Below are 56,997 nucleotides of genomic sequence, written 5' to 3'. Positions count from 1 at the left end.
TCCGTGGCCCGGGGATGACGCAGATGGGGTGCGGTGGCGCCGCCGTCGAAGACCTCGCAGATCAGCGACCGGTCCTTGATCAGGCGGAGCCGGATGGGGCCGGCGGCGTGCCGGATGGCGTTGGTGACCAGTTCGCTGACCACGAGTTCCGTGGTGAAGGCCAGCTCGTCCAGGCCCCAGTCCGTCAGTCGGCGGCAGGCCGTCCTGCGGGCGTCGGCGACGGCGGCCGGGTCGCCGGGCAGTTCCCACGAGGCGACCTGATCGGCGCCGAGGCGTCTGGTCCGGGCCATCAGCAGCGCCACGTCGTCGTGCGGACGGGCCGGAACGAGGGCATCCACGATGACCCGGCACCGCTGGTCCAGGGAGGGTGCCGACTCCTCCAGGGCCCGCCGCAGCCGGTCCCGGTCCGCGTCCACGGCCCACTCCTCCCCACGGGCCAGCAGACCGTCGGTGTACAGCGCGATCGTGCTGCCCTCCGGCAGGGACATCCCGACGGACTCGAACGGCGGGCCGCCCGCGCCCAGAGCCGGTCCCTGCGGCAGGTCGACGAACGTGACGGTGCCGTCGGGCCGGACGACGGCGGGCGCCGGATGCCCGGCGGCGGACATCGAGCACCGCCCCTCGACCGGGTCGTAGACGACGTACAGACACCCGGAGCCCACCGCCTGCGTGCTGTCGGCCTCCTCGGCGTCCGGCGCCCCGCTCTCCTCGTGGGCCGTGCGTGCGACCAGGTCGTCGAGGTGAGCCAGGACCTCGTGCGGCGGCAGATCCAGCGCGGCGAGGGTGCGTACGGCGGTCCGCAGCCGGCCCATCGCCGCCGCGGCGGCGATGCCGTGCCCGGGGACCTCGCCCACGACGAGGGCCACGCGCGTACCGGAGAGCGGGATCAGGTCGTACCAGTCGCCGCCGAGGCCGCTCGGCTGGTGCGCAGGGCGGTAGCAGGCGGCCACCTCGACCGCGTTCTGCTCGGGCAGCCGGTGCGGGAGCAGGTTGCGCTGCAGCACCAGTGCCGCGTCCCGTTCGCGGGTGTAGCGCCGGGCGTTGTCCACGCACACGGCCGCCCGCGAGACGAGGTCCTCGGCCAGGTTCAGGTCGTCCTCGTCGAAGGGTTCCTGGCGGCGGCGCCGGAAGAAGGTCGTGACGCCCAGGGTGACGCCCCGGGCGCGGACCGGCACGACCAGCACGCTGCGCAGACCCAGGTCCAGGAACGTCGCTCCGTGGTCGCCGGGTGTGTCGGTGCCCCAGTCCCGGGTGAGCGGGTCGAGCCGTTCCTCGCGCCAGGACCGGCCGGTGGCCAGACAGCGCGTCGGGGGCGATCCGGGCAGGTAGGTGGTCACGTCGCCGACGCCCTGCGAGACACGCCCGTCCGCAGACCGACCGCCCGCCCGGCGCAGCCGAACCGGCTGCGTCCCGTCCAGCGGCCCGGCCGCGGGCTCCGCCCCCCGCAGCACCGACTCCAGCAGGTCCACGGCGACGACGTCGGCGAACGCCGGCACGGCCACGTCGGCCAGCTCCTGCGCCGTCCGCACGATGTCCAGGCTGCGGCCGATCTGTTCCCCGGCCCGGTCGAGCAGGGCCAGCCGCTGCCGGGCGCGGTGGTGTTCGGTGATGTCCACGACGGTGTAGTACACGCCCATCGGGTGGCCCCGCTCGTCCTCCAGTCGGGTGAACGACAGCACGTGCGCGGTCTCCCGGTGCGGCGCCGACCGTATGTGCCCCACGTGCTCGTACCCGACGACCGTTTCCCCGGTGGCCAGCACGTGCCGCATCTGCGCCTCGACGGAGTCGGCGTCGAAGCCCGGCTGTACGTCCCGCAGCCGCAGCCCGAGCCGCCGCTGGGGCGGTCCGCCGCCGAACCGGGCCAGGGCCGCGTTCGACCACACGTACCGCAGGTCCGTGTCCACGATCGCGATGCCGATCGGGGAACGGCCGACCATCTGCTCCAGCACACCGCGGGGCATGTCCCAGCCGGGAGCCTCGGCCATCTCGGACAGCAGCACCAGCCACCGCGACGGCCCCCGGGCCTCCACGGCGCAGGCGATCCGCACCATGACTCGGACAGGCCGCCCGTCCTTGTGCCGGAGCGACAGCAGTCCCGCCCAGCCGCCGTCCCTGCGCCACCGCTCGACCAGCTCCGGCACCCGCCCGGCGTCCTCGGCGCACACCAGCTCGGCCAGGCTCGCGCCCACCACCTCGGCGGCCGGGTACGCCAGCAGCCGCTCCGCGTCGGCGCTCCAGCTCGTCACCAGCCCCGCCGCGTCGAGCAGCAGGGGCGCGGCATCGGCCACGTCGAACCGTCGGCGGGCAGCGTCGCGCTCCTCGTATGTGCCCACGGACGACCTCTCTGTCGCTGAGAGTGGTCTACCACCTGTTGACTCAATCTTGCCCCTTGACGACGGGTCCGGCGCCGCGCGGCGGGGCCGGACCGGTGGGGGGCGCTGCGGCGGGCGGCCGGCCGACGGTCGTATGGCGGCGAGGCGAGCCGGGCCGGCCGCCCACGAACTGTCGGCTGCCTGGAAGGTGGACGGCGAGGACAGCCCTGCCCGGCCGGGGCCGCAGTCGGGGCTGGAGGTCGGCGGCCGGGAGGGCCAGGGCTTGGCCGCTGTGGCTGTGTGTGCCGAGTCCGTGTCGGTGGGAGTGCGGGTTGGGCGCACTGGGTGTGTCGGTCGTGCCTTGGTCGGGGTGGGGGTGTGCGGGCTGGTGTGGTTTGTCCTGGTGGGGCTGGAGGTCGGCGGCCGGGAGGGCCAGGGCTTGGCCGCTGTGGCTGTGTGTGCCGAGTCCGCGCCGGCCGGAGCGCGGGTCGGCCGCACCGGCGCGTCAGACCCGCGTCGGCCTGGCGACACGGAGGGCACGCCGCGCCCCGGCCGCGCGGCGTGCCCGCCGGACCGGCCGCGACGCATGCTCGGCATCCGCACCGCTTCCACTGGTTGGCGCCGGAGGCCTCGGCGGTGTCCCCGACGGCGCCAGAGCGAACGCACCCGTTCCGGTGTGGATCCACGGCGCCCGGCGGCGGCTTCACCGGTGCCCTGCCCCGGCCGGCAGAGGCGGCTCAGCCCTGCCCGACGACCTTCTCCAGCGCCCCGAGCGCCGACGTGAGCTCCGCCTCGGTGATCGTCAGTGGCGGCGCCAGCCGGATCGTCGAGCCGTGGGTGTCCTTGACCAGGACGCCCTCCCGCAGGAGCCGTTCGCCGACCTCGCGGCCGGTGCCGACGGCCGGATCGATGTCGATGCCCGCCCACAGTCCGCGGGCGCGGAAGCCGACGACTCCCTTGCCGACCAGCTCGGTCAGACCGTCGCGCAGCACCGCCCCCAGCTCGGTCGCCCGGCGCTGGAATTCGCCCGTCTCCAGCAGCTCCACCACCGCCGTGCCGACCGCCGCGGCGAGGGGGTTGCCGCCGAACGTCGAGCCGTGCTCGCCCGGCCGCAGCACCCCGAGCACGTCCCGGCGGGCGACCACCGCGGACACCGGCACGATGCCGCCGCCCAGTGCCTTGCCCAGCAGGAGCATGTCCGGGACGACCCCCTCGTGCTCGACGGCGAGCGTACGGCCCGTGCGGCCGAGCCCCGACTGGATCTCGTCCGCGATGAACAGGCAGCCCTCACGGCGGGTGAGCTCGCGCACGCCGGTCAGGTAGCCCTCGTCCGGGACGACCACTCCCGCCTCGCCCTGGACCGGCTCGATGAGCACGGCCGCCGTCGTCTCGTCGACCGCCGCCTCCAGGGCGGCCAGGTCGTTGTACGGGACGATCCGGAAGCCCGGGGTGAAGGGGCCGAAGCCCTGCCGCGCCGTCTCGTCGGTGGAGAAGCTCACGATCGTCGTCGTACGGCCGTGGAAGTTCTCGGCCGCGACCACGATCGTCGCCTGATCGGCCGGCACGCCCTTCACCTCGTACGCCCACTTGCGCGCCACCTTGATGCCGCTCTCGACCGCCTCGGCGCCCGTGTTCATGGGCAGCACCATGTCCAGGCCGGTCAACCCGGCGAGGCGTTCGGCGAACTGGGCGAGCCTGTCGTTGTGGAAGGCGCGCGAGGTGAGCGTCAGCAGGTCGAGCTGCTCGTGGGCCGCCGCGATCAGCGCCGGGTGGCGGTGGCCGAAGTTGAGGGCCGAGTAGCCGGCCAGCATGTCCAGGTAGCGGCGGCCCTCCACGTCCTCCACCCAGGTGCCCTCCGCACGGGCGACGACCACGGGCAGCGGGTGGTAGTTGTGCGCGAGGACGGGCTCCTCGGCGCGGATGAGGTCGGCGGACGAACGCGTACGGACGGGTGCGGTCATGAGCGGATCTCCTGGGTGCAGCACTTGATGCCGCCGCCGGCCTTCCGGAACTCGGACAGGTCGACGGGGACGGGGACATAGCCGTGGTCGCCGAGGCGGACGGCGAGCGCCTCCGCCTGCGGCGCGATGAAGACGTGGCGACCGTCGGAGACGGAATTGAGGCCGAAGGCCATGGCGTCCTCGCGGGTGGCGAGCACCGCGTCCGGGTACAGCCGGGCCAGCACCTCGCGGCTGCCGGGGGAGAATGCCTCCGGGTAGTACACGATGTTTCCTTCGTGCCCGCCGTCCAGCACGAACAACGCCGTGTCCAGGTGGTAGAAGTACGGATCCACCAGCGTCAGGCTGATCACCGGGTGCCCGAAGAACTCCTGCACCTCGCGGTGCGCCTCACGGGTCGTACGGAACCCGGTGCCGGCCAGGAGGTAGCGGCCCGTCCAGACCAGATCGCCCTCGCCCTCGCAGACGGACTCGGGGTGGTGGACGTCGTAGCCCGCCGCCTTGAACCACGTCTCGTAGTGCCGGGACTCGGGGCGCCGCTCGGGCGCGTGGAAGAGGGAGCCGAAGACGCGGCCGTCGACCACGACCGCCGAGTTCGCGGCGAAGACCATGTCCGGGAGACCGGGAACCGGCTCCACCGTGTCGACGGTGTGACCGTGGGACCGGTAGGCGCGGATCAGCGCCTGCCACTGCTCGCGGGCCAGATCGACGTCGACGCGGGTGTCGGGATGCATCCAGGGATTGATCGCGTACTGCACGGCGAAGTGTCTGGGTTCGCAGACGAGGAAACGCCGTCGGCGCGGCACACGGGAATCGGTCACAGAGGGGTTCCTCCGCTTCCTGCGGTGTCAACTGAGGGGTGACACCAAGGTAGGAAGCGACGGCGACGGCCGACAAGAAACGAGAATTGCGCATTCCCGCAGGAATGCTGCGTCTTCAGCCCCATAAGCGCATGTCTGCTGCGTGCGCCCGCGCTCACTCCGGCGCAGGCTGGCTCGCGCCCGCCTCCGGGCTCTCCGGAATGAGGTGGGACAGCACCATCACACTGATCGTCTTCCGGATGAACGGCTCCGCGCGGATCCGCTCCAGCACCTCCTCGAAGTGCTCCACATCCCGCGCCCGCACATGCAGCAGCGCGTCCGCCCCGCCGGTCACCGTCATCGCCGCGGCGATCTCCGGGTGGTTGCGGACGACCTCCGCGAGCCGCCTGGGCGGGGCCGCGCCCTCGCAGTACACCTCGACGTACGCCTCCGTACGCCAGCCCAGCGCCGACGGCCGCACCGTGGCCGTGAACCCGGTGATCACCCCCGTGTCCCGCAACCGGTCCACCCGCCGCTTGACCGCCGTCGCGGACAGACCGACGGCCGCGCCCATCTCGGCGAAAGAAGTCCGCGCGTTCGCCATCAGCGCGGTGACAATCTTCCGGTCGAGCTCGTCGAACGGCGTGGGCCTGCTGTTCATGCGGGCACTGTATCCAGCGCGCGGTCGGCAGTGTACCCAGCGCAAACGTCCACCCCCGGCACGTGTCCAGGCGTACGAATAACTCCTACACTCCGGGTTCATGCTGCGCGCCCTGGCTGTCGACGACGAACGCCCCTCGCTGGAGGAACTCCTCTACCTGCTGAACGCGGACCCCCGCATCGGCAGCGCGGAGGGCGCGGGCGACGCGACCGAGGCGCTGCGCCGGATCAACCGGGCGCTGGAGTCCGGTCCGGACGGGCCGGAGGCCATCGACGTCGTCTTCCTCGACATCAACATGCCCGGCCTCGACGGACTCGACCTGGCCCGGCTGCTCACCGGGTTCGCCAAGCCACCGCTCGTCGTGTTCGTCACCGCCCACGAGGACTTCGCCGTCCAGGCCTTCGACCTCAAGGCCGTCGACTACGTGCTCAAGCCCGTCCGCAAGGAACGCCTCGCCGAGGCCGTCCGCCGGGCCGCCGAACGCCGCGACGCCGCCCCCCGCATCCCGGTCCACGAGCCCGACCCCGACCACATACCCGTCGAGCTCGGCGGCGTGACCCGCTTCGTCTCCGTCGACGACATCACGCACGTCGAGGCCCAGGGCGACTACGCCCGGCTGCACACCGACAGGGGCAGCCACCTCGTACGGATCCCGCTGTCCACCCTGGAGGAGCGCTGGCGCTCCCGCGGCTTCGTCCGCATCCACCGCCGGCACCTCGTCGCCCTGCGCCACGTCGGCGAGCTCCGCCTGGACGCGGGTACCGTGAGCGTCCTGGTCGGCTCCGAGGAGCTCCAGGTCAGCCGCCGCCACGCCCGCGAGCTGCGGGACCTGCTGATGAGGAGGACGTGACGGTGCCCCAGAACCCCACCGAACGCCGTGTCGTCGTCACCGGCCCGCCCCGGCGCGCCCGCCGGGTCCCCGGCTACTACCGCCCGCGCACCGAGATCGACGAACAGACCACCCTCGGCCACACCTACGTCCGCTCCCTGATGCGCACCCAACTGCGCGCCGCCTTCACCGTGTTCGCGGTCCTCGGCCTCCTCATCGGCCCGCTGCCGCTGCTCTTCGCCGCGATGCCGAACGCCCGCCGCCTGGAATGGGCCGTCCTGGGCTTCGGCCTCTACCTCCCGCTCGTCCTGCTCGCCCGCTGGTACGTGCGCCGCGCCGAGCGCAACGAACGCGACTTCGTGCGCCTGGTCGAAGACCGATGAACCCGCGAGCCCAGCACCGATGAACTCGAACTACGCCGTCCCCGCCGTCGCCCTCGTCGTCGTGGCGACCGTCCTCGTCGGCGCCTTCGGCCTGCGCATCTCCCGCACCACCTCCGACTTCTACGTCGCCTCCCGCACCGTCGGCCCCCGCCTGAACGCGGCCGCCATCAGCGGCGAGTATCTCTCCGCCGCCTCCTTCCTGGGTATCGCCGGCCTGGTCCTGGTGCAGGGCCCGGACATGCTCTGGTACCCGGTCGGTTACACCGCCGGCTATCTGGTCCTGCTCCTGTTCGTCGCCGCCCCACTGCGCCGCTCCGGCGCCTACACGCTGCCCGACTTCGCCGAGGCCCGGCTCGCCTCCCAGGCCGTACGGCGGCTGGCGGGCGCCTTCGTCGTCGGTGTCGGCTGGCTGTACCTGCTGCCGCAGCTCCAGGGCGCCGGACTGACGCTGACCGTGCTGACCGGGGCGCCCGCATGGCTCGGCGGTGTGATCGTGGCGGCCGTCGTGGTCGCCACCGTCGCCGCCGGAGGCATGCGCAGCATCACCTTCGTGCAGGCGTTCCAGTACTGGCTCAAACTCACCGCCCTGCTCGTCCCCGCCCTCTTCCTCGTCCTCGCCTGGCAGGACGACGGAGCCCACCGCCACGCCTTCGACGAACCGGCCACCTTCCGCGAGCAGCGCGTCGTCCGCGTCGACGCCGGCCTCGACCTGAAGCTGGACGCGCCGCTGACCGTCACGGTGAGCGGCACGATCGACGGCCGCCCGTACGACGACGACCGGATCGACCTCTCCGCCGGCACACACCGCATCGAACGGGGCACCCGGCTGACCTTCGCCAAGGACGCCCCCGTCCCGGCCGCCGACCGCGGCAGCAACGGCGGTATGTCGACCTCCCTGGCCGCGGGCCGCGAGGAACGCCCGCTGTACGCCACGTACGGGCTGATCCTCGCCACCTTTCTCGGCACCATGGGCCTGCCGCACGTCGTCGTCCGCTTCTACACCAGCCCGCACGGCGTGGCCGCCCGCCGCACCACCGTCGCCGTGCTCGCCCTGATCGGCGGCTTCTACCTGCTGCCGCCCGTCTACGGCGCCCTCGGCAGGCTCTACGCCCCCGAACTCGCCCTCACCGGCGACGCGGACGCCGCCGTCCTGCTGCTGCCCGAGCGCGTGATCGGCGGGCTCGGCGGCGACCTGCTCGGCGCGCTGGTGGCGGGCGGGGCCTTCGCCGCGTTCCTGTCCACGGCCTCGGGGCTGACCATGGCCGTGGCGGGCGTCCTCACGCAGGACGTGCTGCCCTCGCGCGGCGTCCGGCACTTCCGGCTGGGCACGGTGCTCGCCATGGCGGTACCGCTCGCGGCCAGCATGCTGGTCGGCGGACTCCCGGTCGCCGACGCCGTCGGACTGGCCTTCGCCGTGTCCGCGTCCTCCTTCTGCCCGCTGCTCGTCCTCGGCATCTGGTGGCGGCGGCTGACCCCGCCGGGCGCCGCCGCGGGCATGCTGATGGGCGGCGGCTCCGCGTTCGTGGCCGTGGCCGTGACCATGGCGGGCTTCCCGGGCACCGGCGGGCTGCACGCCCTGCTCGCCTGGCCCGCGCTCTGGTCGGTGCCGCTGGGCTTCCTCACCATGGTGCTGGTGTCCCTCGCGACGGCGGGGCGCGTACCGGCGGGAACAGCGGCGATCCTGGCCCGCTTCCATCTGCCGGAGGAGCTGAGGGCGGAGGTGAAGGCATGAGCGGATTCCTCGCTGGCCTGTGCGTGGCGATCCTCCCCGTCCTGGCCGCCGGTTTCTGGCTGGGCCGCCGGACCACCCGCCCGCAGCACCTCGGCGGACTCGGCACCCCCGTCGAGCACGCCACCTTCCAGACCCTGCACACCGCCTCCCTCGCCGCGCCCCCGCTGCGGGCGGGCCTGACGGAGGAGACCGCGCGCAAGTCGGCCCGCCGGCTGCGTTCCCTGCTCGGCACGGACGCGCTGTGCCTGACCGACCAGAAGGAGGTCCTGGTCTGGGACGGCGTGGGCGACCATCACCGCGCCGAGATCATGGAACGCCTCGCCGGCCCCCTGGAGTCCGGCCGCGGCGAAGCCTTCCGGGTGGAGTGCGCCGCCCCCGACTGCCCGGTGCGCTGGGCGGTCGTCGCCCCCCTCACCGTCGACGACCGCGTCCACGGAGCCCTCGTCGCCTGCGCACCCCGCGAGTCCGCCGTCCTGGTCCGCGCGGCCGGAGAGGTCGCCCGCTGGGTCTCCGTCCAACTCGAACTAGCCGACCTCGACCAGTCCCGCACCCGCCTGATCGAGGCCGAGATCAAGGCCCTGCGCGCCCAGATCTCCCCGCACTTCATCTTCAACTCGCTCGCGGTGATCGCCTCGTTCGTCCGCACCGACCCCGAGCGCGCCCGCGAACTGCTCCTGGAATTCGCCGACTTCACCCGCTACTCGTTCCGCAGGCACGGCGACTTCACCACCCTCGCCGACGAACTCCACGCCATCGACCACTACTTGGCGCTCGTCCGGGCACGCTTCGGCGACCGCCTCTCCGTCACCCTGCAGATAGCCCCCGAGGTACTGCCGGTCGCCCTGCCCTTCCTCTGCCTCCAGCCGCTGGTCGAGAACGCCGTCAAGCACGGCCTGGAGGGCAAGGCCGACAAGAGCCACATCAGCATCACCGCGCAGGACGCCGGCGCCGAGGCCCTGGTCGTCATCGAGGACGACGGCGCCGGAATGGACCCCGTCCTGCTGCGCCGCATCCTCGCCGGCGAGGTCAGCCCGTCCGGCGGCATCGGGCTGTCCAACGTCGACGACCGCCTCCGCCAGGTCTACGGTGACGACTACGGCCTGGTCATCGAGACCGCCGTGGGAGCGGGCATGAAAATCACCGCCCGGCTGCCGAAATACCAGCCGGGCGTGCACTCGGCGGGCCGCCTCACCGGCGGATGATCAGGCGCTCTTGGTGGCCACCATCCCGAGGGTGATCAGTCCCAGTACGACCCAGCCGAACCACAGCCAGCCGTTGCTGCCGAGTGCCACCGTGTAGGCCGTCACCACGACGAGTCCGCCGACGGTGAGCACCCCCATCGTCTTGGTCGAGCTGTCCGTAGAACCGGGCATCGCAACACCCTCCTCATGGTTCGTCCCCCTCCATGGTGCCCCCGTTCTGCTTCCGAACGGTGCAGACGACGAAATGTGCCTCGTTCTTCCAGGAACCCTCGCTCGTCCAGGACCCCGCCGCGTACACCGACGGATCGAAGCCGTAGTCGCCCGGCGACACCTCGCGCCCGCAGGCCAGATCCGACTCCGTGCGCGCCTCGCCGAGCGTGACGTCGGCGCCGAGCCGGGTGAATCCCAGCACCTCCTCGTCGTGCGGGCCGTCGCAGGACACCAGCCGGGCGTCCCGGTTGGAGCGGACGTCCAGGCAGTCCCGCCTCTGCATGGTCGCCGTGTCCGCGAAGGCCGAGCCCGGCTTGCGGTACTCGCCCAGCGGCCCGTACACGGGCCCGTGCGCGCCCAGCACCAGACAGGCGGTCCGCCGCCCGACGGACTCGAACCCGTCCGACGTCGGCACGACGGCGAGGCTGCGCACATCGGCGAGCTTGTCCCGGAGCTCCCGCGTCCGCTCCTCGCACCGCCCCGGCCCCAGCCGCCGCGCCTCGTCCGCCGACGCGGCAGCCACGAAGGCCATCACCTGCCCGTCCGGCGCCTTGTCCCCGCAGGTGGGGTCGAGCGACAGCCGGGGCGTGCCCTGGAAGCGCTCCGCCCCCGCCCACTCGGCGAGCACACAGTCACCCTCCCGGAGGGGCTTGGCCAGCCCGACACTCTCGCCGTACGGCGGACCGGTCCCCTCGGTGGACCGGTCCGCCAGGGCGTACCAGACGCCGCCCAGCGCAAGCAGCAGCCCGAGCCCGAAGGCTACGGCGACCCGCGGGGTCCGGAGCCGCTCGCGCCGCCGACGTCCGGGCGGGGGCGCCACGGGGAGGAGGGGCGGCCCGAAGCCCCGCGGATGCCCGGGTGGGCCGAAACCCCGCGGGTCCTCCCCGGGTGAGCCATGCCCTTGCCGCTGCGCATCCCCGGGCGGGTCCAAGCCGGGCCCGTGCGGCGGCCCGAACGGGCCGAGCCCCGGCCCCGGTGCCTCCCCGGACCGACCGATCCCTGGTCCCCGCGGTGACCCGGGGGAGCCGACCGAGGGCGGAGCGGGGATCCCCGTTCCGGCCCAGGGCGGCTGCGACCCCAGATCGGTCTGGGTCCGGGCGTACGACTCCGCCTGCGGCAGGACGATCCGCGACAGCGCCGCCTCCGCCTCCGCCGTCGACAGCCGCCGCGCGGGGTCCTTGACGAGCAGTGCGTCCAGTACGGGCCCCAGCGCCCCGGCGCGCAAAGCCGGACGGGGCTCCTCCATGACGACCGCGGTGATCTCCGCGAGATGAGACTCCCGCTCGAAGGGGCCCCGGCCCTCGACGCCGTGGTACAGCGTGCAGCCCAGCGAGAACAGGTCGGCGGCCGGCGTGGGCGTGCCGCCCGTGGCCCGCTCGGGCGCCAGATACCCGGCCGTGCCCACCAGCACCGACGCCAGCGTGTAGCGCGTCTCGTCGGCGTCCGGCTGCACCGAGATGCCGTAGTCGGTGAGCAGCACGCGACCGTACGGCGCCCCGGTGCGGTCCGGCGCCAGCAGGATGTTCGCCGGCTTCACGTCCCGGTGCATGACGCCCCGCTCGTGCCCGGCGGTCAGCGCGTCGAGCACGGCGAGCCCGATACGGGCGCACTCGGCCGGGGCGAGCGGCCCCCGTGTCTCGACCAGCTCGCGCAGGTCGACGGCGCCCGCCACGTACTCCATGACGATCCACGGCAGCCCCTCGTGCTCCAGCACGTCGTGCACGGTCACCACGTGCGGATGGCCGCGCAGGCCCGCCGCGTGGCGGGCCTCGGCCCGGGCCCGGGCCACCCGGGCCTCCCGCTCGTGACCTGCCTCGGCCGGATCGCGGAACACGATCTCCTTGAGCGCGACCTCGCAGGCGAGTCTCTGGTCGTGGGCGAGCCACACATGGCCCATACCTCCGCTGCCCAGGCGGTTCAGCAGCAGATAGCGGCCGGCGATGACCCGGCCCACTCCCGACGTCGGTGATCCTGAAGGCATCCGGTGACTCCCGGGTTCTGCGGGGGTGCTACGTGGCTGCGCTTGCGGTGGGCTCGCCGGTCCCGGGCTCACTGGTGGCGGGTGCGCTGCTCGTCGGCCCGGTGCTTGCCGGTTCGCTGGTGACGGGCGTGCTGGTCGGGGGCGGCGGCGCGCTGCTGGTGACCGGGGCGCGGGTCGGCGGCGAGCTCGTCGGGGGGCCGGGGGAGGGCGGTGAGTTCGACGGCGGGGGCTCGGATTCGGAGTCGGCCGGTGGGCTGGACGCAGGCCGCTCGGAGCTGGGAGGCCGCTCCGAGCCGGGCGGCGGGCTCGAAGACGGTGGTTCCGAGCCGGGCGCCGTACCGGACGAAGGACCGGAGGGTCCGGAAGACGACGGCCCGGGCCCGCCGCTCGACGGCGGCGGCGTCGTGCCCGGCCCGGACGGTGGGGCCGGGGGAGCGGTCGACCCACCGGGTGACCCTCCAGGTGATCCACCGGGCGTGTCCCCGGACGCATCGCCCGCCACGCTCAACGTCACGTACTCCCCGAACCCCAGCTCGGTCCCGGCCGGCGGATCGGACGCCGTGACCCGGGCGCCGTACGACGGCAGGCCCTTCCCGTCGTACGCGACCGCCAGCCCCCTGTCGGCCAGCTGCCGGCTCGCCTGCCCGAACGTCGTCCCGGCGAGGTTCGGGACCGCGCGCCGCTTCCGGGTGTCGAACGTGGAGTCGTCCTCGCCCGTCGTGCCGACCGGCCGGTTGATGCCCCGCTCGGGCTTCTCGACGTCGACCAGGGCGATCCGGTCCAGTGTCCGAGGCGCGGGCCGCACGGCCACCACGGAGGAGCGCTCGTATCCCTGCCACTTCTTGTTGCCGTCCTCGAACTCGACGGAAATCCGGCTCGTGTCCCCCTCGAAGGGGCGCAGCGGATTTCCGCAGGAACACTTCACGGCGGGAAGTCCCTGTTCATCGACGAGAATCGCGATTCCCGCCTGGAGCAGGGAGTTGAAAGGGACGGCCCTTTCCTTCTTGTAGTCGTGGTTCTTCACGAGAGTGTCGTGACGCAGGAGAACGGGTGTGAGTCGATCCAGATAATCCGGGATCCGCTCCGTGGCGATGTCCAGCGCCGCTGCCCACGCCTGGGTCTTTTGGTGATTCCCGGGGTCGGTGAGGAACTGCTCGAGCCGTTCGACATCACAGATCGTCGGCTTCTTCGTGCCCCCGTACAGTCCGGGCGTGTCACCCTGCTGCAGGCCGCCGTGCGCGGGCCGCGACCGGACCCGGGCGTCCTGGCCGAGCCCGATGCTCTCGTCGAAGAACGGCGCGAGAGAGGGCACGCCCGCGGCGACCGCCTTCACGACGGACAAAGGCGTGTCTCTGTCGCAGCCGCTGAGCGCCAGAGTGAAGACAACCAGGACGGCGATCTTTCGCATCATCGACCGCGTCGCCGATTTCCCGGCACCTTGCACGAACACGCGAAGTGTCATCACCGCTCCCCCCGGCGGTTCCCCCGTCGCGTTTCATGCTACTGAATGAGAGGCCTTTCAATGCCCGCGTGCGTTCAATGAGGCCAAATAGGCGTTGTATGCCTCGAGTTCCTTGTCGCCGTCGCGATCGGCGGCCCGGTCCTCGCGCTTGGCCTGCCGCTGCTCTGAGCGGTACCACTGGAAGAGCAGCGCGATCAGCACCAGCACGGACGGGACCTCGCTGAACGCCCACGCGATACCCCCGGCCGCGTTCTGGTCCGAGAGCGCGTCGATGCCTAGGGAGGCGGGCGGGTTCTTGAACGTCTCGACCATGGGCGTGGACGCCATCATGAGCGCGATGCCGAAAAAGGCGTGGAAGGGCATGCCGGCGAACAGCTCCAGCATCCGCATCAGATAGCCCGGGCGGGTGGGGCCCGGGTCCACGCCCATGATCGGCCAGAAGAACACGATCCCCACGGCGAGGAAGTGCACCATCATCGCGATGTGCCCCGTCTTGGAGCCCATCAGGAAGTCGAACAACGGCGTGAAGTACAGCGCGTACAGGCTCGCGATGAACAGCGGAATCGTGAACGCGGGGTGCGTGACGATCCGCAGATAGCGGCTGTGCAGCAGCGCCAGCAGCAGCTCACGCGGTCCCTTGCGGCCCTTGCCGGCGACCGGCAGCGCCCGCAGCGCCAGCGTGATCGGGGCACCGAGCAGGATCAGGATCGGCGACAGCATGCTGATCACCATGTGCTGCACCATGTGCACGCTGAACATGACCATGCCGTAGTCGTTCAGCTGGGTGCACATCACGAGCCCGACGCTCAGCACACCGAAGACGAACGCGACGGTACGCCCCACCGGCCACGCGTCCCCGCGCCGCCGTAGCCGCACGACCCCCCACGCGTACAGAGCGAGCCCCACCAGGCAGGCGACGAGAAAGAACGGGTCAGCCGACCACTGAAGTCCCCGCCCCAGCGTGAACGGCGGCAGATCCATGGTCATGCCGTGCCCGCTGTGATCCATCCACCGGCTCCCGATTCGTGGGGTTGTGCGCTGTCTGTCCGCACCAGAGTAGAACCGCCCCCGGCCGCGCTTTCGACCGGGGGCGGTGCAGCCAACTCAGGGGCACGGGGCTGTATTGATGTGCGGCTCCGCCGCGTGGGCGCGACAAGCCACACACGACCCGCAGACGGCGTGCGACCTGCGGGCTTACGGCGCTGCCCTCGGCTAGAGGACGCACTCCGCCTCTTCGTACCGCTCGGCAGGAACCGTCTTCAGCGTCTCCACGGCCTCCGCCAACGACACCATCACGATGTCCGTCCCCCGCAGCGCCGTCATCTTGCCGAACTCACCCCGGTGCACGGCCTCCACCGCATGCCAGCCGAACCGAGTAGCGAGCACCCGGTCGTAAGCGGTAGGCGTTCCACCCCGCTGCACATGCCCGAGGATCACCGGCCGGGCTTCCTTCCCGAGCCGCTGCTCCAGCTCGATGGACAGCTGCCGCGCGATCCCGGCGAACCGCTCATGCCCGTAGATGTCCTTGCCGCCCTCGTCGAAGCTCATGGAACCGGGCTTCGGCTTGGCCCCCTCCGCCGCCACGACGATCGCGAACCGCTTGCCCGCCTCGAACCGCTCGCCGACCTGCTTCGTCAACTCCTCGATGTCGAAGGGCCGTTCCGGTACGACGATGGCGTGGGCGCCCGCCGCCATGCCGGAGTGCAGCGCGATCCAGCCGGTGTGGCGGCCCATGACCTCCACGACGAGGACGCGCTGATGGGACTCGGCGGTGGTCTTCAGCCGGTCCAGCGCCTCCGTCGCGACGCCCACGGCCGTGTCGAAGCCGAAGGTGACGTCGGTGACGGCGATGTCGTTGTCTATGGTCTTCGGCACGCCGACGATGGGCAGACCGTTGTCCGACATCAGCCGGGCGGCCTTGAGCGTGCCCTCACCGCCGATCGGGATGATCGCGTCGAGACCGAGCTCCTCGACGTGACCGCGGGCTCGCTCCACACCGTCCCGCAGGTGCGAGGGCTGGACCCGGGAGGAGCCGAGGATCGTCCCGCCGCGTGCCAGGATGCCGCTCACCGCGTCGAGGTCGAGCTTGAGGTAGTCACACTCCAGGAGGCCCTTCCAGCCGTCCCGGAAACCGAGGACCTCGTCGCCGTGGTCGACGACGGCACGGTGCACGACGGACCGGATGACGGCGTTCAGGCCGGGGCAGTCGCCGCCGGACGTGAGGACACCAATGCGCATAGCCCGAAATACCTTCTCGAGTGTGGCCGGGTCCGGACCACGCTGTCCGGCTCGATCCCCGCCACCCTAGCGGCAGGAGGGGGCGGGGCCGAAGAACGCGTCCGCCTGCTGGACGACCCCGCTCACCTGTGCGGACGGACCGTCAGACGGGCTGGTTACACCAGGTCGGACACCCGGTGTACGAAACCTCACGCGGGCTGCTGCGCGCTCGCGATGCGCTCGTTGCGCAGCGCCTCGTACCACCGGTCGTCGGTCGGCGGCAGCGCGTTGACGTCCAGCGCCAGCTTCAGCAGCAGGTCGGCGATGAGCGGGTTACGGGCCAGCACCGGGCCGTGCATGTACGTACCGAAGACCGTGTCGTTGTACGCGCCCTCCGTGCCGTCCCCCGTGCCGTTGCCCTTGCCCAGCCGCACCTTGGCCAGCGGGCGGGCGGTGGGGCCGAGGTGGGTGACGCCCTGGTGGTTCTCGAAGCCGGTCAGCGAGGGCAGGCCCAGACGCGGGTCGATGTCCCCGAGCACGTCACCGACGCACCGCTCACCCTCGCCGCGCACGGACACCACGTCCAGCAGACCGAGACCGGGCTCGCGCTGGCCGAGGTCGTTGATGAACTCGTGGCCGAGGATCTGGTAGCCGGCGCACACCGAGAAGACGATCGCGCCGTTCTCCACGGCCCGGAGCAGTCCGCCGTCCCGGCGCAGCCGCTCCGCCGCGAGCCGCTGCGGCCGGTCCTCGCCGCCGCCGATCAGGTAGATGTCGCCGGAGGTCGGGATCGGCTGGTCGCTGCGCACGTCGAGCCGGGCCACGTCGAGGCCGCGCTGCCGCGCCCGGCGCTCCACGACGAGGACGTTGCCCTGGTCGCCGTACGTACTGAGCAGGTCGGGGTAGATCCAGACGACCCGCAGGCTGTTGTCGCTCATGAACTCATTGTCCTCGGATTACGTCAGTTGCCGACGCGTCGGCGCAGGTCCTGGAAGGCGGTGTAGTTGGCGATGACCTCGATCCGGCCCGGCGGGCACATCTGCACGGCCTGGTCGAGGTTCTCGTACACCTGGAAGTGCTGGCCCGCGACCTCCAGGCGCACCGCGAGGTCGAGCCTCCGGTCGCCGATGACGCAGATCGGGTGGCCGGTCAGACGCGTGTAGTCGACGTCCCAGAGCCAGGAGGTGTCGGTGCCGTCGGCGCCGCGCGCGTTCACGGAGAGGATCACCGGGGTCGGCGGCGGATCGATCAGGCTGAACGTTTCGAGCCAGCCCGCCGGGTTCTTGGCGAGCAGCAGCCGCAGGTCCCGGCCCTGGAACTGGACGACGTCGTAGCGCCCGGCCACCGCCTGCACCTGGTACATGCGTTCCAGGGCGACCTGCGGCGGCACCCCGAAGACGGCGGCTACGGCGGCCGAGGAGGCGGCGTTGGCCTTGTTGGCGCGGCCCGGCAGCTGGAGGTGGATCGGCCAGGCGGAGCCGTGCGGGTCGAGAACATGGTCACCGGACAGCGCCCAGCTCGGCGTGGGACGGCGGAAGCCGCACTCACCGCAGAACCAGTCGTCGCCGGGCCGCTGCATCACGCCACCGCAGGACGGGCAGGACCAGGCGTCGTCCTTCCACATCTGCCCGGCGGCGACCCAGATCACGTTGGGGGAGGAGGACGCGGCCCACACCACCAGCGGGTCGTCCGCGTTGGCCACGATCACGGACTTGGAACCGGCGAGCCCCTCCCGCCAGTTCTCGGCGAGCATGCGGGTCTCGGCGGCGCGGTCGAGCTGGTCGCGGGAGAGGTTGAGCAGGGCGATGCACTTCGGGGCGGTGTCCCGGGCGACGCCGGCGAGGTACTTCTCGTCGACCTCGATGACGCCGTATCTCGCGTCCGAGCTGCCCGCCAGCGCCGAGGTGATGCCGGCCGGCATGTTGGCGCCGAGCGCGTTGGAGACAACCGGGCCCGCAGCCCGGAGCGCTTCGGCGATCAGCCGGGTGGTCGTGGTCTTGCCGTTGGTCGCCGACACCAGGATGACGTCCAGGTTCTGGGCGAGCCGGGCGAGGAGGTCGGGGTCGAGCTTGAGTGCCACCCGGCCGCCGATCACCGAACCGCTGCCGCGCCCCGCGGCGCGCGACGCCGCCGCGACCGCCTTGCCCGCGGTCACGGCCAGCTTGGCCCGCGGCGTGAGCGGGTCCGAGTTGCCTGACATCAGTTCTCGATCCTCCTTGCGTACGCGCCGCGCCTCTGCCTGACGGCAACGTGGTAGGTGGTCAGCCTACCGAGATCCATTCGCACTCCCGAATCGCACCTGTGCCTTCGCGGCGGGCGCGGGCCGCCGGGACCGTACCCTTGCCGCCATGCGAAACGGCTCCATCCCGGGTGCCCACGGGCACGTCCGCCCTCTCACGCTGCTCGGCGACCCGGTTCTGCACGCCCCGTCCAAGGACGTCACGGACTTCGGCCCCGAGCTGGCGACCCTCGTGGAGGACCTGTTCGCGACGATGTACGCGGCGCAGGGTGTGGGCCTGGCGGCGAATCAGGTGGGGGAGCGACTCCGGGTGTTCGTCTACGACTGCCCGGACGACGAGGAGGTGCGTCACCTGGGTCACGTGGTCAACCCGCGGCTGGTGGAAGGCGACGGCGTGGTGCTGCGGGGCCCGGAGGGCTGCCTGTCCCTGCCGGGCCTGGAGGCGGGAGTGGAGCGCTACGACCACGCGGTGGTCGAGGGCTTCACGATGACGGGCGAGCCGCTGACGGTCCACGGCACGGGCTTCTTCGCCAGATGCTTGCAGCACGAATGCGACCACCTGGAGGGCAAGGTGTACGCAGACCATCTGAAGGGCTGGCGCCACCGCCGCTGGATGCGACAAGTGGCCCGAGCTTCTTGGAGTAGGTGAGTGGTCCGACTTCAGGTGCGCGACAAGCCCCACGAACCCGCACACGAAATACGACCGTCAGAACCCCGGACCCCCCACCTTGTCCCCCGCGGCAGCGAGCCGCCCCCACAACAGGTCCGCCAAACTCCGCACCAACTCCGCACGAGAACAGGGACGTTCCCCCAACCACCAGTCCCCCGCCGCATGCATCATCCCGACGATCCCATGCCCCCACACCCGAGCCAACTGCTCACTCCCCGGCCCCAGATCCAACCGATCCTCGATGACCTGAGCCAGTTCCTCACCCATCCGCCGCAACAGCGGAATGCTGTTCTTGCCGACATCGAAGCCCTGATCACCGCTGTGGCCCCCCTCCGCCGGATGCATCAGGAACCGGTACACCTGAGGCCGCGCCTCGATCGCCGCGAGGTACGTGTCCAGCGTGGCCTCGACCCGCTCCCTCCGGTCCGCAGGCGCGTCCAGCGCGGCCCGCAGCGAATCCAGCAGCGCATCTGTGTGCCGTTTGGCCAACGCGGCGTAGAGTCCACCCTTGTCGCCGAAGTGCCGGTAGAGAATGGGCTTCGTGATACCGGCCTCCGCGGCGATGGCGTTCATCGAGGCGTGTGGGCCGTCGCGCAGCACCACTCGGTCCGCGGCCTCCAGCAGCTCGCGCCGACGGCGGTCGGCGGACCGCTGCTGATCGGTCCGCTGCGTGGTGTCCATGAGCTCTCCCCACCCGTGCTGTTAGGTAACGCCTGCGCAAACTAACACTCAGCATGCCCAGTGCATCGAACGGGCTGCCGGGCGGTCATCAGGAGTTGACTTTTCCTACCGACCGGTAACAGACTCGGTTACCGCAAGTAACATGCAAGTGCGCCGCTGGAGGGGACATGGCCGAGTTCACCATGGAGCTCAACGACGAACAAAAGGAGGTCCGGGACTGGCTGCACGGCTTCGCCGCCGATGTGATCCGGCCCGCAGCCGCCGAATGGGACGAGCGTGAGGAGACTCCCTGGCCGGTCATCCAGGAGGCCGCCAAGGTCGGCATCTACTCCCTCGACTTCTACGCCCAGCAGTACTTCGACCCCACCGGCCTCGGCATACCCATGGCCATGGAGGAGTTGTTCTGGGGCGACGCCGGCATCGCCCTCTCCATCGTCGGCACGGGCCTGGCCGCCGTCGGCGTCCTCGCCAACGGCACCGAGGAGCAGATCGGCACCTGGATCCCCCAGATGTACGGCGATGCCAACGATGTCAAGGTCGCCGCCTTCTGCTCCTCAGAGCCGGACGCCGGTTCCGACGTGGCCTCGATGCGGACGCGGGCCGTGTACGACGAGGCCAAGGACGAGTGGGTGATCAACGGTACGAAGACCTGGGCGACCAACGGCGGCATCGCGGGCGTCCACGTCGTCGTCGCGGTCGTCGACTCGGAGCTCGGCTCCAAGGGACACGCGTCCTTCATCGTCCCGCCGAACACGCCCGGTCTCGCCCAGGGCCAGAAGTTCAAGAAGCACGGCATCCGCGCCTCGCACACCGCCGAGGTGATCCTGGACAACGTCCGCGTGCCCGGGTCCTGCCTGCTCGGCGGCAAGGAGAAGCTGGACGAGCGGCTGGCCCGCGCCCGCGAGAAGGCGAAGGCGGGCGGCGAGCGCGTGAAGAACGCGGCGATGGCCACGTTCGAGGCTTCGCGTCCGGCGGTGGGCGCCATGGCCGTGGGCACCGCCCGGGCCGCGTACGAGGTCGCCCTCGACTACGCGCAGACGCGTGAGCAGTTCGGCCGGCCGATCATCGACAACCAGGGCGTCGCCTTCCAGTTGGCGGACATGCGGACGTCCATCGACGCGGCTCGCCTCCTGGTCTGGCGGGCGTCCTGGATGGCGGTCAACGGCAAGCAGTTCACGGCGGCCGAGGGCTCGATGTCCAAGCTGTTCGCGAGCGAGACCGCGAAGAAGGTCACGGCCCAGGCGATCCAGATCCTGGGCGGGAACGGCTACACGCGGGAGTACCCGGTCGAGCGGATGCACCGTGACGCCGCCATCTACACGATCTTCGAAGGCACGAGCGAGATCCAGCGGTTGGTGATCGCGCGGACGTTGTCGGGGATGCCGATTCGATAGCGCCGTGGGCACTCACCCGTGGGACCAGGTGACGGGCAGAGTCTCGGGCCCGCGGATCAACGTCCCCTTCCGGAAGGGGACTTCCTCCGGCGGTACGGCGAGCCTCAGATCCGGAATCCCGTCCAGCAGCGCGTCGACCAGCAGCTCGGACTCCAGCCGGACGAGCATCGCGCCGGGGCAGGAGTGCGGGCCGGAGCCGAAGGAGAGATGCGGGTTCGGGCCGCGGTCGAAGTCGATCGTCTCCGCGAACGGGAAGACGTCCGGGTCGCGGTTCGCGGCCAGATACGACACGTAGATCGCGTCGCCCGCCCGGATCCGTACGCCCCTGATGCCCACGTCCTCCAGGGCGATCCGCGACAGCCCGACCGCGTTGCGGTGCGGGATGTAGCGCAGCAGTTCGTCGATGGCCCTCGGGCGGATCTCCGGGTCGGCGCGCAGCCGTTCGGCGAGGCCGGGGCGGGTCAGGAGGACGTAGAACATCTGGCCGCTGTGGTGGGTGACCGGCTCACCGCCGATTTGCAGGAGCACCGCGAGCCCCACGGCCTCCTCCAGGGTCACCTCGCCGCGGCCCACGGCGGCTCCGAGCAGCGAGGTGACGTCCTCGTCCGCGCTGCCCTCGCGCTCGCCGATGAGCCCGGCGAAGTACGCGCCCATCTCGTTCCTGGCCTTCTCGCCGACCTGGGCGCCGTGCGAGGCGGACAGGATGAGGTGGGTCCAGGTGTGCATGCCGTGCCAGTCGGCGGCCGGGACGCCCATCAGCTCGCAGATCACCGCGATGGAGAACGGGCTGAGGACGGTCGAGGTGAGATCGGCGGGCGGGCCGTCCTGAAGCAGTTCGTCGACCAGTTCGTCGAGCATGTGACGGGACTTCTCGCGGACGCGCGCCACGCCCGTCGCGGTGAAGGCGGCGGCCACCGAGCGGCGCAGCCGGGTGTGGTCGGGCGGGTCCAGGAAGCCGACCTCGCCCCGAGCCGGAACGAAATGCGGGGCGAGCCGGGTGACCTGCCGGTCCATGACGGCCTCGCGGCTGAACCGGGGGTCGTCGGTCACCATCCGCACGTCCTCGTAGCGGGTCACCAGCCAGGCCCAGCCTTCGCCGTTGGGCAGCTGGATCCGGGTGACCGGGCCCTCGCGCATCAGCTCGGTCAGCACTGGGTCGAAGTCGACGCCGGCCAGGTCGAGCGCCGGCCAGTGCCGGATCGGGGGCAGGATCTCGGTGAGGGTCTGTTCGCTCATGCCGTCTCTTCGCGGAAGTCGTGAGCGTGGTCCCACCCACGATCACCCGGCGGGGCGGCGATGTCGCGCCGGGCTACTCCGTATCGGGGAACGCCATCCCCTACGGCGCACCCCCGCTGCTATGAGCGATGCAGGCCACGTCAATACGATCGGCCAGCTTGGCCAACTCGATGGTCAACGCAGCCACCGTGTCCTCATCGAGCCCGTCCGCCCCGGCCTCCACAAGATGCAGCCACCTCCCGCCCACCGTGCGGAGCAGTTTGCTCACATCGGCGGCAGCCACCTGCAAGGTCCCGCGGTCGTCGACGATCAGAGGCAGAGTCACTTCGCGGTTCACAAACGGGATGGTAGCCGCGCAGCGCTCACGCACCGTGCCAAACGGTCGTGATGTTGCAGAACTCCCGGATTCCGTGCCCGGACAGCTCACGCCCGTACCCGGACCGCTTCACTCCACCGAACGGGAACGCCGGATGGGACGCCGTCATCCCGTTGACGTACACACCGCCCGCCTCCAGGTCCCGTACGAAGCGGTCGACCTCGGTCTCGTCCCGCGTCCAGACATTGGAACTCAACCCGAACGGCGAGTCGTTGGCGATCAGCACGGCCTCGTCCAGGTCGGCCGCGCGGTACAGCGTGGCGACCGGCCCGAAGGCCTCCTCGCGGTGGATGCGCATCTCGCGGGTGATGTCGGCCAGCACGGTCGGCGGGTAGTACCAGCCGGGCCCGTCGGGCCGTTCGCCACCGCACAGCACCGTCGCTCCGCCGCGCCTCGCGTCGTCGACCAGCTCCTCCAGGTCGTCCCGCCCCCGCTCGCTCGACAGCGGGCCGACCTCCGTCTCCTCCTCCAGCGGGTCGCCGACCTTCTGCGCCTTCATGCCCTCGACGAACCGCTCGGCGAAGGCGTCGTACACGTCCGCGTGCACGATGAACCGCTTCGCGGCGATGCACGACTGCCCGGTGTTCTGCACGCGTGCGGTCACCGCGACCTGGGCCGCCCGGTCGATGTCGGCGGACGGCATCACCACGAACGGGTCGCTGCCGCCCAGCTCCAGCACCGTCTTCTTGATCATCTCCGCGGCGGTGGATCCCACCGCCCGCCCCGCCGGCTCGCTGCCGGTGAGGGTGGCCGCCTTGACGCGCTCGTCGCGCAGGATGTCGTCGACCGCGGCGGAGCCGATGAGCAGGGTCTGGAAACAGCCCTCGGTGAAGCCCGCGCGGTGGAACAGGTCCTCCAGGTAGAGGGCGGTCTGCGGGACGTTCGAGGCGTGCTTGAGCAGGCCCACGTTGCCTGCCATCAGAGCCGGGGCCGCGAACCGGATCACCTGCCAGAGGGGGAAGTTCCACGGCATCACCGCGAGCACCGGTCCCACCGGCCGGTAGCGGACCAGGGCGCGGGAGGCGCCGGAGTCCTTCACGTCGAAGTCGGCGGGCTCCTCGTCGGCGAGCAGTTCCTCGGCGTGCTCGGCGTACCAGCGCATCGCCTTGGCGCACTTCGCGGCCTCCGCGCGGGCCTGCTTGATGGGCTTGCCCATCTCGGTGGTCAGCACGCGGGCGATGTCCTGCTGGTCCTCGTCGAGGAGATCGGCGGCCCGGTTCAGGAGGCGGGCACGCTCGGCGAAGGTCGTCGTCCGGTAGGTGCGGAACGTGGCCTCCGCGAGCTGGAGCCTGCGCTCGATCTCCTCCTCGCCCATGGCCTCGTACGTCTTGAGTGTCTCGCCGTTCGCCGGGTTGACCGTTGCGATGGGCATGGCTGACCTCCCTGGGGACGGGCTGTGTTCCGACCTTCCCGCGCGGCGGTGTGCACCGCAACGCGTGGGCATCTGCTCAGGTCGAGTGCTCCGCCAGGCGGTCGAGAAACGCGGCCTGCGCCTTGACGATCACGGCCCGCGCGCGGTCGAGGTCGAACCACCGCACGCGGTCCAGCTCGGGGAACTCCTGGAACTGCCCGGACTTCGGCGGCCACTCCATCCGGAACGTGCCCGGATCGATCGTCGCCGGGTCGAGGTCCGCCTCGACCGCCCACGCCGTGACGATCTTGCCGTTCGTCTGCCGCACCTCACCGAGCGGCACGGCCTCGCCGTCGGGCGGTGGCAGCCCCAGCTCCTCCTGGAACTCGCGGCGGGCCGCGTCCCAGGCGGGCTCTTCGGGGTCGTACTCGCCCTTCGGCACGGTCCACGCCCCCGCGTCGCGCCGTGTGAAGAAGGGGCCGCCCATGTGGCCGAGCAACACCTCCAGGCCGAGGTCGGTGTGGCGGAAGAGCAGCAGGCCCGCGCTGTGTTTCACGGCTTCACCTCGGGATGGGCTGCGAGCAGCGTCTCGACCGTGTCGGCGTCCTCCGGGCGCTTGTCCTCGCGGTAGCGGACCACACGGGCGAAACGGAGGGTGACGCCGGCCGGGTAGCGCGTGGACTTCTGCAGGCCGTCGTAGGCGATCTCCACGACGAGCTCGGGGCGTACGGTGACCACGTATCCGCTGTCGTCCACCGCCAGCTCCTGGAGCCGCTCGGTCTGCCAGGTCAGCATCGCGTCGGTCATGCCCTTGAAGGTCTTGCCGAGCATCGCGAAGGAGCCGTCGGCCGTACGGGCGCCGAGGTGGAGGTTGGAGAGCTTGCCGGTACGGCGGCCGTGGCCCCACTCGGCCGCCAGGACCACCAGGTCGAGCGTGTGGACGGGCTTGACCTTCAGCCAGGACGCGCCGCGGCGGCCCGCGCTGTAGGGGGCGTCGAGGGACTTCACGACGACGCCCTCGTGGCCGCGCTTCAGCGTCTCGGCGAGGAACTCCTCGGCCGTGTGCACCTCCTCGGGCCCGGACACCGGCGTGCGCCGTACCCGCATCGGCTCGGGCACCAGCCGGGCCAGCTCCGCGTGCCGCTCGGCGAACGGCAGGTCGAGCAGGTCGCGGTCGTCGACGGACAGGGCGTCGAAGAAGACGGGGGAGACGGGGACCGCCCGCGCGGCCGTCGTCACGTCCGCGCGCGAACCGACGCGACCGGCGATCTCCTGGAAGGAGCGGGGGCGTCCGTCCTCGTCGAAGGCGATGACCTCGCCGTCCAGGATGAAGCGCTCACCCCGCAACTCCAGGGCGGCGGAGGTCAGTTCGGGCAGCCGGTCGGTGATGTCGTCGAGAGTGCGGGTGTAGACCCGTACGGTGTCGCCCTCGCGGTGCACCTGGACGCGGATGCCGTCCAGCTTCTCCTCCACCGCGCACGCGCCGAGCTTGTCGACCGCCTCGGCCACCGAGGAGGCGCTGTGCGCCAGCATCGGCAGGACCGGGCGGCCGACGGTCAGCCGGAAGCGGTCCAGCGCGGCGGGGCCGTCCGCCAGCAGGGCCTCGGCCACCGTCTGGAGCGAACCGGCCAGCATCACCGCACGCCGTACGTCCGTCGGCGGCGCCCCCGTCGCCTCGGCCAGCCCCTCGACCGCGACCGCGTCCAGCGCGCCCTGCCGGACCTCGCCGGTGATCAGGCCGAGCAGGAAGCGCTGCTCGTTCTCCGTCGCCGCGCCCATCAGCTCGCCGACCAGCCGGGCCCGCTCGGCCTGCGAACCGGCGCCCGAGACCTTGCCCAGCTCGCCGAGCCGGGCGTCGACCTCGCGCACGGTCAGGCTCGGCTCGGCGGCCGGGGCGACCGGGCGGCTGAGCACCTTCCAGCCGACGCCCAGCCGCCCCTGGGGCAGCCGCCCCGCCAGATACGGGATGACGATCGGTACGTCGTCCGCCTCGGCGTCCCGGAACAGCTCGGCGAGGAGCGCGATCTTCCGGGAGCGCGCCGAGGTCGCGGCGACCTCCTGGGACACACGGGCCAGCCGGGTCAGCAGCATGCAGCCATGGTGCACCGGAAGGGGACGGTCTACACCCGGACGGCCGCGTCGAGGTCGGCCATGAGCAGTTCCCCGTTGATCGTGGCGCCCGCCCGGTACCCACCCGCCGCCGCGTTGACGACCTGCTCCGCGAAGCCCATCGCGTTGCCCGCCGACCACACGCCGGGCACGGTCGTCAGGCCCGTCTCGTCGACCACGGGATACGCGCCGAACGGGGTCTCGCGCAGCTCCGCGCCGAGGTGCCGCAGCAGATCGGTCTGCGGGACGGCCCGAGGCGCCACGAACAGCACCTCGCGGTGGTGCGTGGTGCCTCCCCCAGAGGGGGTACCCCCAGCGAGCCTGACCCCGGTGAGCCGGTCGTCCTCCGTGACCAGTCCGGTGACCTCGCCGGGCACCACCTTGACCCCGGCCGCGGCCAGCCTGCGCAGGTCGTCGTCCGACAACTCCTCCTCGGTGACCTTGTGCAGGAAGAAGGTCACGTCCTTCGACCACTGGGACACGATCAACGCCTGGTGCACGCTCATCGGGGTGGTGGCGAGCACGCCGAACGCCTGGTCGCGGACCTCCCAGCCATGGCAGTACGGACAGTGCAGCACGTCCCGTCCGAAGCGCTCGGCGAGACCTTCCACCTTCGGCAGCTCGTCCTTGAGGCCGGTCGCGATCACGAGCCGTCGGGCGCGCACGGTGCGACCGCTCGCGAGGACCACGGCGAAATCCCCCTCCTTGCCGACGTCCACCGCCCGGTCCTGGACCAGCTCCACCCCGTACCGAGCGATCTCCTCCCGTCCGACGGCCAGGAAGTCCGCCGGGGACATGCCGTCCCGGGACAGATAACCCTGCATGTGCGCGGCGGGCGCGTTGCGCGGCTCGCCCGCGTCGACGACCAGCGTGCGGCGCCGGGCCCGGCCGAGGACCAGTGCGGCGGAGAGTCCGGCCGTGCCACCTCCGACGACGACCACTTCGTACGAGTCCTTCTGGGTCATGGGGACCACCTCCACGGAAAAGGTCGCTCGCCCACTGCGGCATTGACAAACATGTTTGCCGAAACTGCAATGGAGTCATGAGTGAGGACACCGGCACCGACGAGGTGCTCGCGGAGGTCGGTCCCCGGCTACGGCGGATCCGGAAGGAGCGGGGCGCGACGCTCGCCGGGCTGTCGGAGGCGACCGGCATCTCGGTGAGCACCCTGTCACGGCTGGAGTCCGGCCTGCGCAAGCCCAGCCTGGAACTGCTGCTGCCGATCGCGCGGGCCCACGAGGTGGCTCTGGACGAGCTGGTGGGGGCTCCGCCGGTGCGGGATCCGCGGGTGCGGGCCCAGCCGATCGTGCGGCACGGGCGTACCTACTGGCCGCTCACCCGCCAGCCCGGCGGACTCCAGGCGTTCAAGGTGCTCGTACCGCAGGGGAAGGAGGAGCCGGAACCCCGTGTCCACGAGGGGTATGAATGGCTCTACGTCCTCTCCGGGCGGCTGCGGTTCGTGCTGGGCGAGCACGACGTGGTGCTCACGGCGGGGGAGGCCGCCGAGTTCGACACACGCGTGCCGCACTGGTTCGGGTCGACGGGGGAGGGGCCGGCGGAGTTCCTCAGCCTGTTCGGGCCGCAGGGGGAGCGGATGCACGTACGGGCCCGGCCCCGGCGGTCGTGACGTACGTGACGGTAGCCTGATCGGCAAGCGACCGCTTAGTATGCGAACCGACCCCGGTCAGACGACGCAGTCCCGTGGAGGCTCCGCATGCAGGCATGGCAGGTGCACGAGAACGGCGAGCCGAGTGAGGTGATGCGCCTGGAGGACGTGGCGCGACCCGAGCCCGGCGACGGCCAGGTCCTGCTGAAGGTGCGCGCCGCGAACATCAACTTCCCGGACGTGCTCATGGTCCGGGGCCAGTACCAGGTCAGGCCCCCGCTGCCGTTCACTCCGGGCGTGGAGATCTGCGGCGAGACCGAGGACGGCCGGCGGGTGATCGCCAACCCCGCACTGCCGTACGGCGGTTTCGCCGAGTACGCCGTCGCGGACGCCGCCGCTCTCCTGCCCGTGCCCGACTCCCTGGACGACGCCGAGGCCGCCGCCCTGCACATCGGCTACCAGACGGGCTGGTTCGGCCTGCACCGGCGGGCCCGGCTGGAGGCCGGCGAGACCCTGCTCGTCCACGCTGCCGCTGGAGGGGTCGGCAGCGCGGCCGTGCAGCTCGGGAAGGCGGCCGGGGCCACCGTCATCGGGGTCGTCGGCGGGGCCGACAAAGCCGCCGTCGCGCGCGAACTGGGCTGCGACGTCGTGATCGACCGGCGCGGCCAGGACGTCGTCGCGGCGGTGAAGGAGGCCACCGGCGGCCGGGGCGCCGACGTGATCTACGACCCGGTCGGCGGCGAGGCCTACACCCAGTCCACGAAGGTCGTCGCCTTCGAGGGCCGGATCGTGGTCGTGGGCTTCGCGAGCGGGACCATCCCGAGCCCGGGGTTGAACCACGCACTGGTGAAGAACTACGCGATCCTCGGCCTGCACTGGGGCCTGTACAACACCAAGAACCCGAAGCTGGTCCAGCACTGCCACGAGCAGCTCACCGAACTGGCCGCCCGGGGCGCGATCAAACCGCTGGTGAGCGAGCGCGTGCCGCTCGGCGAGGCAGCGGACGCCGTGCAGCGGGTCGCCGACGGTGTCACCACCGGCCGGGTCGCCGTCGTACCGCAGAACGGAGCCGCCGCATGACCGACGCAGCCGACCTCAGGCGCCGTACAGCGGAGTTGCTGGCCGCCCACCCGCCCGCCCGTCTCCCACCACCGCCCTCAACCGAGGGCCCCGCGGGCCCGCCCCCCTTGTCTGCCACCACCGACCGACTCGACTTCCTCAAGGCCCGCTTCGACGCGGGACTCGCCTGGGTGCACTACCCCGAGGGCCTCGGCGGACTCGGTGCCCCGCGCTCCCTCCAGGCCGTCGTGGACGCCGAGCTGGAGGCCGCGGGCGCCCCCGACAACGATCCGCGGCGCATCGGCATCGGCCTGGGCATGGCCGCTCCGACGATCCTGCGCTACGGCACCGAGGAGCAGAAGGAGCGGTACCTCAGGCCCCTGTGGGTGGGGGAGGAGGTCTGGTGCCAGCTGTTCAGCGAGCCCGGCGCCGGGTCCGACCTGGCCGCGCTCGGCACCCGGGCCGTCCGTGAGGGCGATGACTGGGTCGTCAACGGGCAGAAGGTGTGGACGTCCAGCGCCCACATCGCCCGCTGGGCCATCCTCATCGCCCGCACCGACCCGGACGTGCCCAAGCACCAGGGCATCACCTACTTCATCTGCGACATGACCGACCCGGGTGTCGAGGTGCGCCCGCTGCGGCAGATCACCGGCGAGGCCGAGTTCAACGAGGTGTTCCTCACCGACGTCCGGATCCCGGACTCGCGGCGCCTGGGCGGGGTCGGCGACGGCTGGCGGGTCGCGCAGACCACTCTGAACAACGAACGCGTCGCCATCGGCGGCATGCGCCTGCCCCGTGAGGGCGGCATGATCGGCCCCGTCTCGAAGACCTGGCGCGAACGTCCCGGACTGCGCACCCACGACCTGCACCAGCGCCTGCTGAAGCTCTGGGTCGAGGCCGAGGTCGCCCGCCTCACCGGCGAGCGGCTGCGCCAGCAGCTCGTGGCCGGCCAGCCCGGCCCCGAGGGCTCCGGCATGAAGCTCGCCTTCGCCCGTCTCAACCAGGAGATCAGCGGCCTGGAGGTCGAACTCCTCGGCGAAGAAGGCCTGTTGTACGACGACTGGACCATGCGCCGCCCGGAGCTGGTGGACTTCACCGGCCGCGAGGCCGGCTACCGCTACCTCCGTTCCAAGGGCAACAGCATCGAGGGCGGGACCACCGAGGTCCTGCTGAACATCGTCGCCGAGCGTGTCCTGGGCCTGCCGGCCGAGCCGCGCACCGACAAGGACGTCGCATGGAAGGACCTGGCCCGATGAGCACGCAGCCCGACCTGCTGTACTCGGAGGAGGAAGAGGCGCTCCGCGCCGCCGTCCGCGACCTGCTCACGGACCACTGCGACGCCGCCGGAGTGATCACACGCACCGAGTCCGACCAGCCGCACGACCCCGAACTGTGGAAGGCGCTCACCGACGGCATGGGCCTCGCAGGCCTCCTCGTGCCCGAGGAACGAGGCGGCCAGGGCGCCACCCATCGCGAAGTCGCCGTCGTGCTGGAGGAGTTGGGGCGCGCGGTCGCCCCCGTCCCATATCTGACCAGCGCCGTCGTCGCCACCGAGGCCCTGCTGGCTTGCGACGCCGACGACCTTCTCGCCGAGCTGGCCTCCGGACGCGGGATCGGCGCCCTCGCCGTCGCGCTGAACGTCGCTCCGGGCGGCGCCTTCAAGGCCGTGCGACAGGAAAACGGCTCCCTGCACGGGGAGTTGACCGGCATCGCGGATGCGGCTGCCGCCGAGGTGCTGCTCGTTCCGGCCGACGACGGCGGGCTGTACGCGGTCGACGCGGACGCCGTGACCGTCACCCCGCAGGTGTCGCTGGACCTGACCCGGCCGCTCGCGACCGTCACCTTCGACGGGGCGTCCGCGCGCCGGATCGGCGACGCCGAACCCGCCGTGCGACGGGCCCTGCGCGCCGGAGCCGGACTCCTCGCCTCCGAGCAACTCGGCCTCGCCGACTGGACGTTGACGGAGACGGTCCGTTACCTGAAGGAACGCAAGCAGTTCAACCGGCCCGTCGGCGGCTTCCAGGCGCTCAAGCACCGGCTCGCCCAGCTGTGGCTGGAGGTCGTCAACCTGCGCGCCACGGCCCGCAACGCCGCTGACGCCCTCGCGACCGGCGAGGACGTCGACGTCGCGGTCGCCGTCGCTCAGGCGTACGCCGCCCCCGTCGCCGTCCGTGCCGCCGAGGAGGCGCTGCAACTGCACGGCGGCATCGGCATGACCTGGGAGCATCCGATCCACCTCTACCTGAAGCGGGCGAAGGCCGACTCGATCGCGTACGGCACCGCGGGCGGCCACCGGGAGGCACTGGCCGAACTGGTCGACCTCCAGGCCCCCTGACGTACGCCTGGGAGAAATCCGCGAAAAGCCCGTCCCACCAGGGGCGGGCTTTTTCGTGAGCCCTGCTCCGAAGAAGTGAACGGGCAGCGGCAGTCCGGCCAACTCCTCTTCCGACACTGCTCCTTGGGCCCGTATGAACCGCATACTCGCTGCGGTCCCATACGGCATCACCAGGGAGGCAGAGCATGGCCCTCACCACCCGCCGCAGAGTCCTCACCACCCTCGGCGCCGCCCTCGCGGGCTCGGTCGCCCTGCCCGCCGGCAGCGCGCTGGCCGGAGAGCAGAAGCACCGCCCCCGCCCGCTGTGGCGCGCCCACGCCCACAACGACTACGAGCACCCGCGTCCCCTCTTCGACGCCCTCGACCACCGCTTCGGCAGCCTCGAGGCCGACATCTTCCTCGTCGGCGACCAGCTCCTCGTCGCCCACGACCCCGTCGACCTCGACCCGGCCCGCACCCTCGAGTCCCTCTACCTCGACCCGCTGGCCGCCCGCGTCCGGGCCAACCACGGTTCCGTGTACCGGGGGTACCGGCGGCCCCTGCAACTGCTGATCGACATCAAGACCGAGGGCTCGTCGACGTACCTCGAACTCGACCGCCGTCTCCGGCGCTACAAGCACCTGTTCACGACATACGCCCACGGCCGTGTCTTCCCCGGCCCGGTCACCGCCGTGATCTCCGGCGACCGGGCCGCCCGCACGCCGATGGAGACGCAGACCGTACGGCGGGCGTTCTACGACGGCCGGCTCGCCGACCTCGGCACCTCGGCCCCCGCCTCCTTCATCCCGCTGATCAGCGACAACTGGACGCTCAACTTCACCTGGGCGGGCGTCGGCGCCTTCCCGGACCTCGAGCGGCAGAAGCTGCGGAGCATCATCCGGGCGGCGCACTCACGCGGACAGAAGGTCCGGTTCTGGGCCACCCCGGACGTGGCCGGGCCCACCCGGGACGCGCTGTGGACCGAACTGGTGGCCGCCGACGTCGACTACGTCAACACCGACGACCTCGCCGGACTGGAAGCCTTCCTGGACGCCCACCGGTCCGCATAGACACAACCAGGTAGCCACAACCATCTGGACACCACACGTTCGGAGGACAGGTCAGCCGCCCGGACGAACCCTCCGCTGCGCCACACTTGCGGCCGAACGCCGCGAAGCGGACGTGGCGGAGGAGGCTGACGATGGCGATTTCCATCTCTTTGGTGCTGTTGCTGCTGGTCCTGGCGGTGATCTTCCTGCGCAACGGCGGGCTGAAGATCTCCCACGCCCTGGTGTGCACGCTGCTCGGCTTCTACCTGGCCAGCACGAGCATCGCGCCCACCATCCACAGCGGCCTCACGGCGACGGCGGACATCGTCAGCAGCCTGCGGCCCTGACGCGGCTCACGGGGTCGAGAAGACCCCGATGCCGTTCGGGACAGGGCGTTCCACGCCGGCGGAGGGGTGGTTGCGTACGGCGACGGTGCTCGCGCCCGGCACCCGGGCGGCCAGCGTCGTCGACCCGCCGCCGTCCATGTTGAAGGCGTCGTCCGAACCCAACTCCCGCATGGTGGCGGCGACTTCTGCGATGGTCAGACCACTGCGGTACTCGGGGGCGCCGTCCGACGCGAACAGCAACAGGCGGTGCCCGCTGTCCGCGATGCCCACGGCGGTGCGCACGGTCGACGTCGTGCCGTCCAGGCCCGGCAGCGGCTGTCCGCCCCTGAGGACCGGGTAGCCGCCGAGCGCGAACCGGTACGGGGTCCGGGTCGCGGCCGCCACCAGCCGGTGCCGGACCGTCACCCGCTCGCCCGCGAAGAGCTTGCGCAGCTGCTGCGCTCCGGCCTCCCGGCCCACGAGCACCGTGGTTCCCGGCGCGATCGGACCGCTGCCCGGCGTGTCTGCCGTCGCCACGACGCGTCCGCCGCGCACCGTCACCTCGTAGGTGTCCGTGCTGCACGGCGCGGCCCGGTCCGTGTCCGTGCCGCAGGTGGCGCGGACCCGGGACGCGGCGCCCCACTCCTCGGTGAACGCCCCGATGGACCCGACCGGCAGCGCGTACTGGTTGAGCCCGCCGAGCGGCAGCTGTTCCTCGGGCGTCCGGATCGATCCGTCCAGGGCCAGCGCGTCCAGCCGGGCCCGGCGGTCGGTGCCCACGCCGATCACGTCCTCGGTGCTCGTGCCGGGCGGCAGCGCGGGGCCGAAGCGCTGGCCGTTCGGCACCGCCCCCTTGAGCGCCCGGCCCTGCGCGACGGCCGGGCCCACGCTCGCCCCGGTGGCCTCGACACCCGGGTGCTGGGTCTCGGTCATGTTGAAGAAGTCGCCGTTGACGCCGGCCACGGCGCCGGCCGCGTCGGCCATGCCGGAGACGGGCGCCCGCGCGGCCACCGTCCCCGGGTACAGCAGTTCCAGGTGTACGCGCGGATCGCGCAGGTCGACGCTCAGCACATGGGCGTGCGTCACGCCCTTGGCCGCCGGGATGTCGAACTGCTCGTACCCGACACCCGGCGCGATCTCGGTCCAGCCCCGCACGGCGCCGGCCGGTGCCGCCCCCACCAGGGCCGCACCGGCCAGCGTGCCGAGTACCGCGAGAAACGTCAGCGCCGTTCTGCCCGCTCCGAACCGTCTCTGACGATGCGTCACAGTTCCCCCTGATATCTGGTCAACTGTCTCCAGGACTCAGGGAAAGTGCAGCAGACGACCGTGACCGCCGCGGTGTCTATGCGCCGACGACCCGCGAACGGGTGAGAAAACGCACCCCCTCGGGCGCCTCCAGCGAGAACCCGCTGCCCCGGCCCTCGACCACGTCCACGATCAGCCGGGTGTGGCTCCACACCTCGTACTGGCTGCGCGCCATCCAGAACGTCACCGGCTCCTCCACCCCCGCCACCTCCAGCTCGGCGAGGAGCACGTCGGAGCCGCCGGTGCGGAACTCGCCCGCCGGGTAGCACATGGGGGCGCTGCCGTCACAGCAGCCGCCGGACTGATGGAACATCAGCGGACCGTGCGTCTCACGCAGCCGGCGCAGCAGGTCGGCTGCCGCGGGCGTGAGCTCGACGCGCGGGACTTCGTCGTACGGGGCGTGTGCGGATACCTCATCCATGGTCACCGAGTGCAGCACGGCGAAGGTTGCGGTGGGGTTGCACCCGATCCGTCGCTCATCCGGCGTACGGGGTGAAGTGGGCCGGCGCGTGGTCGACCGGCAGTCCGAGGCGCCAGGCGGTGAGGGCCTGGGCACTGCACACGAACAGGTTCTCCGGCAGCCGGTCCAGGGGGAACCAGCGCCAGTGGCCGACGCTTTCGTCGGGCTGGTCGGCCGGCTCTCCCTGCCAGGCCGTCACCCGGGCGGCCACGGTGACCCGTACGACGCCGTCCACGTGGTCGAGGAGCGTGCCGAGGAGCCGTACGTCCTCCGGCCGGGCCGTGAGCCCGGTCTCCTCGGCGAGTTCCCGCACGGCCGTCTCCTGGAGCGACTCGCCGGGCTCCACCGTCCCGCCGGGAAGCTCCCACGTCCCCCGGCGGTGGCGGCCCAGCAGCAGGCCGCGCGGGCCGTGCAGGATGGTGCCGACGCCGAGCGTCGCGTGCGCGACCGGAGGCCGGGACGTGCGCGGGCGGGAGGAGACGCGCACGGGACGCGTCACCCGGAAGACGCGGTACGAGACGTGGTTGTCCTCGTCCGGCGCGTCGAGGACGTCGATGTGCTCGACGCGCAGCCCGTGCTCGGTGAGCAGCTCCGCCCAGACGTCCGGGGCGAGTACCCACATCCGGACGGTGACCTCGCCGCCACCGGCGAGCCGCAGGATCTCGGGCCGGGACTCGACGACGGGGGAGGGGCCGTCTCCGCGGGAGTTGGTGTGCAGCACGGTGAAGCAGAGCGTTCCGCCCGGCCGGAGCGCCCCGGCCAGGGCGGGCAGCAGCCGCCGGGGATCGATGTACGGGACGGCGTTGACGGAGTAGACGACGTCGTACGGCTGCGTCACCGCGCGCAGGTGTTCGACCGCGTCGGCCCGCACCAGCCGCAGCCCGGGCAGCGAGTCGTAGCGGGCACGGGCCCGCTCGTACTGGCTCGGTGAGGCGTCGACCGCGTCCACCGTCGCCCCGTACGCGCGGACGAGGTGGGCCGCGTGCCGGCCCGGTCCGCACCCGAGGTCCAGCACCCGCCTGCCCGACAGCTCGCCGAGGATCTCGTCCCCCGGCCCGGTGCCCCAGAAGCCCCAGTCGATCCGCTCCACCTCCGCCAGGACGGTGCCGCGCCTGAGGTGGTGAGTCCCGTACGTGTGCCACGCCTCGGCGTTGACCGATTCCGGAGGCGTGTCGGCGTCGTCCGGTCCCAAGGTGTGCGGCTGCAATCTGCCTCCCACGTGCGCCGTTCCTGACGGTTCCATCGATATGGAAACCATGTTCATTTAAGATGGTCGACAGCGCGGGGCGCAACGCACAGGTCGACCGAGGAGTCCGGGGATGGGTGAAGGGGATGGGTGAAGCGGAGGCCGACGTGACGAGCGGGCGGGCCCGCGCCGCGGGGCTGCGCAGCACGCGGCAGCGGCGGGCCGTGCTCGAAACCCTGGGCGGTTGCCGCGAGTTCGTCTCCGCGCAGGAGCTGCACACCCGGCTCGCGGGCACCGGCAGCACGGTCGGGCTCACCACCGTCTACCGCACCCTGCGCGAACTGGACCGCGCGGGGCTCGTCGACGTCGTACGCGACGAGGGCGGCGAGCGGCTCTACCTCCGGCGGCCCACCGGCGAGCACCGTCACCACCTCATCTGCCGCGACTGCGGCCGAAGCCGGCCGGTCGACGCGGAGGCCGTCGAGGAGTGGGCCGCCCGGCTAGCCGAGACCACCGGCTTCACCGAGCTGGAACACACCCTCGAACTCAGCGGTGTCTGCGACCGCTGCCGCTGACGCGGATCCCCGTCGACCGGCTCACGGTCGGTGGTCGCCGACCGTGATGAAGCCGATGCTCCTCGCCGCTGTGGAGTTGTCGTAGACCACGTCACCGGTGGACTTCTTCCAGATCTCGATGCGGAAGGTGTCCGGGCCGTCGGTGACGGTGACGCGGAACCCGTAGCCACTGGTGCCGTTCACCGTCCCGGAGCCTTGGTACACGGCCTTCGAACCGGTGACGACGAGCCAGTCCGAGCCGGTGGAGCGGAACTTCAGACGGCCCGCGCCGAAGTCGAAGGCGACCTTTCCGGAGGGGCGGACGGAACCCTTCTCGTAGCCGGCGGCGAAGGAGAAGGCCGCCTTGCCGGTGAGGTCGGGCCGGGCGGGGAGGGCGCCGGCCGGTGAGGTGATGACGCCGGTGCCGGCCGCGGGGCCGGCGGCCCGGTCGTAGACGATCAGCTCGGGCAGCGTCGTACGGTCCGAGGCGCCGTCGTCGTCGGTCACCGTGACCACGGGGCGGCGGATGCCCGCCGTGGTGTAGGTGTGGGCGGCCTCGCAGCCGGAGGCGGTGACGGTACCCGCCGTGGGCTCGGAGCCGTCCTTCCAGTCGACCGCGCAGGTGTGGGTGTCGCCGGTGCCGGGGTCATCGAACCCGGCGGTGACTGTGGCGCGGTGGCCCACCGACACCGCGGACTTCGGGCCGGTGCTGGAGCTGATCGCCGGGGCCGCGTTGGCGACGCTCACGGTCGCGGTGTCGCTGCCGCGGCCGCCGGTCAGGGTGACCCGGTAGGTGCCGTCGTCGGTGCAGGTGAGCGTGGTCCGGGCGGCCGTCGGGTCGCCGAAGGCGCAGGGCGCTCCTTCCTCGACCGTCCACTTCGGGCTGCCCGCACCGGAGATCGTGCCGCCCAGCTGGATCTTGCCGCCCTCGATGCCGTCGGCGTCCGGGCCGGCGCGGACGATGGTGACCGGGTCGATGCCCGTCAGCGTCGGCACGACCTTCTTGATCAGGCCGTCGGCGTCGAACTCCAGCTTGTCTACGGTCGTTTCGCGGTGGGTGCCGTCACCGCCCGGGATCGCGAACCGGTGGTAGGCGATGTACCAGTCGTCGGTGTTCGGGACCTGGACGACGGAGTGGTGGCCGGGGCCCTTGATACCCAGGGAGAGGTCCTTCTCCAGGATCACGCCCCGCTTGGTCCAGGGACCGGTGGGCGAGGGGCCGGTGGCGTAGGCGACACGGTAGTTCTCGTCCCGCGTGTCGTTCTCCGACCACATGAAGTAGTAGGTGCCCTCGCGCTTGATGACGAAGGTGCCCTCGTTGTAGCCGCTCGGGGTCATGTCCTTGACCTTCGACGGGTCGAAGGTGGTCATGTCGTCGTTCAGCGGTACGACGTACGCCCTGCCGTTGCCCCAGTAGAGATACGGGGTGCCGTCGTCGTCCGTGAACACGGCCGGGTCGATCATCTGACCGGGGTACTGGCCCGCCTTGAGCAGCGGCTTGCCCAGAGCGTCCTTGAACGGGCCGGTGGGCGAGTCGGAGACCGCGACGCCGATGTTGGCGTCGGCGGAGAAGTAGAAGTAGTACTTCCCGTTCCGCTCCTCGATCGTCGGCGCCCACGCCCTGCTGTCCGCCCAGCTGACGTCCGGCCCCAGGTCGAGGATGACGCCGTGGTCCTTCCAGTGGACCAGGTCGGTGGAGGAGTACGCCTTGAACTGCGTGCCGCTCCAGCCCGGGAAGCCGTCGGTGGTCGGGTAGAGGTAGAAGGTGTCGCCGAACCGCACGATGTTCGGGTCGGCGTTGAGCCCCGGCAGCACCGGGCTCTTCATGATCAGTGCCCGCACCGTCCAGCTGCGCTTCTTCCCGTCCGAGCCGGTGACCTCGTACGTCACCGGCTCGGTGAAGTCGTGGACGCTGCCGGAGGCCGGGCTGATCGACGCACCGTGCGCGAGGGTGAACTCCGGGGCCAGAGCGGTGAGATCGGTACCTTCGGTGAGTGGCAGGGTGATCGTGCTGTGCGCGTCGTCGACGAGGGCGTCGACCTTCAGTGCCGGGTGGCTCGCCTTCGCGATGCCCGTGGTGTTGCCGCTGAGCTCCAGGACCTCCGTGGGCGTGAGGGCCCGGTTGTAGATCCGGAAGTCGTCGACCTCGCCGCCGAAGTACGGGTCGGCGGCGTAGAGGGAGCGGCCTATGTAGCCGCTGTGGTCCTTGCCCGCGTCGTACAGCTCGGACGGCTTGGTGGTGACGCCGGTCGCGCGGGCCGCCTCGATGCCGTCGACGTAGAGGACCGCGGTGCCCCTCGCGCCGTCGAGCGTGACGGTCACGTGCCGCCACTCGCCCGGGGTGAGCTGTGAGCCGGCCGTCAGCTTCGACTCGGCCGACCAACTGGCCTTGGTGATGGCCGAGTAGAGCTTCGAGGAGCCGTTGGAGGGGCTGGCGAAGAGGTACTTGTCGCTGTCGGGCCCGAGACCGAACAGCCACTGCCAGTTGTCGCCGCCCTTCCACTTGGCGTACGTCGAGACGGTGACACTGTCGGCACCCTTGAGGACACCGTTCGGGATCTTCACGTACGGCGAGTCGGAGCCGCCGGACATCTTGAAGGAGCCGCCGTCCACGCCCGTGCCGAAGCCGGGCGTGCGGGCGTAGGTGCCGTGGTAGCCGTGCCCACTGGAGTCACGGGCGATGGTGCCGCCGGTCTCGTCGAAGCCGTAGCGCAGGAGCAGGTCGGCCGGGACGGCGGGGCCCTCGACCGAGACCGTGACCTCGGCCTTCAGCGTGGTGCCGTCCGGCAGGCCGCCGATCACCGTGAAGGTACCGGCCTGCGCGTACTGGGACGCCGGTACGTCCGCCCAGGTGACGGAGACGGGACGCTTCACGCCGTCCGCGTACGTGGCGACGACCGTGGCCGGCAGGACCGGCGCGTCACCGATGCGCGTCTCGACCTTGATGTCCTCGACGCTCTCCACGAGCTGGTCGGGCTGGTAGGCGCGCAGCAGCCGGTCGTACTCGGCCTGCGTGACCGGGAGCACGGTGCCGTGGCGGGGCTTTGAGGGCAGGTCGTAGCCGGTGGACGGGGTCCAGACGCCGGAGTCGAGGTCCGTCGTCTCGAAGGGGATGTAGCCGCGGCCGCCGAACTCGTCGAGGAACGCGTACCACTTCTCCTCGGTGTTGGACTTGAAGACCAGCGGCCCCTCGGCGGCGCTCATCGCGCCCTTGCCGATGCCCTCGGCGACCGGGGCCCAGGAGGTGTCGAGGAGTGAGTCGCTCTTCTCCTCGAAGATGAACTTGCTGTTGGGCGTGGAGGAGGTGTTGTTCCGCTCGTCCTTCGACAGGCGGTAGTACGTCCCGTCGTGCGCGACCACCGTGGAGTCGATGACCGAGTAGCCGCGGTCGATCCAGACCTTGGGCTCGCTGAAGGTGTGGAAGTCGCGGGTCGTCGCGTACATCATGCGGTTGTACGTGCTGCCGGAGTGCTCGGCGTTGTCGTACAGCTTCGACGCCCAGAAGACCACGTACTCGCCGCGCTCGGCGTCGTAGAACGCCTCCGGCGCCCAGGTGTTGCCCGCGGTGTCGGGAGAGACCTTGACCAGGCGCTGGTTCGTCCAGTGCACGAGGTCGGTGGACTCCCAGACCATGATGGACTTGCTGCCGGTGCGCTGGGCGGCGTCCCAGTCGCCGTTGCCGTAGATCCTCAGGTCGGTGGCGATCTGGTAGAACTTGTCGCCCTCCGGGGAGCGGATGATGAACGGGTCGCGCAGGCCCTTCTCACCGAGCGTGGAGGTCAGGACGGGCTTGCCGTCGTTCAACTCCCGCCACTTCAACGGGTCGTTGCCCTTGCTGAGGGCTGCGTAGAGCTGCTCGCCGTCCGAGGTGCCCTCGCCGGTGAAGTAGCTGAACATGTAGCCCTTGAGGGCTTCCTTCCGGGGCAGTTCGGGCACCTTGGCGGTGAGTGTGCGGGTGGCCTTCGCCTGTCCCTTGGTGACGGTGGCGGTCAGCTCGACGGTGGTGGCGCCCTCGCCGTGCGCGGGGCGGTGGACCATGCCGTCGGCGGATATGACGTCCGGCTTCGCGGAGGACCAGGTGACCTCGGTGTCGTAGGAACCGGCCGCCGGGAGGGTGAGGTTGCCGCGTACGTCGTCGAGGTTGTGGACGGTCAGGGCCTCGGCGGCCTGCCGGGTGGCCCTCTCGTCGTCGAACGCGGGAAGGACCGTGACGTCGAAGCGCTTGGTGTCGGTCACGGTGCCCTTCTTCAGGGTCGCCGTGAGGGTGGCGTGGCCGTCCGGCTCGCCCGCCGCGGGGCGGGTCACCTTGCCGGCGTCGGACACCACGGCGGGATTGTCGCTCGCCCAGCTGATCGCGGAGCCGCCGGCGGTGCCGGTCTTCGGCAGGTCGAGGTCGGCGGTGACGGCGCTGGTGTCGCCGAGGGAGAGGGCGGCCTTGTCGTCGGCGACGCCCTGCGTGGCCACGGGGAGCGCGAGCTGCTCGACCTCGGAGCCGGCGAGTGCGCGGTCGTACACCCGGAAGTCCCGCATCCTGCCCTTGAAGAGCTTGTCGCCGGAGTACACGGACTTGCCGATGTGGTTGGCGGTGGTGATGCCGGAGCCGATGGCGCCGGGGGTGATGGTGACCGACGTGTTGCGGGCCACCTCGACGCCGTCCTCGTACAGCACACCGGTGGTGCCGGTCTGGGTGTACGTCACGTGCTTCCACACGGCGCGGGTCAGGTTGTGGGAGTCGGCGGGCCTGGTGGTCTGCTCCGTCGACCAGTTGCCGGTCGCGATGGAGGTGCGGAAGGAGTTGCCGGTGGTGAACAGATAGCCGTTGCCGTTGCTCCCGCTGGAGTTGCCGAAGCCGTAGAGGAAGTACGGGGTGGCCTGGGCGGAGTCGATCAGCACGTCCATCGAGACGGTGATCGCGGCCATGCCCTTCATGACGTCGTCCGGCACCTTGACGTAGGTGTCGGACCCGTTGAAGGCGAGCCCCTCGCCGGTGCCGGACCAGCCGGCGGTGCCGTTGACCGTGCCGTTGCGGCCGTTGCCGGACGCGTCGGTCGCGGTGCTGCCCGAGGCCGCGTCGAACTTGTACCAGAGGGCCAGGCCGTCGGTGATGTCCGAGGTGTCCGCTGCCTGTGCGGGGACGACAGGTGCGGCGAGGCCCAGGAACAGCGACGCTGCGGTCAGTCCGGCGAGTTGGCCCGCCCAGCGTCTCGCGCGGGTGCGCAGACGTGCGATGTACGTCATGTCGAGTTTCCCTGCTGAGGCATGGCGGGGCCTCGGCCATGGGCACCCTGCCGTTTCGGCTGTGTGACGTCGTGTTGCGAGAGTGTCAATCCGTGCTTGGTGCACCGTCAAGAGGTTTCGAACAATGTGCGGCAGGTCGAACACATCGGGTGCTTGCCGCAGTCGTTGACATGCTCAAAACACCTGATTAGCATTCAGGAAATCTAGAAAGCGCTTTCTGTCCTGGGGTCCCGGGTTGGTGCGGGCGAACACGGGTGCCGGAAAGATCCGTTCACTCATCCCTGGAGGAACCGCATGAGGTCCTTACGCAGCACGCGCCCCGTTCCGGCTCTCGCTCTCGCGCTGCTCCTCGGCGTGGCGGCGGTGCCGGCCGGCAGCGGCAGCGCCGTCGCACAGCCCCCGGCGCCGCTGGCGGAGACGTCCCCCACCGGCTTCGCGGCGGTCAACGCGCTCGGCCAGAACGGCACCACCGGCGGAGTCGGCGGCCCGACCGTGACCGCCACCACCACCGACCAGTTCCTGGAGTACATCGACACCACGGGTCCGCTGGTGATCCGGGTGCAGGGCACCATCAACATCACCAGCAAGCAGGGAGTGCGCCCGAACAAGACCATCGTCGGGGTCGGCTCCTCGGCCGTCATCAACGGCGGCGGCCTGGACTTCTACCGCTCCCACAACGTCATCGTGCGGAACATCAAGTTCACCAACGCCGAGGACGACGCCGTCAACGTCGGCCAGGAGTCGCACCACATCTGGATCGACCACAACGAGTTCGTCGGGGCGGTCGACGGGGCGGTCGACGTCGTCCGCGGCTCCCAGTACGTCACCGTGTCGTGGAACTGGTTCAACAAGACCGACAAGAGCATGCTGCTCGGTCACTCCGACGGCAACGGCGGCCAGGACGCCGGAAAGCTGAAGGTCTCCATCCACCACAACTTCTTCGACGGCTCACGGCAGCGGCATCCGCGGGTGCGGTTCGGGGAGCCGGTGCACGTCTACAACAACTACTACAAGGGGAACGCCATATACGGCGTCGCGTCGACCATGAACGCGGGCGTGGTGGTCGAGGGCAACTACTTCGAGAGCGTTCCGCATCCCTGTTACTCCGCCGGCGGGTACGACCAGTCGGGGCCGGGCCGGCTGGTGCAGCGCGGCAACGTCTTCACCGGGTCGGGTGCGTGCGAGACCAACGGCACGGTGACCGAGCCGCGCACCTTCTACGCGTACACGCTGGACCCGACGGCCAACGTGCCCTCGCTGGTGCGGGCCGGGGTGGGCGTCGGCAAGATCGGCACCTGAACCGTCGCGCGCCGACGATCGGGCGAGGGTTGCCGGACCTGTTCCCATTGCGGTCCGGCAACCCTGTGCCGGGGCAGGCGGATGCTGCCCGGCGGGTGGATCAGAGCGCGCCTCGGGTCCAGGGGCCGGTGATCGCGAACGTGATGCCGGGGCTCTGGACGTTGACGAACAGCCAGTTGCCGTTCTTCGGCTCGAACACGGATCCGGCCCACTCGGAGCCCGTGTGGTCGGCTGCCGGGACGTTCTTGCCCGCGGTGCCGCCGCGCAGGTCGACGCTGTTGGCGGCGAAGCGGAAGATCTCGCCCTGAGTGGTCAGCCCGTGGACGTACTCGGTGCCGCCACCGTCCTCGCAGAGCACCAGGCCGCCGCGAGGGCTGACGCACATGTTGTCCGGTGCGTTGAGCACGTCGGCGCCGGGGGAGGCGAAGAGTGTCCGGAACTCATCGGTGGCCGGGTCGAGTTCGAAGACCTGCCCCTGGCGGGCGGGGCCGCCGTCGGTCGTGATCACGTAGATGCGGTCGTTGCCGTACCAGGCGCCCTCGAGGCGGCTGAACACGGCGGCGCCGTTCGCCTGTGCCTGGAGCCGCACCGTGTCCGTCGCCGGGTCGACGTCGTCCACGGGCACCCAGGAGACGGTGCCGTACGCCTTCTCGCCGTCGAGGCGGGTGTCGTACTTCGCGGTGCCGATGCGCAGGGCCTCGAGCCGGCCGCCCTTGGCCAGGTCGCCCGGCACCGCCGGGACGAACCGGTACAGCGAGGCGTCGCCGCGGTCCTCCGTCTCGTAGACGTAGCCGGTCGCCGGGTCGACGGCGACGGCCTCGTGGTTGAACCGGCCCATGGCCGTGTAGGGCTCGGGGTCGCCCTTGCCCTCCGAGGCCACCTCGAAGATGTAGCCGTGGCGCTTGCCGGCCGTCGTGGAGAAGGTCTCCTCGCAGGTGAGCCAGGTCTTCCACGGGGTGGGACCGCCGGCGCAGTTGCGGATGGTGCCGCCGAGGCTGCCGTAGGACTCCAGCCACTGGCCGGCGTCCGGGTCGAAGACCATGGTGGTGGTCCCGCCGCCGGCCTCGGGGTTGTAGGCCGGGGCGGTGAAGGCGGGTCCGGCGCCGCGCTCGTGGTTGCGGACGATGTGGACCTTGTCGTCGTACCGGAAGGCCGCCATGCCGTCATGCGCGCCGGGGGTACGGACCCCGTCGTCCATGAGGTCGTTCGTCCAGCCGTAGGAGATGTACTCGAACCCGCTCGGCAACTGCAGCAGTTCCAGGCCGGTCGCCTGGTCCTTGACCGGGCGGAGCGGGCCGTACCCGGCGTCGAACTCGAACTTGGCCGGCGCGGCTGCCGCCGTCCGCGCCGCGAGCGCCTGGAAGGGGACGGACGCGGCCGCGGCCACGGCGGCCCCGCGCAGCAGGGTGCGTCGTTCAAAACCGGAACCGGTCGGTCTTCCGGACTTGCCTGTCATGGGAGTCCTCTCGATACAACGGACCGGGGGGCGGCACGAGTCACCCTAGGAGCAGACGCCGGCTCCTTCGCCCAACGGAAGGTGAGCGTTGGGAGAACCCCTTCGGCCATGATCAGAGGGATCAGAGGCCGCATGCCGGACGAGTCGGGTTGTACGCCGCTGCCGGCGGTCCTCGGGCCGGGCGTCACCGGCGGGGTGCCGCCCGGCCCTCAGGGACTTACACGGCCGCGCCGGCGACCGCGGTGAGGAGTTCCGCGCGTGAGGGGCCCGGATCGGAGTAGTGCGGCGCCTTGCGGCCGAGTTCGGCAACCTTTTCCGCCAGGCCGGGGTCGGTGAACGTCTCCTCGGCGGTCGCCAGCAGCGAGCCGATGTCCGAAAAGGCCCGCAGCAGCTCGGGATCCCGCAGCTTGGCGGTGTCCAGCGCCCTCCTGAAGTGCCAGTCGCAGTCGTCGGTCTCGTACGGGACGGGGACGTCGCGTATGGCGGCGTCGATCTCGGCGAGCCGGTGCCGGTCCCAGTCGGCCAGGCCCTGCTGGACCGGGGCCAGCGAGGTCCGGGTGAACTCGTCGAAGCGCAGGGCGAGTTTCTCCGGCTCGTCGGGGTCTGCCGTGCGCAGGAGGTCACGCAGGGCGACGGCGTGCAGGGCGCCCATGGACATACCCAGGCCGAAGAGCGGGTTGGTGGTCGCCCAGGCGTCGCCGATGCTCAGTACTCCGGTCGCCGCCGGCCGACCGCCGATCACGAACCGCCGGTGCCTGCTCTCCATGCCGGACATGGCCATGATCCCGCTGATCGGCTCGCCCACCTCGGCCAGATACGCGACGTCGGGGAACAGCGCCACCGCCCGGTGCCAGGCGCCGGTTTCGCGCAGCGCCCGCAGCGCGCGGTCACGGCGGGACACCCCCAGGGACAACGCCCACGTCCCCGCGTCGCCCTCGATGGCGACGGTCGTCACGCTGTCGTAGTGGACCGCCCGCCAGACCGGCATCTTCGGCGGCTTGCCGTCGGCGGAGCGGAAGTACCGGGTGTAGGCGAGGAATCCGTTCTCGGCCCGTTCCTCCACCGGCCCGGGTGCGCCGAGGTCCCGGAGCATCCCGCCCAGCGCCGAGTTGCGGCCCCCTGCGTCGACGACCAGGTCGGCGTGCACGGCCTCGCCGCCCCGGGTGAGCACCCCGGCGACATGCGGCCGTCCGGGCACCCGCTCGTGGCCGGTGAGGAGTGCGGAGACGGCCGTGTCACGGCGGACGGTGAGCCCCGGGGCGCGGGCGGCCACGGTGGACAGCGCGGCCTCGAGGACCGGGCGCCGGGCGGCCATCATGGCGAACCGCTCGTCGCCCGGACGCCGCCCGCCGACGGCGTCCAGCCCCCACGCGCCACTGAGCAGATTGCACGGCACACCGCCCAGCGCCGTCAGCTCGGACACCGCCTCCGGCAGTTCGTTCGCCAGCGTCCGGAACGCCGCCGGCAACAGGAGGTGCGGATGCCGGAACTGGCCGACCCCGGGCCGTTCCCACGCGTCCCACGCCTCTTCCGCACCGCCCCGGGGAGCGCCCGGATCCCGGTCGAGCACCGTGACCCGGTGGCCCTCCCGGGCCAGCAGTATCGCGGCCGTCATACCGACGGGCCCGGCTCCCACCACAACTACGTCCATCTCAGTGCCTCCTGCTGTCGATCAGCGACAGGAGCCACCCTCGTTCTGCTCGCTGATCACCCACCAGACAGGTTCGCTGCCCGCAACTGCTCGTTGCCGCTCACCCCGGTCATCGCGGTGACCACGGTCATGGCCGTGTCAGCGGGCATCCGTCCCGTAGATCTCCCGACGCCACAGCGCGTCGCAGACCCGCGCGATGCCCACGCCCAGGTGCCTGCGGTACGTGCTGAAGGGCAGCCCCAGCCGCGCGGCGACCGCCTCCTGGGTGGGCGCGCCGTGCAAGTAGGTCGCCGCCACCGCCCGGTGGTACTTCTCCCCACCCCGCTCCGCGCGCAGCGCGTCGACGGCCTCGGCCAGCAGCTCCGCCAGTTCGGCTCCCGGTCCGGAGGTCAGCCTGCTGCGGGCGAGCGGGTTCAGCGCGAGATCCTCCGCCCGTGACAGCGCGCGCAGTGCGTCCCGTACGGCGGTGTCGAACTCCGGCCGGGACAGTACGGCGTACTCGGCACTCTGCCCGGAGACCGCGGCCGGCTTCTCCGGGGCACCGGCCACGCCCGAGAGCATCAGCCGGGTCTTCTCCTCCGCCCAGGTCCGTATCGAATGTGCCCGCCAGTCGATCGTGTACAGGTCGTACGTGAGATGCCCGACCCGCGGTCGGTCCGCGATCGTCGTCAGGCCGAGGCTCGTCAGATAGGGCCGCCAGAAGTCTCCGGAGCGTATGGCGACGTACATCCAGGCCAGCCGCCCGTCGGCGCGGGCGACCTCGGCCACGGCCCGCCACTGGTGGAGGTCCTCGACCGGTGAGATCTTGGGGTAGCGCGGCGAGGTCACGGAGAAGCGGGCCACCGCCAGATGCTCCCCGTCGCGCAGCGCGGCCGTGCTCCGGGTGTGCGACCAGGCCGCCGCGACCACGGGGTCGACCTCCTCGCCGTACGGCTCGGTCAGCCGCAGCCAGGCCGAGAAGCCCACGATCTCGCCGTCCCGCGCGGTACGGCAGACCCGGAACGCCTCCGGCTGCCGGTCCAGCCAGAAACGGGCGGCGGCCGCCGATTCGGGCCCTTCGACCTCGGTCACCAGGTCCAGAACCGTGGCGTGGTCCGCCGGTTCGCAGGTGCTCGACACGACCTCGCCGCCGCGCCAGCTGTTGTAGTCGGCCATGTACCGGTCGGTCCGGTACAGGTACATGAACGCGCCCACGGCGGGGAGCATCCCGCTCTCCGGAGCCGACCGGATCTGTTCGAGCAGGTGGAGACTGAGCCGGCCGTGCAGCTCTGCGTACCCCTCGGGGTCACGCCAGCGCAGGTCCGCCTCCAGCACCTCACGCACCACGTCGTGCGGGAACAGGCCGTGCCGGGCGGACTCGACGAAGGGCAGACCACGTAGCCAGGCGAACATCGGCGCCGCTTCGTCCCCGAGGACGGCACGCAACAGCGTCTCGGTGGTCACGTACGCGCGGGCGCACACCTCCAGGGCCCGGCGGTGCACGGGAGAAGGGACCTCACCGATCAGCCGGGGCAGCAGGGTGGCGATCGCGTCCCGGCTGGGCTCCCAGCCCGCCGACCCCGCCGCGTCCCGGACCGCCACCGCCGCCGCGAGCGCCAGGGCGAGCGGGTGGCCACCGGTGAAGGCCAGCAGGGCGGACCGCGTACCCTGCGGCACCCCACGGGTGCGCAGGAAGGCCGTGGCCTCGTCCGGGGCGAGGTTGCGCAGAGCCACCGTGCGCAGCAGGTCCGCCCACCCCGGGTCGGACGTCCACCCGGCGTCCGGTGGCTGCCGCCCGGCGACGACCACCAGCGCGCCGACCGGCAGCCGGACCAGGAACCGGTCCCGCAGCCAGCCTTCGAGCCCCTGGCAACGCTCGAAGGTGTCGACGAGCAGGACGGCCCGCTCGTCGGTGAGCACCGCCCCGGCCTCTTTCTCGAACGCCTCGGGCGTGGGCTCCACGAGCCGGCCGTCGACCTCGACCACCTCACGTCCCGCCGCCCGTGCCTCGGCGGCGAACCGGCGCAGCAGCATGGACTTCCCGATGCCGCCGGGCCCGTGCACGTACAGCACCGCGGGTGCCTTCTCGTCACCGGACAGCGCGGAGCGGAAGACGCCCAACTCGGCCGCCCTCCCCGCGAAGACGCGGTCCCGCGCCTGCTGTACCCGGTTTCCCACCCTGCTCGGTCCACCCCTCATGGAGCCCCCCTCCCCGGCCGCCTGCCGTACGGCCAACGGCAGACTCACACCGCGAGGGTTCGTCAGCAAACTGACTGGTAGTCAGCGATGGCTGGAAGCGGGCGACTTCGCGATGGTCAGTGGCCAAACCGGGCGCGCGGTGGAGCGAGACCAACCGGCTCAACGTCCGCGACTTCCAGAAGTCCCGCAAGGAGCCCAGCTTCTTCGGCGAGTACGACACCAGCAGATTCTTCGTCTCAGGGTGGTACGGCTGCCGCACCACTGTTGACCAGCAGGAACGGGTTAATGGCCCATACCGTTGGGCTGTCGGCCCGTGCCCGGTCCGGATCTCGGCCGGCTGGGCCGCGGGGACGGCACGGCTTCAACCGGCCGTCCCCGCTCCGTTGCCGCTCTCGGGTTCCCCGCCCGGCCGGAGCATCTGGCTCGCGGCCAGCTCGCGGTAGAGGGCGCTGTCGGCCAGCAACTCCTCGTGGCGTCCGCCGGCGGCGGTGCGGCCCTCGTCCAGCACGACGATGTGGTCGGCGTGCTGGACGGTGGACAGGCGGTGGGCGATCACCAGCAGGGCGCACTCCTGGGCGACGTCCTTCATGACGGTGGTGAGCGCCGATTCATTGATCGCGTCGAGGTGGGAGGTGGGCTCGTCCAGCAGGAGCAGCGCGGGGCGGGCCAGCAACGCGCGGGCGAGGGCGACGCGTTGGCGTTCGCCGCCGGAGAGGGTGCTGCCGCGTTCGCCGATGACGGCGTTCAGGCCGCCCGGCAGCCGGTCGACGACTTCTTCGAGCCGGGCCAGTTCCATGACGCGCCGGATCTCCGCCTCCGTGACGTCGGGCACGGCGTAGGCGATGTTGTCGCGCAGGGTGCCGTGGACGACGTGAGTGTTCTGGTCGACGACGGCGATGCGTCGGCGGCAGGCGTCACGGGTGAGTTCGGCGGCGGGCAGCCCGTCGAAGAGCACGGTTCCCGCGTCCGGCTCGTAGAACCTCGCCACCAGGGCGAACACCGTGCTCTTGCCGGCTCCGGACCGACCCACCAGGGCGACGTGCCGGCGGTGCTGGACGGCGAAGGAAACACCGCGGAGGACCGGCCGGTCCGGGTCGTAGCCGTAGTGGACGTCGCGCAGGGCGAGGGCGGGCTGTTCGCGGGTGATGGACGGCCTGATCGTCCGCGGTGCGGGGGCGCGGTCTTTCGGGACCTCGGGGGCGGTGGGTTCGACAGGCAGGCAGAGCGCCTCTTCGATGCGCTGGTAGGCGCCCATCCCGCGTTGGACGAGGCCCACGGCACGGAAGACGGAGGACAGCGGCAGGACGAGGTACGACGCGTACAGCAGGAAGGCGACGAGGTCGCCGAGGGAGCCGGCGTGGCCGTTGACGCGCAGGCCGCCGACGACCAGGACGATGAGGAAGGAGCCCTGGACGGCGAGTTCGACAGCGGGGCTCATGACGGAGGCGAGCTTCGCGGTGCGTACCCCCGCGCCGTAGGCCGCCTCGACGCGTGCGCCGATGCCCGCCGCCTCGCGCTCCTCGGCGCGGTGCACGCGGACCATCGGCAGGGCCCCGAGGGCGCGTTCCAGGTCGGCGGCGATGGCACCGACCGAGTTCTGCATGTGTTCGGACGCGCTTCTGATACCCGCGAGCAGCGAGGCGACGACCAGGGCCGCGGCGGCCACGGTGACGGCGACCAGGAGCAGCAGCAGGGGGTCGAGCCACGCCATGAGCACGATCGCCCCGGCGGCGACAAGGCTTCCCGTCACCAGATCGACGAGGGCCTGCGACACGACCTCCCGGAGCAAGGTGGTGTCGGCCGTCACCCGGGAGATGAGGTCGCCGCTCCGGTGGCGGTCGTACTCCCTCATCTCCAGCCGGAGCAGCCGCCCCACCAGCCCGTGCCGGAGCTGTCGTACGACACCTTCGCCCATCCGTTCCAGAATGAAGCGGCCCGCGGCTCCCGTCGCCGCCTCGGTGACGAACAGCGCGCCGAGAAGTGCCAGCAGTGGCCAGATGACCTGCCCGCGGCCGCTCGCGTCCACGACGTGCTTGGCGACGAGCGGCTGGGCCAGCCCCAGGGCGGAGCCCACGAGGGTCAGTACGGTGGCGACGGCGATGGCGCTCCGGTGCCCGGCGGTGAGCCGGTACATCGTGGCCACCGCCGCCCGGGTGGACTTGTCACCCTCGGCGACCGCGGCCCCGCCGCCGTTCAGGGCCGTCGTGCCGGTCATCGGTCCGTCGGCCGTGGCAGCGGGTCGACGGCCACCAGCCGGGCGAAGTAGCCGTCCGGCACCCCCTCCCCGACGGGACGGCCCTCCGCCTCGATCCAGGCGTGCGCGGTGAAGGGCGGGACGACGCGCACGCCGGTGCACCAGGTCGGCCAGGCTCCGCCGAGCCGGCACAGCAGTGCCGCCCCCAAGGAGCGCGGCAGGCACCCCTTCGGGCCGGCGCAGCGCAGGCTGGTGGCGCACATGGCGTCGCGCGCGTTCTGGGCCTGCGCGGTGGTGGCGGGCGCGGCACCGCGCCGCAGGAGGCCGAGCACGGTGCGGATGCGGCGGGGCGGCAGGAGGGCGAGGGCGACGGCGGGGAGCAGGACGAGGCGGGCGGCCAGGCGCCGGGCCAGGGGAACACCGGTGGGTCGTTCCAGCGCGCTGGGCGTCGTCATGAGGCGAGCCCCGAGCCGCGCAGCTGCCGTACGAGGGTCTCGACGTCCCGCAGGGCCTGCGCCTGGTCGATGTCGAACTCCCGGACCAGGGCGGCGGCCGCGTCCGACTCCTCGCCGCCGTCGAGCAGTGTCCGCACCACCAGGGTGGCGGTCGGATTCAACTCCCAGTAGGCGCCGGCCCGTTCGTCCAGCAGCACCGTGCCGTAGTCGGTCTCGGCCGTGGAGACGTTGTCGCCGAACCGCAGGGGCATGTGGGGGCCTTTCTGACGTGGGGATGTGGTCAGGGGTGTGGGACATGGGTGTGGCTGCGGGCGAGTCCCCGTAGCCACACCTCGGCGGCGATCGTGGAGTAGAGGATGGCGTCGGACAGTCCCGGGGAGGCCGGCCGCCGGGCGAGGCGGCGGAGTTCGGCGCCGTCCACCAGGCCCAGCTCCTCCAGCCGTGAGTCCTCCCACAGGGCCAGCAGGTCGGCGCGGTGTTCGCGCAGTCCGTTGGAGGCGTCCATGGAGGCCGTGGCCTTGTTGGCCCGCCGCAGGCAGGCCTCGGGCACGATCCCGCGCATCGCGGCGCTCAGGACGGGCTTGTACCGCCAGGGCGTGACGCGCTCGCTCGGGCGTACGGCGAGACACGCCTCGATGACGCGGTCGTCGAGGAAGGGTGAGGCCATCGGCAGGCCGGCGCGGGCCGCCATCCGGTCCCACTGCCGGATGACGCGGGTGCACGACCGGATCTGCTCCAGGTCGGTGTGCAGGCCACGGTCCGGATGCAGCGGCGAGATCGTCGCCGCGGCCTCGAGCAGCGCCCGGCGGGCCATACGTTCGGCTTCGGGAGTCACCCAGTCGAAGAGGCGCGGGGCCATGCCCCAGCCGAGACCCGTCGCGACGGAGGGGGGCAACGGGCCACGCAGGTGGCCGGCGGCGTCGGCGAGCCACTTCCCGTACGGCCGGGAGTCGGCGAGCGCGCGGACCGTGCCGCCGAGCGGCCACTGCCACAGTGCCCGGAAGCCACGCACCTGGCGCAGCGCGAACAGCGGTCTGGTGCGCAGCAGCCGGTGGTAGTACGCCTCGGAGCACCACGCCACGTGGTCGCCGCCGATGCCGGTCAGGTGCAACCGGCTGCCGCGTGCGGCGAGGCCGGGCAGGTGGTGCAGGACCCGGGAGCGGTCCATGACGCCGATGGTGGGCTCGTCGAGGAGGTCGTCGATACCGAGCAGGTCCTCGTAGACCAGCGGCGAGGCGTCGGCGTCCCAGACCACGTGCTCGACGTCCGGGAGGTGTCCCATCGCCTGTTCGGCCCAGTACAGGTCGGTGTCCGCCGGATCGCGTCCCGGCCACGTACTGGCCACCACACGGGCGGGGGAGTGGTCGGCCAGGAAGCAGACGGAGGTCGAGTCCAGGCCGCCGGACAGGTCGCAGCTCACCACGCCGCCCTGCCGGGTACGGGCGTCTACGGCCTCCTGAAGTGCCGTCCGGATCAGGGGAGCCGCTTCGGCGAGCGGCCGGTCCGGCTCCGGCGGTGTCCACCACCGGGTGTGCCGTACGGTGCGCCCGTCCGCGGCGACGACCACGGCGTCCTGCGGAGGAACGGCGGTGACCGTGTGCCACAGGGAGGTCTCGAACAGCGGATACGGGGCGGGCCACAGCAGCCTTACGGCCAGCTCCTGGACGTCGGGGTCGAGGCCCAGGGCGGCGGCGAGCGTGTCGGCACGGGTGGCGGCCACCCGTACGCCGTCGATCTCCGCGTGGAAGACCAGTCGCAGTCCGGAGGCGGTGCCCTGCACCCTGATCTGCCCGTCGAGGGTGCCGATGAGGTGGAAACTGCCGGGGAGGGACCGGGCCAGTACGTCGAGCTCCGCGAGATCGCGCAACCGTGCGACCCGGCGCCGCAGTTCGGCGGCGTCGATCGGGCAGCAGCCGACGACGGCGACGGCGGCGCCGCCGGCGTTCGCCGTGACGACCTCGTCGTCGTGCCAGTGGCCGACCAGCCAGGGCCGGCCCGACGCGTGCGCGAGGGTCCGGCTTCCGGGGCGGGCGAAGGAGCGGGCCACGGCGGCCGCGTCCGCATGGTCGGTGAAGACCGCGAAGTGCGCGTCGCCGGGGCCCGTCCCCGCACTTTCGTGCAGTTCAGTCATGACGTCGGGTCAAGGACCGTCGGTCGTCAGTTCTTGCTCAGGATCAGCCGGTCGTTGCCGGAGCGCTGCAGAAGCCCCGTCTCCTTCCGGAAGGTACCGAGCCGGACGAGCGTCGGCGCCTCATATGCCTTCTTCATGACTACTCCTCATGTGCGGGTTTCCCGACCACCTCCCTGATCGACGGCCCGGGGACTGCCCGGTTGCCGTCGGCCTGCCCAGGGTTCATCGGGAACCCGGGCCAGGAAGTGGCCGCAGCACCCAGCTAGCTGCAGAACGTGAGCCCATGGCAAGAGCGTTGACGAAGCTCGGATAATATGCAGAATTCGAATTTCTTCGCGTGTGCGCCCCCTCTCCTGATGTTTGTTTTGGCACCGCATTGTTTTGCGGCTCGGGTGTGCGCTTATTGGAAGAAACGTTTTGAGGTGTGTCCTGGCAGCGGCCTGCCGCTCCTCCCGGACGCGCCTGACGACGGCCACGGGAGGGCGCCGCCGGGCGCACTTTTCACCCCTGGACGTGCGCCGCTTCCTGTCAGTTGCTCCACTCCGAAGCGTTCCCTGGACATCTCACCGGCGGCCGATTGCGGGCGGAACCGCGGCGTCGTGCCGGGACGGGTCATGGCCCGGGGCGACGTGTGCGGAGGCGTCCGGGGCGGGTGGGGCAGGGGTCGCGGTCACCACCAGTGCAGGCCATCGGCGTCGGGACTTGCGTCAACCGCCCGCCGCGGTTCGGCCACGCCGTGAGACGAAGCGCTGCGGAGAGAAGGGGAGAGCCGTGCGGGCCGTGTCGGCTCGTTGCCGGCCTCCGGAGATCTCCGCGGCGATGATGTCCGCGGTCACCGGCGCGAGAGTGACCCCGAGCATGCTGTGCCCGCTCGCGACCAGCAGGTTGTCCTTGCCCGGCAGCGGCCCGATGACCGGCAGCCCGTCGGGTGTCATCGGCCGCAGCCCGGTCCAGCCCTGTGGCTGTGACTCCGGGGGGAAGTCCGGTAGGTAGGTGTGGGCGGAGCGGGCGATGCCTCGCAGCCGATGCGGATCGATGGTGGCGTCGGAGTTGCCGAACTCCATCGTTCCGGCGAACCGGACCCGGTTCGACAGGGGTGTGACGGCGACCTTCGCCTCGCCGAGGTACACCGAGTGCCGCAGTGTCACCGAGCCGCTGGTGTCGTCGAAGCCGTATCCCTTGCCGGGCTGGATGGGCAGGGGGTGTCCGGCCAGCCGCGAGAGCGGGCCGGTGTGGACTCCGGCCGTGAGGACGAACAGGTCGCCGTCGATCTCTTCGTCCCCGGCGAGCACCGAGGTCACCGTGCGGCCCCGGGTCCGGATGCCGGTGACCGGGCTGTCTCGGAGGAACCGGACTCCGAGTTCCCGGCAGCGGTCCTCCAGGCCCCTGATCAGGCTCGCGGGGTCGACGTGCCGTTCCTGCGGGCAGTGCAGGCCGGTCAGCACCTGCTTGCCGAGCGCTGGTTCGAGGTCGCGGAGTTCGTCGCCGGTCAGGGGGGCGGCGGTGTGGCCGATCCGTTCCATGGGTGCCGTGGCCGCCCGGTACTCGTCCATGGTGTGCCGGGTGGTGAAGACCAGGAGCTGGCCCACGCGGTGGTGCTCGAAGCGTATGCCGTCCTTCTCGTACTCGTCGAACAGCTGAAGCGTGCGTTCGTTGAGGGAGACGAGTGCCTCGACGCCGGAGGCGAAGGCCCGGGGGTTGCAGTGGCGCAGCATGCCGGTCATGAAGCGCACGTGCTCGGGACGCGGGGAGGGGCGGACGTACAGGGGGCTGTCCCTGCGGGCCATCCACCGCAGGGCCTTTCCGAGCATCCCGGGCGCGGGCACGGGAGTCGACATGATCGGGACGATCCATCCGGCGTTGTGCACGGAGGCTCCGGCCGCCCCGCCGTGTGCCGTGTCCACGACGGTGACGGCCAGGCCGTCCTGGGCGAGCCGGTGGGCGGTGGCGAGGCCGATCACGCCCGCACCGACGATCACTGCGCTGTCTGTCATCGTTGTCCTTCCCGCGGATCGCGGACCGGGTCGTGCCGGGTCAGGCGAGGAACTTGTCGGCCAGGAGGCGGGCGATGGCCCAGTCCTGTACGGCGACGCCGACGGACTTGAACACGGTCCGCTTGCCGTACTCGGCGGTGGGGGCGGTCAGTGCGGTGCCGAGTGCCGTGAGGGCGTCCTTGGTGATGGCGCCGGCTTCGAGGGCGTGGATGATCTCGCCGGACTCCTCCAGGACCGCGTCGAGCTCGTCGACGACGACGGTGCTGGAGGCGAGCAGTTCGTCGGGCAGTTCCCGCATGGTGGGGCGGTACGCGCCGATGGCGTTGACGTGCACCTGGGCGGGCAGCGCCGACTCGGGGAAGAGCGGGCTGGTCGCGTTGGTTGCGCAGCAGACGATCTCGGCCCGCCGTACCGCAGACACCGCGTCGGTCGCGGTGAGCAGTTCCACCCCCGGCAGTTCGGGTTCCAGTGCCCCGACAAGGGCCTGTGCGCGGCTCCGGTCGGCGTCCACCACCGTCAGCTGGCGCAGAGGCCGGACCGTGTGGACGGCACGCACCTGGTCGGGGGCCTGTCCGCCGGCGCCGATCAGGGTGAGTCGCCCGGCCCCGGGCGGGGCGAGGAGGTCGGTGGCGACGCCGACCACCGCACCGGTGCGCAGGGCCGTCACCGCTCCGGCATCGGCGACCAGGTGGTCCAGGCGGCCGGTCTCGCTCCAGACCACGGTGCCCGTGATGGCGGGCTTGCGCTCGAAGTTCACGCTCAGCGTTTTGAACATGGCGGACGCGGTCGAGCGGTGATGAGCCGACATCACCAGGAACTGCCCGTCCCGCAACGCGGTGCGGGTGGGCATCTCGAACTCCCCGCCGGCAAGATCGACGAAGCCCCGCCGTACGGCATCGATCGCCTCCTTCATCGTCACGGCCTCACGGAGCTCGCGCTCACCGACGGTTATCGCCTTCATGGCACCCCACTTCCTCGTTGGGCGTTTTCCTCCACCGCCTCTACGCAGGAGGAAAGCGTGAGTAAGGTATTACACCTTACTCCTCGGCGGCAAGAGAGGCATCGCCCTTCGGCCCAGCTCTTCTGTGTTATGCATTGGGCATGACTACTTCTCCTCCGGCGGGGGCGCCCGCGCGTGGTGCGCAACTCAAGTCGGTCAGCCTCCGTCAGCAGGCGCGGGAGGCGCTGCGCACCCGGATCGTGCTGGGGCAGATCGAACCCGGGCAAGTGGAGAGCGTCATCAATGTGGCCTCGGAGCTGGGAGTCTCCGTCACACCGGTCCGCGAGGCGGTCATGGACCTGGCCAATCTCGGCATGGTGGAGGTCATCCGCAACCGGGGCTTCAGGGTCCCGGTACTCACCGACCACGATCTCGAGGAGATCTTCCGCGTGCGCACCATGCTGGAGGTCCCGGCCCTGGTCGAGCTCGCCGAGCTCGCCGACCGGACACCTGTGGCACGGTTCCGGCAACTCGCCGAGCAGCTCACCGACGCCGCACGCGAAGGGGACCTGGTCTCTTTCCTGGACCTGGACCGGCAGTTCCACCTCGGCCTGCTGGAGCTGCTGGGCAACCGCCGACTCGTGGCGATGGTCGGTCAGTTGCGCGACCAGGCCCGTATGGAGGGCCTGCAGAAGCTGGCGGACCAGGGTGAGCTGACCCAGTCCGGCGAGGAACACCTCGCCATCGTGGACGCCATCGCCTCGGGCGACGGCCGGCTGACCGCCGAACTCATGCGCAAGCACCTCACCCACAGCCGCGGCATCTGGGCCGGCCGGGCGGAAGACGGGGCCTGACGCCTCCGGGCAGGTCCGGGAAGTCCCGCTTGCCGCTGAACCGGGTGCGGACAACCGTGGTGTGTGGTGGCCCGGTGCCGTCCGTTGATGAGGTGCTCTGTGCACCCGGCCCGACTCTGCTGCGTCAATACGGCCGAGCGGAGCCGGTCTGGCGGGTGAGCCGGTCCAGGAAGCCGGTACGGGCCTCGGCGGTGAAGCGGCAGGTGAGGGCGGTGAGCCGGCGTGCGTCGCGGGAGGCGACGGCGGACCGGGCGTTCCTGGCGCCCGCCTGCCGTACCGCCCTCCGGTGAGCGGCCCCCGGCCTGAGCGCCCACCGCGGTCGTTGCCGGGCTCGAACGCTCCGTGGCCGCGGTGGTGCCTCTCCGGCATGAAGGTGGCGGGCTCCGCTGGCCGAAAAAGTTCCTGCAAAACTCTTCGCAGGAGATGTGAGGTGTAATACCTTACAGCCACGCGTCAAGGAACACGAGCTGTTCCCGGCGTCGCGGGGGAGGGCCACCATGAGGTGCGGCGCAGTCCTGCCAGGGCGCGGTCGTCCCCAACCCGGCTGAACGGAGTGAACCTGATCATGGCGCGTCAGACATCCGGCGCGAAGCGAGAGGTGTTTTCCAGCCGCTTCGCGTTCGTGGCCGCCGCCATCGGGATGGCGGTGGGTACCGGCAATATTTGGCGATTCCCCCGCGACGTGGGAGCGGGTGGTGGCGGTGTGTTCATCATCGCCGTTGTGCTCGCCAACCTGGTCTGGGCGGTCCCGCTGCTGATGGCGGAGTCGCTGCTCGGGTCCCGCACCCGACTCGGCACGATCGGGGCGTTCCGTGAGTTCATGGGCCGCAGATTCGCCTGGATGGGCGGCTTCATGGCCGTGGTCACGGTGGGCATCCTCTTCTACTACACGGTGATCTGCGGCTGGGCGATCCGCTACTTCGTCTACGCGGTGAGCGGCAAGTT

At 71.4% G+C, this 56,997-nt stretch carries 47 protein-coding genes and 1 pseudogene (1 of these 48 only partly in view); 16 read left to right on the top strand and 32 right to left on the bottom strand.

Annotated elements, in window-relative coordinates:
• The 4 genes from ABT063_RS42445 to ABT063_RS42430 form a co-directional block, all read right to left on the bottom strand.
• Positions 1-2,333 carry the 5' portion of a SpoIIE family protein phosphatase gene (locus ABT063_RS42445; RefSeq protein ID WP_351066300.1) on the bottom strand. 118 nt of this gene lie to the left of the window's left edge, so only the first 2,333 of its 2,451 coding nucleotides appear in the window; it begins with the start codon at positions 2,331-2,333; its stop codon lies beyond the left edge, outside the window.
• A 716-nt stretch (positions 2,334-3,049) separates the two neighbouring features.
• Entirely contained in the window at positions 3,050-4,273 is a 1,224-nt protein-coding gene (gene rocD, locus ABT063_RS42440; RefSeq protein ID WP_351066299.1) for an ornithine--oxo-acid transaminase, read from the bottom strand.
• Entirely contained in the window at positions 4,270-5,091 is an 822-nt protein-coding gene (gene ddaH, locus ABT063_RS42435) for a dimethylargininase (RefSeq protein ID WP_351066298.1), read from the bottom strand. The genes rocD and ddaH overlap by 4 nt, the downstream gene beginning before the upstream one ends.
• A gap of 154 nt (positions 5,092-5,245) precedes the next feature.
• The gene (locus ABT063_RS42430; protein ID WP_351066297.1) at positions 5,246-5,731 is read right to left on the bottom strand and encodes an Lrp/AsnC family transcriptional regulator; all 486 of its coding nucleotides are present in this window, start codon (positions 5,729-5,731) and stop codon (positions 5,246-5,248) included.
• A gap of 100 nt (positions 5,732-5,831) precedes the next feature.
• Between ABT063_RS42430 and ABT063_RS42425 the strand changes: the two genes are divergently transcribed.
• The 4 genes from ABT063_RS42425 to ABT063_RS42410 are packed head-to-tail and all read left to right on the top strand — an operon-like array spanning position 5,832 to position 9,877.
• Positions 5,832-6,581 carry a LytR/AlgR family response regulator transcription factor gene (locus ABT063_RS42425; RefSeq protein ID WP_351066296.1) on the top strand — a complete coding sequence of 250 codons (750 nt, stop codon included), beginning with the start codon at positions 5,832-5,834 and terminating at the stop codon, positions 6,579-6,581.
• A 2-nt stretch (positions 6,582-6,583) separates the two neighbouring features.
• Complete coding sequence (locus ABT063_RS42420; RefSeq protein ID WP_351066306.1) at positions 6,584-6,943, top strand: hypothetical protein; 360 nt, start codon at positions 6,584-6,586, stop codon at positions 6,941-6,943.
• 19 nt (positions 6,944-6,962) lie between these two features.
• The gene (locus ABT063_RS42415) at positions 6,963-8,675 is read left to right on the top strand and encodes a sodium/solute symporter (protein ID WP_351066295.1); all 1,713 of its coding nucleotides are present in this window, start codon (positions 6,963-6,965) and stop codon (positions 8,673-8,675) included.
• Positions 8,672-9,877 (top strand): sensor histidine kinase, encoded by a 1,206-nt coding sequence (locus ABT063_RS42410; protein ID WP_351066294.1) that lies wholly within the window; start codon positions 8,672-8,674, stop codon positions 9,875-9,877. The genes ABT063_RS42415 and ABT063_RS42410 overlap by 4 nt, the downstream gene beginning before the upstream one ends.
• On the opposite strand, the gene ABT063_RS42405 is transcribed toward ABT063_RS42410, so the two are convergent.
• From ABT063_RS42405 to ABT063_RS42375, 7 genes are all read right to left on the bottom strand, one after another.
• Positions 9,878-10,048, bottom strand: a complete 171-nt coding sequence (locus ABT063_RS42405) for a hypothetical protein (RefSeq protein WP_351066293.1) — start codon at positions 10,046-10,048, stop codon at positions 9,878-9,880.
• A gap of 13 nt (positions 10,049-10,061) precedes the next feature.
• Positions 10,062-12,068, bottom strand: coding sequence for a serine/threonine-protein kinase (locus ABT063_RS42400; protein WP_351066292.1), 2,007 nt, complete (start codon positions 12,066-12,068; stop codon positions 10,062-10,064).
• A gap of 28 nt (positions 12,069-12,096) precedes the next feature.
• Complete coding sequence (locus tag ABT063_RS42395; RefSeq protein WP_351066291.1) at positions 12,097-13,530, bottom strand: DUF6777 domain-containing protein; 1,434 nt, start codon at positions 13,528-13,530, stop codon at positions 12,097-12,099.
• Between the two features lie 57 nt (positions 13,531-13,587).
• The gene (locus ABT063_RS42390; RefSeq protein ID WP_351066290.1) at positions 13,588-14,538 is read right to left on the bottom strand and encodes a cytochrome c oxidase assembly protein; all 951 of its coding nucleotides are present in this window, start codon (positions 14,536-14,538) and stop codon (positions 13,588-13,590) included.
• Positions 14,539-14,742: 204 nt separating this feature from the next.
• Positions 14,743-15,768: a 6-phosphofructokinase gene (locus ABT063_RS42385; RefSeq protein WP_351066289.1), complete on the bottom strand. Its 1,026-nt coding sequence runs from the start codon at positions 15,766-15,768 to the stop codon at positions 14,743-14,745.
• A 188-nt stretch (positions 15,769-15,956) separates the two neighbouring features.
• Positions 15,957-16,685: a type 1 glutamine amidotransferase gene (locus ABT063_RS42380; RefSeq protein ID WP_351066288.1), complete on the bottom strand. Its 729-nt coding sequence runs from the start codon at positions 16,683-16,685 to the stop codon at positions 15,957-15,959.
• Between the two features lie 23 nt (positions 16,686-16,708).
• Positions 16,709-17,947 (bottom strand): MurT ligase domain-containing protein, encoded by a 1,239-nt coding sequence (locus tag ABT063_RS42375; protein WP_351066287.1) that lies wholly within the window; start codon positions 17,945-17,947, stop codon positions 16,709-16,711.
• A 148-nt stretch (positions 17,948-18,095) separates the two neighbouring features.
• Between ABT063_RS42375 and def the strand changes: the two genes are divergently transcribed.
• A complete protein-coding gene (gene def, locus ABT063_RS42370) occupies positions 18,096-18,635 on the top strand; it encodes a peptide deformylase (protein WP_351066286.1) in 540 nt (179 codons plus the stop codon).
• Positions 18,636-18,692: 57 nt separating this feature from the next.
• On the opposite strand, the gene ABT063_RS42365 is transcribed toward def, so the two are convergent.
• Positions 18,693-19,337, bottom strand: coding sequence for a TetR/AcrR family transcriptional regulator (locus tag ABT063_RS42365; protein WP_351066285.1), 645 nt, complete (start codon positions 19,335-19,337; stop codon positions 18,693-18,695).
• Between the two features lie 167 nt (positions 19,338-19,504).
• Between ABT063_RS42365 and ABT063_RS42360 the strand changes: the two genes are divergently transcribed.
• On the top strand, positions 19,505-20,731 hold the full coding sequence (locus ABT063_RS42360; RefSeq protein WP_351066284.1) for an acyl-CoA dehydrogenase family protein: 1,227 nt from the start codon (positions 19,505-19,507) through the stop codon (positions 20,729-20,731).
• A 12-nt stretch (positions 20,732-20,743) separates the two neighbouring features.
• Here ABT063_RS42360 and ABT063_RS42355 read toward each other — a convergent pair whose 3' ends face one another.
• The 6 genes from ABT063_RS42355 to ABT063_RS42330 form a co-directional block, all read right to left on the bottom strand.
• Positions 20,744-21,967, bottom strand: a complete 1,224-nt coding sequence (locus ABT063_RS42355) for a cytochrome P450 (protein ID WP_351066283.1) — start codon at positions 21,965-21,967, stop codon at positions 20,744-20,746.
• A 100-nt stretch (positions 21,968-22,067) separates the two neighbouring features.
• A complete protein-coding gene (locus tag ABT063_RS42350; RefSeq protein WP_095752989.1) occupies positions 22,068-22,304 on the bottom strand; it encodes a DUF6213 family protein in 237 nt (78 codons plus the stop codon).
• 25 nt (positions 22,305-22,329) lie between these two features.
• Positions 22,330-23,715 carry an NADP-dependent succinic semialdehyde dehydrogenase gene (locus ABT063_RS42345; protein WP_351066282.1) on the bottom strand — a complete coding sequence of 462 codons (1,386 nt, stop codon included), beginning with the start codon at positions 23,713-23,715 and terminating at the stop codon, positions 22,330-22,332.
• Positions 23,716-23,791: 76 nt separating this feature from the next.
• A complete protein-coding gene (locus tag ABT063_RS42340; protein ID WP_351066281.1) occupies positions 23,792-24,250 on the bottom strand; it encodes an NUDIX hydrolase in 459 nt (152 codons plus the stop codon).
• Positions 24,247-25,785 (bottom strand): ATP-dependent DNA ligase, encoded by a 1,539-nt coding sequence (locus ABT063_RS42335; RefSeq protein WP_351066280.1) that lies wholly within the window; start codon positions 25,783-25,785, stop codon positions 24,247-24,249. The genes ABT063_RS42340 and ABT063_RS42335 overlap by 4 nt, the downstream gene beginning before the upstream one ends.
• A gap of 29 nt (positions 25,786-25,814) precedes the next feature.
• Complete coding sequence (locus ABT063_RS42330; protein ID WP_351066279.1) at positions 25,815-26,768, bottom strand: NAD(P)/FAD-dependent oxidoreductase; 954 nt, start codon at positions 26,766-26,768, stop codon at positions 25,815-25,817.
• Positions 26,769-26,845: 77 nt separating this feature from the next.
• Here ABT063_RS42330 and ABT063_RS42325 point away from each other — a divergent pair, with 77 nt between their 5' ends.
• The 6 genes from ABT063_RS42325 (at position 26,846) to ABT063_RS42300 (ending at position 32,178) form a co-directional block, all read left to right on the top strand.
• On the top strand, positions 26,846-27,430 hold the full coding sequence (locus ABT063_RS42325) for a helix-turn-helix domain-containing protein (RefSeq protein WP_351066278.1): 585 nt from the start codon (positions 26,846-26,848) through the stop codon (positions 27,428-27,430).
• Between the two features lie 87 nt (positions 27,431-27,517).
• Positions 27,518-28,489, top strand: a complete 972-nt coding sequence (locus ABT063_RS42320) for an NADPH:quinone oxidoreductase family protein (protein ID WP_351066277.1) — start codon at positions 27,518-27,520, stop codon at positions 28,487-28,489.
• The gene (locus tag ABT063_RS42315; RefSeq protein WP_351066276.1) at positions 28,486-29,724 is read left to right on the top strand and encodes an acyl-CoA dehydrogenase family protein; all 1,239 of its coding nucleotides are present in this window, start codon (positions 28,486-28,488) and stop codon (positions 29,722-29,724) included. The genes ABT063_RS42320 and ABT063_RS42315 overlap by 4 nt, the downstream gene beginning before the upstream one ends.
• Positions 29,721-30,803, top strand: coding sequence for an acyl-CoA dehydrogenase family protein (locus ABT063_RS42310; RefSeq protein WP_351066275.1), 1,083 nt, complete (start codon positions 29,721-29,723; stop codon positions 30,801-30,803). The genes ABT063_RS42315 and ABT063_RS42310 overlap by 4 nt, the downstream gene beginning before the upstream one ends.
• 185 nt (positions 30,804-30,988) lie before the next feature.
• Positions 30,989-31,852, top strand: coding sequence for a phosphatidylinositol-specific phospholipase C/glycerophosphodiester phosphodiesterase family protein (locus ABT063_RS42305; RefSeq protein ID WP_351066274.1), 864 nt, complete (start codon positions 30,989-30,991; stop codon positions 31,850-31,852).
• Between the two features lie 131 nt (positions 31,853-31,983).
• Positions 31,984-32,178 (top strand): hypothetical protein, encoded by a 195-nt coding sequence (locus ABT063_RS42300; protein ID WP_095752904.1) that lies wholly within the window; start codon positions 31,984-31,986, stop codon positions 32,176-32,178.
• A gap of 6 nt (positions 32,179-32,184) precedes the next feature.
• On the opposite strand, the gene ABT063_RS42295 is transcribed toward ABT063_RS42300, so the two are convergent.
• From ABT063_RS42295 to ABT063_RS42285, 3 genes are all read right to left on the bottom strand, one after another.
• Positions 32,185-33,423 carry a phosphodiester glycosidase family protein gene (locus ABT063_RS42295; RefSeq protein WP_351066273.1) on the bottom strand — a complete coding sequence of 413 codons (1,239 nt, stop codon included), beginning with the start codon at positions 33,421-33,423 and terminating at the stop codon, positions 32,185-32,187.
• A 76-nt stretch (positions 33,424-33,499) separates the two neighbouring features.
• A complete protein-coding gene (locus tag ABT063_RS42290; protein ID WP_351066272.1) occupies positions 33,500-33,883 on the bottom strand; it encodes a DUF779 domain-containing protein in 384 nt (127 codons plus the stop codon).
• Between the two features lie 55 nt (positions 33,884-33,938).
• Positions 33,939-35,141: a bifunctional class I SAM-dependent methyltransferase/NUDIX hydrolase gene (locus tag ABT063_RS42285; protein ID WP_351066271.1), complete on the bottom strand. Its 1,203-nt coding sequence runs from the start codon at positions 35,139-35,141 to the stop codon at positions 33,939-33,941.
• Positions 35,142-35,254: 113 nt separating this feature from the next.
• Here ABT063_RS42285 and ABT063_RS42280 point away from each other — a divergent pair, with 113 nt between their 5' ends.
• Entirely contained in the window at positions 35,255-35,683 is a 429-nt protein-coding gene (locus ABT063_RS42280; protein ID WP_351066270.1) for a Fur family transcriptional regulator, read from the top strand.
• A gap of 21 nt (positions 35,684-35,704) precedes the next feature.
• On the opposite strand, the gene ABT063_RS42275 is transcribed toward ABT063_RS42280, so the two are convergent.
• Entirely contained in the window at positions 35,705-40,900 is a 5,196-nt protein-coding gene (locus ABT063_RS42275) for a family 43 glycosylhydrolase (RefSeq protein ID WP_351066269.1), read from the bottom strand.
• Positions 40,901-41,194: 294 nt separating this feature from the next.
• Between ABT063_RS42275 and ABT063_RS42270 the strand changes: the two genes are divergently transcribed.
• Positions 41,195-42,199, top strand: a complete 1,005-nt coding sequence (locus ABT063_RS42270; protein WP_351066268.1) for a pectate lyase family protein — start codon at positions 41,195-41,197, stop codon at positions 42,197-42,199.
• A 100-nt stretch (positions 42,200-42,299) separates the two neighbouring features.
• Here the strand turns inward: ABT063_RS42270 and ABT063_RS42265 are convergent, their stop codons facing one another.
• The 10 genes from ABT063_RS42265 to ABT063_RS42220 form a co-directional block, all read right to left on the bottom strand.
• Complete coding sequence (locus ABT063_RS42265) at positions 42,300-43,655, bottom strand: alkaline phosphatase PhoX (RefSeq protein ID WP_351066267.1); 1,356 nt, start codon at positions 43,653-43,655, stop codon at positions 42,300-42,302.
• A 217-nt stretch (positions 43,656-43,872) separates the two neighbouring features.
• Complete coding sequence (locus tag ABT063_RS42260) at positions 43,873-45,306, bottom strand: NAD(P)/FAD-dependent oxidoreductase (protein WP_351066266.1); 1,434 nt, start codon at positions 45,304-45,306, stop codon at positions 43,873-43,875.
• A gap of 138 nt (positions 45,307-45,444) precedes the next feature.
• The gene (locus ABT063_RS42255) at positions 45,445-47,463 is read right to left on the bottom strand and encodes an ATP-binding protein (RefSeq protein WP_351066265.1); all 2,019 of its coding nucleotides are present in this window, start codon (positions 47,461-47,463) and stop codon (positions 45,445-45,447) included.
• A gap of 382 nt (positions 47,464-47,845) precedes the next feature.
• Positions 47,846-49,699: an ABC transporter ATP-binding protein gene (locus ABT063_RS42250; RefSeq protein ID WP_351066264.1), complete on the bottom strand. Its 1,854-nt coding sequence runs from the start codon at positions 49,697-49,699 to the stop codon at positions 47,846-47,848.
• A complete protein-coding gene (locus ABT063_RS42245) occupies positions 49,696-50,133 on the bottom strand; it encodes a lasso peptide biosynthesis B2 protein (protein ID WP_351066263.1) in 438 nt (145 codons plus the stop codon). Before ABT063_RS42245 ends, ABT063_RS42250 begins: the two co-directional genes overlap by 4 nt.
• A complete protein-coding gene (locus ABT063_RS42240) occupies positions 50,130-50,384 on the bottom strand; it encodes a lasso peptide biosynthesis PqqD family chaperone (protein ID WP_351066262.1) in 255 nt (84 codons plus the stop codon). Before ABT063_RS42240 ends, ABT063_RS42245 begins: the two co-directional genes overlap by 4 nt.
• 29 nt (positions 50,385-50,413) lie before the next feature.
• On the bottom strand, positions 50,414-52,264 hold the full coding sequence (locus ABT063_RS42235) for a lasso peptide isopeptide bond-forming cyclase (RefSeq protein WP_351066261.1): 1,851 nt from the start codon (positions 52,262-52,264) through the stop codon (positions 50,414-50,416).
• Between the two features lie 26 nt (positions 52,265-52,290).
• On the bottom strand, positions 52,291-52,401 hold the full coding sequence (locus tag ABT063_RS42230; RefSeq protein ID WP_107047813.1) for a keywimysin-related RiPP: 111 nt from the start codon (positions 52,399-52,401) through the stop codon (positions 52,291-52,293).
• A 570-nt stretch (positions 52,402-52,971) separates the two neighbouring features.
• A complete protein-coding gene (locus ABT063_RS42225; protein ID WP_351066260.1) occupies positions 52,972-54,258 on the bottom strand; it encodes an NAD(P)/FAD-dependent oxidoreductase in 1,287 nt (428 codons plus the stop codon).
• Between the two features lie 40 nt (positions 54,259-54,298).
• Positions 54,299-55,219 carry an ornithine cyclodeaminase family protein gene (locus tag ABT063_RS42220; RefSeq protein ID WP_351066259.1) on the bottom strand — a complete coding sequence of 307 codons (921 nt, stop codon included), beginning with the start codon at positions 55,217-55,219 and terminating at the stop codon, positions 54,299-54,301.
• A gap of 140 nt (positions 55,220-55,359) precedes the next feature.
• On the opposite strand from ABT063_RS42220, the gene ABT063_RS42215 reads away from it, so the two are divergent.
• Entirely contained in the window at positions 55,360-56,052 is a 693-nt protein-coding gene (locus tag ABT063_RS42215) for a GntR family transcriptional regulator (protein ID WP_351066258.1), read from the top strand.
• Positions 56,053-56,617: 565 nt separating this feature from the next.
• Positions 56,618-56,997 (top strand): annotated as a pseudogene (locus tag ABT063_RS42210) (sodium-dependent transporter); the annotation flags it as partial.

Source organism: Streptomyces sp. NPDC002838 (genome assembly GCF_040295365.1).
In the GTDB taxonomy this organism is placed as follows: Bacteria; Actinomycetota; Actinomycetes; order Streptomycetales; family Streptomycetaceae; genus Streptomyces.
The sequence above is the reverse complement of the archived record's forward strand: the minus strand, read 5'-3'. Positions and strand labels throughout refer to the sequence as shown.

Bases quoted from the DNA above. Each gene is read 5' to 3' on its own strand.
- rocD (WP_351066299.1), bottom strand. From the start codon at position 4,273: ATGACCGCACCCGTCCGTACGCGTTCGTCCGCCGACCTCATCCGCGCC.
- ABT063_RS42430 (WP_351066297.1), bottom strand. From the start codon at position 5,731: ATGAACAGCAGGCCCACGCCGTTCGACGAGCTCGACCGGAAGATTGTC.
- ABT063_RS42425 (WP_351066296.1), top strand. From the start codon at position 5,832: ATGCTGCGCGCCCTGGCTGTCGACGACGAACGCCCCTCGCTGGAGGAA.
- ABT063_RS42415 (WP_351066295.1), top strand. From the start codon at position 6,963: ATGAACTCGAACTACGCCGTCCCCGCCGTCGCCCTCGTCGTCGTGGCG.
- ABT063_RS42410 (WP_351066294.1), top strand. From the start codon at position 8,672: ATGAGCGGATTCCTCGCTGGCCTGTGCGTGGCGATCCTCCCCGTCCTG.
- ABT063_RS42405 (WP_351066293.1), bottom strand. From the start codon at position 10,048: ATGCCCGGTTCTACGGACAGCTCGACCAAGACGATGGGGGTGCTCACC.
- ABT063_RS42400 (WP_351066292.1), bottom strand. From the start codon at position 12,068: ATGCCTTCAGGATCACCGACGTCGGGAGTGGGCCGGGTCATCGCCGGC.
- ABT063_RS42395 (WP_351066291.1), bottom strand. From the start codon at position 13,530: ATGACACTTCGCGTGTTCGTGCAAGGTGCCGGGAAATCGGCGACGCGG.
- ABT063_RS42390 (WP_351066290.1), bottom strand. From the start codon at position 14,538: ATGGATCACAGCGGGCACGGCATGACCATGGATCTGCCGCCGTTCACG.
- ABT063_RS42385 (WP_351066289.1), bottom strand. From the start codon at position 15,768: ATGCGCATTGGTGTCCTCACGTCCGGCGGCGACTGCCCCGGCCTGAAC.
- ABT063_RS42380 (WP_351066288.1), bottom strand. From the start codon at position 16,685: ATGAGCGACAACAGCCTGCGGGTCGTCTGGATCTACCCCGACCTGCTC.
- ABT063_RS42375 (WP_351066287.1), bottom strand. From the start codon at position 17,947: ATGTCAGGCAACTCGGACCCGCTCACGCCGCGGGCCAAGCTGGCCGTG.
- def (WP_351066286.1), top strand. From the start codon at position 18,096: ATGCGAAACGGCTCCATCCCGGGTGCCCACGGGCACGTCCGCCCTCTC.
- ABT063_RS42365 (WP_351066285.1), bottom strand. From the start codon at position 19,337: ATGGACACCACGCAGCGGACCGATCAGCAGCGGTCCGCCGACCGCCGT.
- ABT063_RS42360 (WP_351066284.1), top strand. From the start codon at position 19,505: ATGGCCGAGTTCACCATGGAGCTCAACGACGAACAAAAGGAGGTCCGG.
- ABT063_RS42355 (WP_351066283.1), bottom strand. From the start codon at position 21,967: ATGAGCGAACAGACCCTCACCGAGATCCTGCCCCCGATCCGGCACTGG.
- ABT063_RS42345 (WP_351066282.1), bottom strand. From the start codon at position 23,715: ATGCCCATCGCAACGGTCAACCCGGCGAACGGCGAGACACTCAAGACG.
- ABT063_RS42335 (WP_351066280.1), bottom strand. From the start codon at position 25,785: ATGCTGCTGACCCGGCTGGCCCGTGTGTCCCAGGAGGTCGCCGCGACC.
- ABT063_RS42330 (WP_351066279.1), bottom strand. From the start codon at position 26,768: ATGACCCAGAAGGACTCGTACGAAGTGGTCGTCGTCGGAGGTGGCACG.
- ABT063_RS42325 (WP_351066278.1), top strand. From the start codon at position 26,846: ATGAGTGAGGACACCGGCACCGACGAGGTGCTCGCGGAGGTCGGTCCC.
- ABT063_RS42320 (WP_351066277.1), top strand. From the start codon at position 27,518: ATGCAGGCATGGCAGGTGCACGAGAACGGCGAGCCGAGTGAGGTGATG.
- ABT063_RS42315 (WP_351066276.1), top strand. From the start codon at position 28,486: ATGACCGACGCAGCCGACCTCAGGCGCCGTACAGCGGAGTTGCTGGCC.
- ABT063_RS42310 (WP_351066275.1), top strand. From the start codon at position 29,721: ATGAGCACGCAGCCCGACCTGCTGTACTCGGAGGAGGAAGAGGCGCTC.
- ABT063_RS42305 (WP_351066274.1), top strand. From the start codon at position 30,989: ATGGCCCTCACCACCCGCCGCAGAGTCCTCACCACCCTCGGCGCCGCC.
- ABT063_RS42300 (WP_095752904.1), top strand. From the start codon at position 31,984: ATGGCGATTTCCATCTCTTTGGTGCTGTTGCTGCTGGTCCTGGCGGTG.
- ABT063_RS42290 (WP_351066272.1), bottom strand. From the start codon at position 33,883: ATGGATGAGGTATCCGCACACGCCCCGTACGACGAAGTCCCGCGCGTC.
- ABT063_RS42280 (WP_351066270.1), top strand. From the start codon at position 35,255: ATGGGTGAAGCGGAGGCCGACGTGACGAGCGGGCGGGCCCGCGCCGCG.
- ABT063_RS42275 (WP_351066269.1), bottom strand. From the start codon at position 40,900: ATGACGTACATCGCACGTCTGCGCACCCGCGCGAGACGCTGGGCGGGC.
- ABT063_RS42270 (WP_351066268.1), top strand. From the start codon at position 41,195: ATGAGGTCCTTACGCAGCACGCGCCCCGTTCCGGCTCTCGCTCTCGCG.
- ABT063_RS42265 (WP_351066267.1), bottom strand. From the start codon at position 43,655: ATGACAGGCAAGTCCGGAAGACCGACCGGTTCCGGTTTTGAACGACGC.
- ABT063_RS42260 (WP_351066266.1), bottom strand. From the start codon at position 45,306: ATGGACGTAGTTGTGGTGGGAGCCGGGCCCGTCGGTATGACGGCCGCG.
- ABT063_RS42250 (WP_351066264.1), bottom strand. From the start codon at position 49,699: ATGACCGGCACGACGGCCCTGAACGGCGGCGGGGCCGCGGTCGCCGAG.
- ABT063_RS42245 (WP_351066263.1), bottom strand. From the start codon at position 50,133: ATGACGACGCCCAGCGCGCTGGAACGACCCACCGGTGTTCCCCTGGCC.
- ABT063_RS42240 (WP_351066262.1), bottom strand. From the start codon at position 50,384: ATGCCCCTGCGGTTCGGCGACAACGTCTCCACGGCCGAGACCGACTAC.
- ABT063_RS42235 (WP_351066261.1), bottom strand. From the start codon at position 52,264: ATGACTGAACTGCACGAAAGTGCGGGGACGGGCCCCGGCGACGCGCAC.
- ABT063_RS42230 (WP_107047813.1), bottom strand. From the start codon at position 52,401: ATGAAGAAGGCATATGAGGCGCCGACGCTCGTCCGGCTCGGTACCTTC.
- ABT063_RS42225 (WP_351066260.1), bottom strand. From the start codon at position 54,258: ATGACAGACAGCGCAGTGATCGTCGGTGCGGGCGTGATCGGCCTCGCC.
- ABT063_RS42220 (WP_351066259.1), bottom strand. From the start codon at position 55,219: ATGAAGGCGATAACCGTCGGTGAGCGCGAGCTCCGTGAGGCCGTGACG.
- ABT063_RS42215 (WP_351066258.1), top strand. From the start codon at position 55,360: ATGACTACTTCTCCTCCGGCGGGGGCGCCCGCGCGTGGTGCGCAACTC.